Source organism: Gordonia sp. LUNF6, from assembly GCF_047041125.1.
GTDB lineage: Bacteria > Actinomycetota > Actinomycetes > Mycobacteriales > Mycobacteriaceae > Gordonia > Gordonia sihwensis.
Genome location: NZ_CP178181.1, coordinates 572,749 through 628,321, shown reverse-complemented (window position 1 = coordinate 628,321; position 55,573 = coordinate 572,749). Strand labels below are relative to the sequence as shown.

Annotated in this window: 60 protein-coding genes (1 of these 60 cut by a window edge); 18 read left to right on the top strand and 42 right to left on the bottom strand. The window is 69.1% G+C overall.

What is annotated here, in order from left to right; genetic code table 11:
* Positions 1-112: 112 nt before the first annotated feature.
* Positions 113-1,066 (top strand): 1,4-dihydroxy-2-naphthoyl-CoA synthase, encoded by a 954-nt coding sequence (locus ACK8HH_RS02965; RefSeq protein WP_006894349.1) that lies wholly within the window; start codon positions 113-115, stop codon positions 1,064-1,066.
* Between the two features lie 102 nt (positions 1,067-1,168).
* Positions 1,169-2,821 carry an MFS transporter gene (locus ACK8HH_RS02960; protein ID WP_006894348.1) on the top strand — a complete coding sequence of 551 codons (1,653 nt, stop codon included), beginning with the start codon at positions 1,169-1,171 and terminating at the stop codon, positions 2,819-2,821.
* A gap of 10 nt (positions 2,822-2,831) precedes the next feature.
* Here ACK8HH_RS02960 and ACK8HH_RS02955 read toward each other — a convergent pair whose 3' ends face one another.
* Positions 2,832-3,893 carry an LLM class F420-dependent oxidoreductase gene (locus tag ACK8HH_RS02955; protein WP_039866581.1) on the bottom strand — a complete coding sequence of 354 codons (1,062 nt, stop codon included), beginning with the start codon at positions 3,891-3,893 and terminating at the stop codon, positions 2,832-2,834.
* A gap of 270 nt (positions 3,894-4,163) precedes the next feature.
* On the opposite strand from ACK8HH_RS02955, the gene ACK8HH_RS02950 reads away from it, so the two are divergent.
* The 5 genes from ACK8HH_RS02950 to menE are packed head-to-tail and all read left to right on the top strand — an operon-like array spanning position 4,164 to position 7,529.
* On the top strand, positions 4,164-5,375 hold the full coding sequence (locus ACK8HH_RS02950) for an inorganic phosphate transporter (protein ID WP_006894345.1): 1,212 nt from the start codon (positions 4,164-4,166) through the stop codon (positions 5,373-5,375).
* A 26-nt stretch (positions 5,376-5,401) separates the two neighbouring features.
* Complete coding sequence (locus ACK8HH_RS02945) at positions 5,402-5,674, top strand: hypothetical protein (RefSeq protein WP_006894343.1); 273 nt, start codon at positions 5,402-5,404, stop codon at positions 5,672-5,674.
* Between the two features lie 34 nt (positions 5,675-5,708).
* On the top strand, positions 5,709-6,020 hold the full coding sequence (locus ACK8HH_RS02940; RefSeq protein ID WP_006894341.1) for a DUF3349 domain-containing protein: 312 nt from the start codon (positions 5,709-5,711) through the stop codon (positions 6,018-6,020).
* A gap of 10 nt (positions 6,021-6,030) precedes the next feature.
* Positions 6,031-6,372, top strand: coding sequence for a DUF3349 domain-containing protein (locus tag ACK8HH_RS02935; RefSeq protein ID WP_006894337.1), 342 nt, complete (start codon positions 6,031-6,033; stop codon positions 6,370-6,372).
* Positions 6,369-7,529, top strand: coding sequence for an o-succinylbenzoate--CoA ligase (gene menE / locus ACK8HH_RS02930; protein ID WP_412475710.1), 1,161 nt, complete (start codon positions 6,369-6,371; stop codon positions 7,527-7,529). Before ACK8HH_RS02935 ends, menE begins: the two co-directional genes overlap by 4 nt.
* Before the next feature lie 4 nt (positions 7,530-7,533).
* On the opposite strand, the gene ACK8HH_RS02925 is transcribed toward menE, so the two are convergent.
* On the bottom strand, positions 7,534-8,877 hold the full coding sequence (locus ACK8HH_RS02925; protein ID WP_412475527.1) for a PE-PPE domain-containing protein: 1,344 nt from the start codon (positions 8,875-8,877) through the stop codon (positions 7,534-7,536).
* 167 nt (positions 8,878-9,044) lie between these two features.
* Here ACK8HH_RS02925 and ACK8HH_RS02920 point away from each other — a divergent pair, with 167 nt between their 5' ends.
* Positions 9,045-9,914: a 1,4-dihydroxy-2-naphthoate polyprenyltransferase gene (locus ACK8HH_RS02920; RefSeq protein WP_006894328.1), complete on the top strand. Its 870-nt coding sequence runs from the start codon at positions 9,045-9,047 to the stop codon at positions 9,912-9,914.
* 21 nt (positions 9,915-9,935) lie between these two features.
* On the opposite strand, the gene ACK8HH_RS02915 is transcribed toward ACK8HH_RS02920, so the two are convergent.
* From ACK8HH_RS02915 to ACK8HH_RS02890, 6 genes are read right to left on the bottom strand one after another with little or no spacing between them, the layout of a single operon-like run.
* Positions 9,936-10,664, bottom strand: coding sequence for a Clp protease N-terminal domain-containing protein (locus ACK8HH_RS02915; protein WP_006894327.1), 729 nt, complete (start codon positions 10,662-10,664; stop codon positions 9,936-9,938).
* On the bottom strand, positions 10,657-10,923 hold the full coding sequence (locus ACK8HH_RS02910; protein ID WP_006894326.1) for a hypothetical protein: 267 nt from the start codon (positions 10,921-10,923) through the stop codon (positions 10,657-10,659). Before ACK8HH_RS02910 ends, ACK8HH_RS02915 begins: the two co-directional genes overlap by 8 nt.
* Before the next feature lie 52 nt (positions 10,924-10,975).
* Complete coding sequence (locus tag ACK8HH_RS02905; RefSeq protein ID WP_412475526.1) at positions 10,976-13,501, bottom strand: FtsX-like permease family protein; 2,526 nt, start codon at positions 13,499-13,501, stop codon at positions 10,976-10,978.
* 1 nt (position 13,502) lies between these two features.
* Positions 13,503-14,186 carry an ABC transporter ATP-binding protein gene (locus ACK8HH_RS02900; RefSeq protein ID WP_006894322.1) on the bottom strand — a complete coding sequence of 228 codons (684 nt, stop codon included), beginning with the start codon at positions 14,184-14,186 and terminating at the stop codon, positions 13,503-13,505.
* Positions 14,187-14,216: 30 nt separating this feature from the next.
* Complete coding sequence (locus ACK8HH_RS02895) at positions 14,217-15,323, bottom strand: PLP-dependent cysteine synthase family protein (protein WP_006894320.1); 1,107 nt, start codon at positions 15,321-15,323, stop codon at positions 14,217-14,219.
* 9 nt (positions 15,324-15,332) lie between these two features.
* Positions 15,333-15,662, bottom strand: coding sequence for a DUF4229 domain-containing protein (locus tag ACK8HH_RS02890; protein WP_039866578.1), 330 nt, complete (start codon positions 15,660-15,662; stop codon positions 15,333-15,335).
* A 234-nt stretch (positions 15,663-15,896) separates the two neighbouring features.
* Between ACK8HH_RS02890 and ACK8HH_RS02885 the strand changes: the two genes are divergently transcribed.
* Together ACK8HH_RS02885 and ACK8HH_RS02880 are read left to right on the top strand one after the other, a co-directional pair.
* The gene (locus ACK8HH_RS02885; RefSeq protein ID WP_006894318.1) at positions 15,897-16,118 is read left to right on the top strand and encodes a BldC family transcriptional regulator; all 222 of its coding nucleotides are present in this window, start codon (positions 15,897-15,899) and stop codon (positions 16,116-16,118) included.
* A gap of 141 nt (positions 16,119-16,259) precedes the next feature.
* Positions 16,260-16,424, top strand: coding sequence for a hypothetical protein (locus ACK8HH_RS02880; protein ID WP_006894317.1), 165 nt, complete (start codon positions 16,260-16,262; stop codon positions 16,422-16,424).
* A gap of 36 nt (positions 16,425-16,460) precedes the next feature.
* On the opposite strand, the gene ccsB is transcribed toward ACK8HH_RS02880, so the two are convergent.
* The 15 genes from ccsB to ACK8HH_RS02805 form a co-directional block, all read right to left on the bottom strand.
* On the bottom strand, positions 16,461-17,477 hold the full coding sequence (gene ccsB, locus ACK8HH_RS02875; protein ID WP_006894316.1) for a c-type cytochrome biogenesis protein CcsB: 1,017 nt from the start codon (positions 17,475-17,477) through the stop codon (positions 16,461-16,463).
* A gap of 34 nt (positions 17,478-17,511) precedes the next feature.
* A complete protein-coding gene (locus ACK8HH_RS02870; protein WP_412475525.1) occupies positions 17,512-19,140 on the bottom strand; it encodes a cytochrome c biogenesis protein ResB in 1,629 nt (542 codons plus the stop codon).
* Positions 19,137-19,946 carry a cytochrome c biogenesis CcdA family protein gene (locus ACK8HH_RS02865; RefSeq protein ID WP_006894314.1) on the bottom strand — a complete coding sequence of 270 codons (810 nt, stop codon included), beginning with the start codon at positions 19,944-19,946 and terminating at the stop codon, positions 19,137-19,139. Before ACK8HH_RS02865 ends, ACK8HH_RS02870 begins: the two co-directional genes overlap by 4 nt.
* A complete protein-coding gene (locus ACK8HH_RS02860) occupies positions 19,943-20,557 on the bottom strand; it encodes a TlpA family protein disulfide reductase (RefSeq protein WP_006894313.1) in 615 nt (204 codons plus the stop codon). Before ACK8HH_RS02860 ends, ACK8HH_RS02865 begins: the two co-directional genes overlap by 4 nt.
* Entirely contained in the window at positions 20,554-21,180 is a 627-nt protein-coding gene (locus tag ACK8HH_RS02855) for a histidine phosphatase family protein (protein WP_006894312.1), read from the bottom strand. Before ACK8HH_RS02855 ends, ACK8HH_RS02860 begins: the two co-directional genes overlap by 4 nt.
* Positions 21,177-22,535, bottom strand: a complete 1,359-nt coding sequence (gene hemL, locus ACK8HH_RS02850) for a glutamate-1-semialdehyde 2,1-aminomutase (protein ID WP_006894311.1) — start codon at positions 22,533-22,535, stop codon at positions 21,177-21,179. The genes ACK8HH_RS02855 and hemL overlap by 4 nt, the downstream gene beginning before the upstream one ends.
* 121 nt (positions 22,536-22,656) lie before the next feature.
* Complete coding sequence (locus ACK8HH_RS02845) at positions 22,657-23,553, bottom strand: SGNH/GDSL hydrolase family protein (protein ID WP_231875664.1); 897 nt, start codon at positions 23,551-23,553, stop codon at positions 22,657-22,659.
* Between the two features lie 9 nt (positions 23,554-23,562).
* Complete coding sequence (locus ACK8HH_RS02840; RefSeq protein ID WP_006894309.1) at positions 23,563-24,090, bottom strand: hypothetical protein; 528 nt, start codon at positions 24,088-24,090, stop codon at positions 23,563-23,565.
* Positions 24,083-24,589, bottom strand: a complete 507-nt coding sequence (locus ACK8HH_RS02835; protein ID WP_006894308.1) for a hypothetical protein — start codon at positions 24,587-24,589, stop codon at positions 24,083-24,085. The genes ACK8HH_RS02840 and ACK8HH_RS02835 overlap by 8 nt, the downstream gene beginning before the upstream one ends.
* Complete coding sequence (locus ACK8HH_RS02830; protein WP_006894307.1) at positions 24,586-25,143, bottom strand: hypothetical protein; 558 nt, start codon at positions 25,141-25,143, stop codon at positions 24,586-24,588. The genes ACK8HH_RS02835 and ACK8HH_RS02830 overlap by 4 nt, the downstream gene beginning before the upstream one ends.
* 13 nt (positions 25,144-25,156) lie before the next feature.
* Entirely contained in the window at positions 25,157-26,143 is a 987-nt protein-coding gene (gene hemB, locus ACK8HH_RS02825; protein WP_006894306.1) for a porphobilinogen synthase, read from the bottom strand.
* Positions 26,144-26,157: 14 nt separating this feature from the next.
* A complete protein-coding gene (locus ACK8HH_RS02820; RefSeq protein WP_006894305.1) occupies positions 26,158-27,765 on the bottom strand; it encodes a uroporphyrinogen-III synthase in 1,608 nt (535 codons plus the stop codon).
* A gap of 103 nt (positions 27,766-27,868) precedes the next feature.
* Positions 27,869-28,816, bottom strand: coding sequence for a hydroxymethylbilane synthase (hemC, locus tag ACK8HH_RS02815; protein WP_006894304.1), 948 nt, complete (start codon positions 28,814-28,816; stop codon positions 27,869-27,871).
* Positions 28,817-28,870: 54 nt separating this feature from the next.
* A complete protein-coding gene (locus ACK8HH_RS02810; protein WP_006894303.1) occupies positions 28,871-30,205 on the bottom strand; it encodes a glutamyl-tRNA reductase in 1,335 nt (444 codons plus the stop codon).
* A 169-nt stretch (positions 30,206-30,374) separates the two neighbouring features.
* Positions 30,375-30,614, bottom strand: a complete 240-nt coding sequence (locus tag ACK8HH_RS02805) for a glutaredoxin family protein (protein WP_006894302.1) — start codon at positions 30,612-30,614, stop codon at positions 30,375-30,377.
* Positions 30,615-30,751: 137 nt separating this feature from the next.
* Here ACK8HH_RS02805 and ACK8HH_RS02800 point away from each other — a divergent pair, with 137 nt between their 5' ends.
* Entirely contained in the window at positions 30,752-31,894 is a 1,143-nt protein-coding gene (locus ACK8HH_RS02800) for an HAD family hydrolase (protein WP_006894301.1), read from the top strand.
* A 7-nt stretch (positions 31,895-31,901) separates the two neighbouring features.
* Positions 31,902-32,732, top strand: coding sequence for an RCC1 domain-containing protein (locus tag ACK8HH_RS02795; protein WP_062366313.1), 831 nt, complete (start codon positions 31,902-31,904; stop codon positions 32,730-32,732).
* Here ACK8HH_RS02795 and ACK8HH_RS02790 read toward each other — a convergent pair.
* The 9 genes from ACK8HH_RS02790 to ACK8HH_RS02750 all read right to left on the bottom strand — a co-directional run bounded on the left by ACK8HH_RS02790 (position 32,729) and on the right by ACK8HH_RS02750 (position 40,214).
* Positions 32,729-33,805, bottom strand: a complete 1,077-nt coding sequence (locus tag ACK8HH_RS02790) for a lysophospholipid acyltransferase family protein (RefSeq protein ID WP_006894299.1) — start codon at positions 33,803-33,805, stop codon at positions 32,729-32,731. The two genes, ACK8HH_RS02795 and ACK8HH_RS02790, sit on opposite strands and share 4 nt — an antisense overlap.
* A 56-nt stretch (positions 33,806-33,861) precedes the next feature.
* On the bottom strand, positions 33,862-34,920 hold the full coding sequence (locus tag ACK8HH_RS02785) for an NAD-dependent epimerase/dehydratase family protein (protein WP_062366311.1): 1,059 nt from the start codon (positions 34,918-34,920) through the stop codon (positions 33,862-33,864).
* 64 nt (positions 34,921-34,984) lie between these two features.
* Positions 34,985-35,086 carry a 30S ribosomal protein bS22 gene (locus ACK8HH_RS02780; RefSeq protein ID WP_003402602.1) on the bottom strand — a complete coding sequence of 34 codons (102 nt, stop codon included), beginning with the start codon at positions 35,084-35,086 and terminating at the stop codon, positions 34,985-34,987.
* Between the two features lie 235 nt (positions 35,087-35,321).
* The gene (locus ACK8HH_RS02775; RefSeq protein ID WP_039866574.1) at positions 35,322-35,564 is read right to left on the bottom strand and encodes a helix-turn-helix domain-containing protein; all 243 of its coding nucleotides are present in this window, start codon (positions 35,562-35,564) and stop codon (positions 35,322-35,324) included.
* A gap of 183 nt (positions 35,565-35,747) precedes the next feature.
* On the bottom strand, positions 35,748-36,626 hold the full coding sequence (gene proC / locus ACK8HH_RS02770; protein WP_006894296.1) for a pyrroline-5-carboxylate reductase: 879 nt from the start codon (positions 36,624-36,626) through the stop codon (positions 35,748-35,750).
* Positions 36,627-36,683: 57 nt separating this feature from the next.
* On the bottom strand, positions 36,684-37,535 hold the full coding sequence (locus ACK8HH_RS02765; protein ID WP_006894295.1) for a thioesterase family protein: 852 nt from the start codon (positions 37,533-37,535) through the stop codon (positions 36,684-36,686).
* A complete protein-coding gene (locus ACK8HH_RS02760; RefSeq protein ID WP_006894294.1) occupies positions 37,525-38,406 on the bottom strand; it encodes a sugar phosphate isomerase/epimerase family protein in 882 nt (293 codons plus the stop codon). Before ACK8HH_RS02760 ends, ACK8HH_RS02765 begins: the two co-directional genes overlap by 11 nt.
* A gap of 10 nt (positions 38,407-38,416) precedes the next feature.
* The gene (locus ACK8HH_RS02755) at positions 38,417-39,232 is read right to left on the bottom strand and encodes a hypothetical protein (RefSeq protein ID WP_006894293.1); all 816 of its coding nucleotides are present in this window, start codon (positions 39,230-39,232) and stop codon (positions 38,417-38,419) included.
* Positions 39,233-39,263: 31 nt separating this feature from the next.
* Entirely contained in the window at positions 39,264-40,214 is a 951-nt protein-coding gene (locus ACK8HH_RS02750; protein WP_006894292.1) for a Ppx/GppA phosphatase family protein, read from the bottom strand.
* Positions 40,215-40,293: 79 nt separating this feature from the next.
* On the opposite strand from ACK8HH_RS02750, the gene ACK8HH_RS02745 reads away from it, so the two are divergent.
* Positions 40,294-41,157 (top strand): hypothetical protein, encoded by an 864-nt coding sequence (locus tag ACK8HH_RS02745; protein ID WP_006894291.1) that lies wholly within the window; start codon positions 40,294-40,296, stop codon positions 41,155-41,157.
* 57 nt (positions 41,158-41,214) lie between these two features.
* Here the strand turns inward: ACK8HH_RS02745 and ACK8HH_RS02740 are convergent, their stop codons facing one another.
* From ACK8HH_RS02740 to mshA, 7 genes are all read right to left on the bottom strand, one after another.
* Complete coding sequence (locus ACK8HH_RS02740; protein ID WP_006894290.1) at positions 41,215-41,904, bottom strand: response regulator transcription factor; 690 nt, start codon at positions 41,902-41,904, stop codon at positions 41,215-41,217.
* The gene (locus tag ACK8HH_RS02735; protein WP_006894289.1) at positions 41,901-43,061 is read right to left on the bottom strand and encodes a sensor histidine kinase; all 1,161 of its coding nucleotides are present in this window, start codon (positions 43,059-43,061) and stop codon (positions 41,901-41,903) included. Before ACK8HH_RS02735 ends, ACK8HH_RS02740 begins: the two co-directional genes overlap by 4 nt.
* Positions 43,062-43,242: 181 nt before the next feature.
* Complete coding sequence (locus tag ACK8HH_RS02730) at positions 43,243-43,548, bottom strand: GNAT family N-acetyltransferase (protein WP_006894288.1); 306 nt, start codon at positions 43,546-43,548, stop codon at positions 43,243-43,245.
* A 49-nt stretch (positions 43,549-43,597) separates the two neighbouring features.
* Positions 43,598-44,341, bottom strand: a complete 744-nt coding sequence (locus ACK8HH_RS02725; RefSeq protein WP_006894287.1) for a phosphoglyceromutase — start codon at positions 44,339-44,341, stop codon at positions 43,598-43,600.
* A 60-nt stretch (positions 44,342-44,401) separates the two neighbouring features.
* A complete protein-coding gene (locus ACK8HH_RS02720) occupies positions 44,402-46,006 on the bottom strand; it encodes an AMP-binding protein (protein ID WP_412475524.1) in 1,605 nt (534 codons plus the stop codon).
* Between the two features lie 85 nt (positions 46,007-46,091).
* Positions 46,092-46,679: a YbjN domain-containing protein gene (locus tag ACK8HH_RS02715; protein WP_006894284.1), complete on the bottom strand. Its 588-nt coding sequence runs from the start codon at positions 46,677-46,679 to the stop codon at positions 46,092-46,094.
* Positions 46,676-47,995 (bottom strand): D-inositol-3-phosphate glycosyltransferase, encoded by a 1,320-nt coding sequence (gene mshA / locus ACK8HH_RS02710; protein WP_412475523.1) that lies wholly within the window; start codon positions 47,993-47,995, stop codon positions 46,676-46,678. Before mshA ends, ACK8HH_RS02715 begins: the two co-directional genes overlap by 4 nt.
* A 145-nt stretch (positions 47,996-48,140) precedes the next feature.
* Here mshA and ACK8HH_RS02705 point away from each other — a divergent pair, with 145 nt between their 5' ends.
* The 3 genes from ACK8HH_RS02705 to ACK8HH_RS02695 are packed head-to-tail and all read left to right on the top strand — an operon-like array spanning position 48,141 to position 50,727.
* Positions 48,141-49,040: a metal ABC transporter solute-binding protein, Zn/Mn family gene (locus ACK8HH_RS02705; protein WP_412475522.1), complete on the top strand. Its 900-nt coding sequence runs from the start codon at positions 48,141-48,143 to the stop codon at positions 49,038-49,040.
* Complete coding sequence (locus tag ACK8HH_RS02700; RefSeq protein WP_006894280.1) at positions 49,037-49,867, top strand: metal ABC transporter ATP-binding protein; 831 nt, start codon at positions 49,037-49,039, stop codon at positions 49,865-49,867. Before ACK8HH_RS02705 ends, ACK8HH_RS02700 begins: the two co-directional genes overlap by 4 nt.
* Entirely contained in the window at positions 49,864-50,727 is an 864-nt protein-coding gene (locus tag ACK8HH_RS02695) for a metal ABC transporter permease (protein WP_278126064.1), read from the top strand. The genes ACK8HH_RS02700 and ACK8HH_RS02695 overlap by 4 nt, the downstream gene beginning before the upstream one ends.
* A 57-nt stretch (positions 50,728-50,784) precedes the next feature.
* Here the strand turns inward: ACK8HH_RS02695 and ACK8HH_RS02690 are convergent, their stop codons facing one another.
* Both ACK8HH_RS02690 and ACK8HH_RS02685 read right to left on the bottom strand, forming a co-directional pair.
* Complete coding sequence (locus ACK8HH_RS02690; RefSeq protein WP_375004170.1) at positions 50,785-51,240, bottom strand: DUF2599 domain-containing protein; 456 nt, start codon at positions 51,238-51,240, stop codon at positions 50,785-50,787.
* Between the two features lie 11 nt (positions 51,241-51,251).
* Complete coding sequence (locus ACK8HH_RS02685; RefSeq protein ID WP_006894277.1) at positions 51,252-52,805, bottom strand: carboxylesterase/lipase family protein; 1,554 nt, start codon at positions 52,803-52,805, stop codon at positions 51,252-51,254.
* A 42-nt stretch (positions 52,806-52,847) separates the two neighbouring features.
* Here ACK8HH_RS02685 and ACK8HH_RS02680 point away from each other — a divergent pair, with 42 nt between their 5' ends.
* Positions 52,848-53,594 carry a LamB/YcsF family protein gene (locus tag ACK8HH_RS02680; RefSeq protein ID WP_375002970.1) on the top strand — a complete coding sequence of 249 codons (747 nt, stop codon included), beginning with the start codon at positions 52,848-52,850 and terminating at the stop codon, positions 53,592-53,594.
* The gene (gene rarD, locus ACK8HH_RS02675; RefSeq protein ID WP_278126059.1) at positions 53,591-54,511 is read left to right on the top strand and encodes an EamA family transporter RarD; all 921 of its coding nucleotides are present in this window, start codon (positions 53,591-53,593) and stop codon (positions 54,509-54,511) included. The genes ACK8HH_RS02680 and rarD overlap by 4 nt, the downstream gene beginning before the upstream one ends.
* On the opposite strand, the gene ACK8HH_RS02670 is transcribed toward rarD, so the two are convergent.
* On the bottom strand, positions 54,471-55,573 hold the 3' portion of the coding sequence (locus ACK8HH_RS02670) for a DUF5933 domain-containing protein (protein ID WP_412475521.1). 337 nt of this gene lie beyond the right edge of the window; the window shows 1,103 of its 1,440 coding nt (coding positions 338-1,440); its start codon lies beyond the right edge, outside the window; its stop codon occupies positions 54,471-54,473. The genes rarD and ACK8HH_RS02670 overlap by 41 nt on opposite strands.

Sequence of the window (55,573 nt, the reverse complement as noted above, 5' to 3'; positions counted from 1 at the left end):
CACTCCCAACGACGGACTTGAGCGCCACTGCATCGGTGCCGGCAGACCACCCCGTCACCGTCGCCGCCCACGCCGACTCGCGCCGACCGGGCTCCAACTAGGCTCGGAAGACATGACGACCGACTCCAGCCCCTTCGACCCGTCCGCATGGCGCACCGTCCCCGGTTTCGAGGACCTCACCGACATCACCTACCACCGGCACACCGGTGAAGGCCGCGCCAACGGCATCGTCCGCATCGCGTTCGACCGGCCCGAGGTCCGCAACGCCTTCCGACCGCACACGGTCGACGAGCTCTATCGAGCCTTCGACCACGCGCGTCGGACCCCGGACGTGGGCACAGTGCTTCTGACCGGCAACGGCCCGTCGCCCAAGGACGGCGGCTGGGCCTTCTGCAGCGGCGGCGACCAGCGCATCCGCGGCCGCAGCGGTTACCAGTACGCCACCAGCCACGATTCCGATGTCACCGCGGCGACCGTCGACGGAGTGGACGAGGCGCGGGTCAAGGCCGAGGGCGGACGACTGCACATCCTCGAAGTCCAGCGGTTGATCCGCACCATGCCGAAGGTCGTCATCGCGGTCGTCAACGGCTGGGCCGCGGGCGGCGGCCATTCGCTGCACGCGGTCGCCGATCTGACCCTCGCGTCCCGGGAACACGCCCGGTTCAAGCAGACCGACGCCGACGTGGGCAGCTTCGACGCCGGTTACGGCAGCGCCTACCTCGCCAAGCAGGTCGGCCAGAAGTTCGCCCGCGAGATCTTCTTCCTGGGCGAGGCCTACGACGCCGAGACCATGCATCAGATGGGCGCCGTGAACCGCGTCGTCGATCATGCAGAACTCGAGAACACGGCCGTCGAATGGGCACGGAAGATCAACTCCAAGTCGCCCACCGCGCAGCGGATGCTGAAGTTCGCGTTCAACCTGACCGACGACGGGCTGATGGGTCAACAGGTCTTCGCCGGCGAGGCCACGCGTCTGGCCTACATGACCGACGAGGCGGTCGAGGGCCGGGACGCCTTCCTGGAGAAGCGTGATCCGAACTGGGACTCGTTCCCGTACTACTACTAGACCCGCCAGTATTGAGACCGCCCCCGCATCCACCTTCTGATTGATCTTGGCCTAACACCAAGACACGGTCCGCGCAGCCGGTCGATCTGGTGAGATCGACGCATGACAGGTGCTCCCCCCGGTTCCACCCTGCCCGCAAACACCTCAGCGCCCACCCGCCGGGACTGGATCGGCCTCGCCGTCCTGTCGGTCGGGCTGGGCCTGATCGTGCTCGACGGAACGATCGTCGGCGTCGCGCTGCCGGCGATCATCAGCGACCTGAGTCTCGACCTCACCGACGCCCAATGGGTCAACAGTCTGTACGCGGTGGTGTTGGCGGCACTGCTGCTCTCGACGGGCCGACTCGCCGACCGCTGGGGTCGCAAACGGATGTTCCTGTTCGGACTCACCGTCTTCGTCGCCGGCAGTCTGCTCGCCGCCGCCTCCGGGTCGGCGGGCACGCTGATTGCGGCCCGTGCGGTCCAGGCGGTCGGCGCGGCGTTCATCATGCCCTCGACCCTCTCCACGGTGAACGCCGTCTTCCGCGGTCGCTACCGGGCCGCAGCCTTCGGTGTCTGGGGCGCGGTGATCTCCGGCGCGGCGGCGGTGGGACCGCTCGCGGGCGGCGCCCTGACCCAATGGGCGTCGTGGCACTGGATCTTCCTCGTCAATCTGCCGCTCGGTCTCGTCGTGGCGATCGCCGCGATCTTCACGGTGTCCGAATCGAAGGGCGGCGACGATCGGCCCGGCGCCGATGTCGACGGCGCGATGCTCAGCATGATCGGTTTCGGCGCACTGGTGTTCGCCGTGATCGAAGGGCCCGACCTGGGATGGTGGACGCCGAAGGGCGAGCTGAAGGTGTTCGGATGGAGGTGGCCCGAGCAGGCGCCGATCTCGATCGTCCCGGTGGCCTTCGCGGTGGCGGCGTCGGCTCTGGTCCTGTTCGTCGTCTGGGAGCGTCATCGCCGGAACAACGGGCGGTCGGCGATCCTCGACCTCCGGCTGTTCGGCCTGCCCACGTTCTCGTGGGGCAACGTCACCGCCGCCGCGGTGGCGGTCGGAGAGTTCGGCATCATCTTCGCGCTGCCGCTGTACCTCGTGAACGCGCTCGGCCTCGACGTGATGCAGGCCGGCCTGGTCCTGGCCGCCATGGCGATCGGAGCCTTCGTCTCCGGCGCCATGGCACGACACCTCGCGGCCAGGCTCGGTGCCCCCGCCGTGGTGCTGCTCGGCCTCGGTCTCGAAGTCGCGGGGGTCCTGATCCTCGTCGTGGTGATCGGGAGCTCCACCTCCGGCTGGATCATCGCGCTGCCGTTGATCCTCTACGGCCTCGGTCTGGGGCTGGCTTCGGCTCAACTCACCGGGACCGTCCTCCGCGACGTTCCGGTGGACGACTCCGGTCAGGCGTCGGCCACCCAGAGCACGGTCCGGCAGGTCGGATCGGCACTGGGCACGGCCTTCGCCGGCGCGGCGCTGTCGGTGGCACTCGCGACGACCCTGCCGACCGCACTCGACCACGCCGGCTTCAGCGGCCCCGCCGCGGACCAGGTGGCCGCCGCCACCCGCGAGTCAGCGGGCACCACCATCACGATGCTGCGCGCCGAGGGGGTCCACAGCCCGCTCGGCGACCGGACCGACGCCGCGGTCGGCGCACTCTCGGAGGGATTCGCCGACGCCACCCGATGGTCGATGGTGGTCGCCGTCGCATTTCTCGCGCTGGGCTTCCTCGGCGCGGCACGACTGCGCCGCGCCGCCGCCGCACCCGCGCGGACCTGACGGGCCGGGCTCAGCCGATGAGTTCCTTCAACACCCGCATGTCCTCCACCCGGCGGTTGTGGGACGCGGCGGCCGGCGAGGCCAGCAGCACGCCGACACCGCTGGCGCGGAACCGCTCGACCTGCTCGGCGACCTTCGACCGCGGACCGATGAGGCTGATCGCGTCGATCAGACCCTGGGGAATCGCCGCGGCGGCCTCGTCCTTGCGGCCGTCCAGATACAGATCCTGGATCAGCGCGGCCTCGTCGACGTAGCCGTACCGCTGGACCAGCGAGTTGTAGAAGTTCTTGCCGCGGGCTCCCATGCCGCCGATGTACAGCGCCGAGTGGTGCCGCACCGCGTTCTCCGCCGCCGCGATCTCGTCGGCGTCCTCGGTGATCAGCGCACTGGCCTGAATGACGATGCGCAGTTCCGGCAGATCCGGGTCGCGCTTGGCCCTGCCTGCCGCCAGCGATTCACCGAAGGCGGCCTCGACGTAGTCGGGGTGGTACAGGAAGGGCTGCAGTTCTTCGAACATCTCGGCGGCCAGTTCGACGTTCTTGGGCCCGATCGCCGCGAGCAGCATCGGGATGCGGTCACGGACGGGGTGGTTGATGATCTTCAGCGCCTTGCCGAGCCCGCTGCCGCCGTCCTCCTTCGTCAGCGGCAGCTGGTAGTGCTTACCGCGGTACTCGACGCGCTCGCGGCGCCACACCTTCCGGCAGATCTCGGCGTTCTCGCGCGCCCGGCCGAGCGGGAAGTCGTACTTGACGCCGTGGAAGCCCTCGATCACCTGCGGACCGGAGGCACCGATGCCGAGAACCGCACGACCGCCGCTGATGTAGTCGAGGCCGGCCGCCGTCATGGCGAGATTGGTTGGCGTGCGCGAGTACATCGGCAGGATGCCGGTCTGCAGTTCCATCGTCTCGGTGCGCGCGGCGATGTACCCGAGCTGACTGACCGCGTCGAAACTGTAGGCCTCGGGTACGGTGACCCGGCTGACGCCGACCCCCTCGAAGTCCCGGAGATTATCGATGGTCTCGCGGAAGTCGCCCGCGTAATTGATGGGCATGCCCAGCGTCATCGGCGTCATGGGCTGATTCTGGCACACGTTTTTCACCGGCGATCGGCGAGACCGCCCGCGTCCGGCCGCCACCTGATCGGAGGCCGCGTTCACCTGCCGGTCACCTCTGTTCCACCGGGACGTCGGAAACAACCGGCAACTCCCGGTGGCGCGAAGCCCACCGACAGATGAACTTTCCGTTAACGCACCTCCGGAGAACAGAAATTAGCAGGTCAGAGCACAAAAGTCGGACCTTGGGCGAGTTGACTCGACCCACGGTTCCCCGGTCATAGTGGTCGCATGACCGCAGAGATGCTCATCCTCGTGCTGTTGATCGTCACAGCCCTCGGCTTCGACTTCACGAACGGGTTCCACGACACCGGCAACGCGATGGCGACGTCCATCGCGACCGGCGCTCTGAAGCCGAAGGTCGCGGTCGGTCTCTCCGCGATCCTCAACCTGGTCGGCGCGTTCCTCTCGGTCGAGGTCGCCGCCACCATCACCAAGGACGTGCTGAACATTCAGCAGACGTCCGGTGACGCCAAGGGTGAACTCGTCGCCGGTCTCGACGCGAACAAGGCGCTGATCATCATCTTCGCCGGTCTGATCGGCGCGATTCTCTGGAATCTGTTCACGTGGCTCTTCGGTCTGCCGTCCAGTTCGTCGCACGCGCTGTTCGGCGGCCTGATCGGCTCGGGTCTGGCGGCGATCGGAACCTCGGGCATCAACTGGCACGGGATCCTCGCGAAGGTGATCGTCCCCGCGCTCTTCGCTCCGGTGATCGCATGCATCGTGGCCTCGGTCGGCACACTCATCATCTACGCCATCTCCAACGGCATCTCGGAGAGCAAGCGCGAACGCGGTTTCCGCAACGGTCAGATCGCCTCGGCCTCGCTGGTCTCCCTCGCACACGGCACCGGCGACGCGCAGAAGACGATGGGTGTCATCGCCCTCGCCCTGATCGCCACCGGTCATCTGGATTCGGGCAGCGTGGCTCACGGTCTGCCGTTCTGGGTGGTCCTCTCGTGTGCCGGGGCGATCGCACTGGGCACCTGGATCGGCGGTTGGCGCATCATCCGCACGCTCGGCAAGGGACTGGTCGAGATCCAGGCTCCACAGGGCATGGCCGCGGAGGCCTCGTCGGCCGCGATCATCCTCACCTCCTCCGCTGCCGGCATGGCGCTCTCGACCACCCAGGTGGCGACCGGGTCGATCCTGGGCAGCGGACTGGGCAAGAAGGGCGCGGAGGTCCGCTGGGGCGTCGCCGGCCGCATGGCCGTCGCCTGGATCACCACACTTCCGGCCGCCGCCGCGGTCGGCGCCCTCTGCTACTGGCTCGCCAGCCTGATCGGCGGCGCACCGGGCGCGATCGTCATCTTCCTGATCCTCGCCGGGCTCTCCGGCTACATGTACTACCGGGCTCAGCAGCAGAAGGTGGACGCCGACAACGTCAACGCCGACTGGGACGAGACGACGAACTCGCCGGTTCCCGCAGCCACCGAACAGTCCTGAACCCAGCTTCCGCGAAAGGCACCTCCATGGACATCGTCTCCGCCATCACCAAGGTTCTCGCCGTCGGGCTGCTGTTCGGCGCCGGTCTGCCCGCACTGTTCGCCGTCGGTATGCGTCTGGAGGCAGCCGGGCACGGCGATCTCGGCAAGCCCGCGAACCCCGTCCTCCGCATCATCGGATACCTGATGTTCGCCCTCACCGCGGCCGTCATCGTCGTCGGCATCCTCTGGATCTGCCGGCAGACCCTGAACTACTACTTCGATCTCAGGATCTTCCCGGACTTCGCCTACAAGAGCTGACCGCTGCGCGACCGCTAAGACACGAGGAGACACCATGCCCCCATCGCTGTTTGAGAACGTCATCAAGTGGATCCGCGCCGGGTACCCCGAAGGCGTCCCCGCCACCGAGTTTCCGCCGCTGCTCGCACTGCTCCGACCGGTTCTGTCGGAGAGCGAGATCACCGATGTGATCCTGAGCCTCGCGCTGGAGCACGGCACCGAGACTCCCGCGACTCCCGAGCGGATCCGCGACGCGATCCACGCCGTCACCGAGCAGGCGCCGTCCGAGGAGGAGACGCGGCAGGTCGCCGCACGACTCGCGGCCGCCGGCTGGCCGCTCACCGATCGCGTCCCGGTATCGGACTGAACGGAGGAGTATGGATCGCCCCTCCTTCCTGAGCGGAGTGGTCCGCTGGCTGCGCGCCGGCTATCCCGAGGGGGTGCCGAGCCGCGACTATCAGCCGCTCTTGGCGCTGTTGCGCCGACAGCTCACCGAGGACGAGATCAGGCAGGTCGCCCTCGAGCTCGTCGACACGCGTGCTCCGGAGCCGATCAACCGGATCGATGTGGGCGTCGAGATCTCCAAGGTCACTCAGGAACTCCCCCGCCAGGAGGACGTCGACCGGGTACGGCAGACTCTGAAGGCAGCGGAGTGGCCCTTCGACGACGAGCCGCTCGCGCCGCCCGATCGGCCCGAGAACCCGGAGGAACCGTCCTGAGAGTCCTGCAACCGCTCGAACTGCCGGCGGGACCGGCCGTCCTCGAGGCCCGCCGCGACCTGCTGGCACTCCTGGACGGCGACGCCGCCTATCTCCCGCTTCCCGCCGGCGACGACGCCGAGACGCAGAGGCTCTCGCACGCCCTGGCGCTCGGCGAGCCCATCGACGACGACGCCGCGCTCGTCGTGTCCACCTCGGGGACCACCGGCACTCCGAAGGGCGCGGTGCACACGGCCGCTTCCCTGCGCGCCTCCGCGACGGCGACGGCCGACGTGCTCGGCGGCCCGGGCAGCTGGCTGCTCGCGCTTCCGCCGCACCACATCGCGGGACTGCAGGTGATGCTGCGGTCCCTCGCCGCCGGTCACGATCCCGTCGTACTCGATCTCGCGGCCGGATTCGACCCGTCCGCACTGCCCGGACTCGTCGCCGCCATGCCCGGTGACCGCCGATACACCTCGCTGGTCCCGACTCAACTGCGCAAGGCTCTCGACGTGCCTGCCGCGGTCGCGGCGCTGGGCCGGTTGGACGCCGTTCTCGTCGGCGGCGCGGCCACCCCGCCGGCACTCCTGGCCCGCGCACTCGACGCCGGCCTGCCGATCGTCCGCACCTACGGGATGAGCGAGACCGCCGGCGGTTGCGTGTACGACGGCGTGCCCCTGCCGGGCGCGACGGTCCGGATCGACGGATCCGGCGGCGCCGAACCCGGCCGGGTGGTCCTCGGCGGCGCGACGCTGGCCCGTGGCTACCGCAACATGCCCGAGCACCCGGCGTTCGCCGAACCCGGATGGTTCCGCACCGACGACCTCGGCGTCCTCGACGACGGTGTTCTGCGCATCGTCGGCCGGGCGGACGAGGCGATCACCACCGGCGGCCTCACCGTGGTCCCGCAGGTGGTCGAGACGGTCCTGGGCGAGATGCCCGGCGTCGCCGACTGCGCGGTCCTGGGCGTCCCCGACGAGCGGCTCGGCGAGAAGGTGATCGCGGTGATCGTCCCCGTCCCCGGAGCCCGGCGCCCCGGACTCGACGACGTCCGCGAGTTCGTCTCCGACCGCCTCGACCGCTACGCGGCCCCCCGCGCGGTGTTCACCGTCGGAGAACTGCCGCTGCGCGGGCCCGGCAAGGTGAATCGCCGGGCGTTGCGCGAACGGTTCGCCTGACGCATCACGCCGCCGCGGGAACGTCGGTCGGCTCCTCGGCGGGGTCCGCCGTGTTCGCGGAGTCCGCCTCCGCGGCACCGGTTTCGGCCGCGTCGTCGGACTGCGACGACGGGGCGACGACACCGGTCTCGGGCGCAGTCGTCGCGGGCGCACTGCTCTCAGGCGCAATCGCCTCGGGGGCGGTCTCCACCGTGCTCGTCTCGGGTGCGCTGGCCGTCTCGGGAGCCGCATGGCGCGGCCCGTCCGACGTCGCACCGTCCCGCTGCTGCGGCTCGGCCCATTCGCCGTTCGCGTCGAGCAGCCGGTGCGCTCCGCCGGAGGAGAGCGGGACGTCGACCACCGGAGCCTTCGGATCCGCATCGCCGGCGGTGATCTCATGAGTCGGATAGAAGGACTCCGCTGCCCGGTCCCACTTCTCCAGCCGCTCCTGGGACACCTGGATCCCGACCGCCCGATAGACCATCGCGGTCAGCAGCGCGAGCGGGTGGTACGTGTCGTAGATCTCGTAGGTGGTGTTCCCCTCGACACTCTGCAAGGTCTTGACGTGCTCGAGGTTCTCGATGTGCGCATAGGTGTACTCGCCCGGATCGGAGTGGATCGCGAGGAAGCCCGCCGCGTTGACCAGGACCGAAGCCACGGGGCGGTACCAGATCCACTGTGTGTGGGCGACGGGATCGCCCTGCACGATGACCTGAACGACCTTCACCTCGGCGGAGTCGGCGGGGTTGCGGGCACCGTCGTTGTCGACTCCGAACAAGCCCATCAGCGGCGTCGCGAACGGGGTTCGGCTCAGCCGCGATTTCAGTCCCCAGGGCCCGCGCGGATCGGAGACGAGCAGGATGGTGCTGTCGGATCCGAGCAGCCCCTCCTCTGCCGCCTGCTCCACGGCGTTGCCCAGTGCGTCGGAACCCTGCGAGTAACCGGTGTAGACCACCACCCGATCGGCGTCCTGGAACGCCCGCATCACGCTGAGGGTGTTCGCGGTGCCGACGTCGCGCGACTGGTCGTAGGTCGGCGCGAAGAAGGGCAGCAGCCGACCCGACTTCCCGGAGATGATCGGGCCGAACGATTCGGGGTAGGTCACGATCGTCGACTCACGGCCCCCGACGATTCCGTTGATCCGCGGATAGCGGACGTCATCCGTCCCGGGAACGACGACGACGTGCGCGTCGTCGTCCGCCCCCTGGACCCAGTCACCGAGCACATCGGTGTACTCGGTGACCGCCGGACCGGCAGTGGCGACCGACGGCAGGAAGACCGGAGTGGGTGTCGCGGCGACCGCGGCGGGCGCGGCCAGTCCGAGACAGATTCCGCAGATCGCCGTCGACGTGGCAAGTGTGCGCTTCATGATTCTCTCCCCCGACGCAGAACTGTGCGTCCGCGGCACCGAGCCTCGGACGCACCTGACAGCATTCTATGAGAACATGCCGTGACCTGCGCGGACAGTCCCTGGAAGAGTGACGGTCGAGTGACCGACACCAGACCTGGGGACACCGGGATGAGATGATGTGGCCTGTGGCAACAGTGACTCAGTGGATCGAAGGCGCACGACCGCGCACCCTGCCGAACGCGATCGCCCCGGTGGTCGCCGGGACCGGCGCGGCCGTCCACCTCGGTGACGTCACCTGGTGGAAGGCCGGTCTCGCACTGGTCGTCGCACTGGCGCTGATCGTAGGCGTCAACTTCGCCAATGACTACTCCGACGGAATTCGTGGCACAGATGACGACCGCGTCGGTCCGCTGCGCCTGGTGGGTTCCCGCCTGGCGAGCCCGCGAGCGGTCAAGACCGCGGCGCTCATCTCACTCGGCATCGGCGCGGTCTGCGGACTCGTCCTCGCCGTGGCGACGGCCTGGTGGCTGGTGCTCGTCGGAGCGGTCTGCATCGCCGGCGCGTGGTTCTACACCGGAGGCAAGCGACCCTACGGCTACCTCGGCTTCGGTGAGATAGCCGTGTTCGTGTTCTTCGGTCTCGTCGCGGTGCTCGGTACGCAGTTCGTCGCCGCGGGCTCCGTGGACTGGATCGGCGCCGGCTGCGCTGTGGCCGTCGGCAGCCTCTCGAGCGGAGTCCTCGTCGCGAACAACTTGCGCGACATCCCGAGCGACACCGAATCGGGCAAGATCACTCTCGCTGTCCGGCTCGGCGACCGCCGGACCCGGACGTTCTACCTGCTCCTCTGCGTGATCCCGGTGATCGTCAGCGTCGCCGTCGCAGTCGTCGCCCCCGCCGCCGCTGCCGGCCTGCTGGTGATCGTCCCCCTCGTCAAACCGGTGCGACTGGTCCTGGGCGGCGCCCAGGGACGCGACCTGATCCCGGTGCTCGCGCTGACCGGCATCGCGATGCTCGTGTGGTCCGTGGCGACGGCGATCGGGCTCGCCCTGACATAGGACGAGCCCGATGGGCTGGCGTCAGCCGGCGGTGGTGCCCTCGGGCAGCAGCGCCGTCACCGCGGCACGCAGGTCGTCGACGGTCGTGGCCGACTCCACCACGGCGGTCGCCGCCGGGTCGGCGCCGTCGAGGATCGCCAAGAGGACTCGTTCCACGGTGAGTTCCCGCTCGTTCTCGGCCCGGGCCGTCATCGCGGCCCTGCGGAGCGCCTCGCGGGCCGCCTCCGACATTCGGCCGCCGCGACCGCGGCCACGCGGACCCCGGCGTCCACGGCCGCCCTCCCAGGCGCCGAACCAGATTCCGTCCGGACCGAACTGGGCCTGGAAACCGGGGCCGTCGAACGATGCCGGTCCCCCATGCGGACGTCCGTGATGGGGCCGCCCGCCGCGGCCGCGGCCGCGCTCGGGGCGCTGCCCCCAGCCCTCCGACAGGTCCTCTCCGAAGCGGTCGCCGACCGCCTCGCGCACCTTGTCGAGGTCGATGCCGATGCTGCGCAGGGCCTCCCGGTCCTCTTCGTAGCGGTCGCGAACGTCCTCGACGGGACCGTCGTCGTCGTTTCGCACCACCTTCCGTGCCTCCGCCAGAGTCAGACCCTGGTCGGTGAGCACGGTGAACAGCGGACTGCGAGCATTGCACAGCATTCCGAGGATCAGGTGGTCGGTGCCGATCTGCCGGCTTCCGAGGTCTTTGGCCTCCTGCACCGCGAACATGAAGCTCGCGCGTGCGTCTGAGTTGAAACGGTCAAACATCGTTGCCGTCCTTTCCGGCCGCTTCCGCGGCCTCTCGATACGAGTGCTTCTGATGCACCGCTTGACGACTGATCTGCAGGACATCGGCGATCGCCTGCCAACTCCATCCCTGCGACCTCGCCGAAGCCACATGGACGTCTTCGAGCCGGTCGGCGAGAGTCCGCAACGCCCGAACCACACTCAATCCCGTCGCCGGGTCGGCGCTGGCCGCCGACCGAACCATCGGATCGGGGTTGTTCACGCTTTCGTCTGTGTGCATGATGTCAATTTATCTTGACGGAATTGCCCTGTCAAGAAAAATTGACAATTCTTCAGTCGTCCACAAGCGAAGTCGAGATGTTCATCCGCGAGGCCCGCATCGCGGGCACCCCGGCGCCGAGCAGACAGAGCAGCACCGGGATCGCCACGTAACCGAAGGCGCTCCACTGCGGCGCGTACCGGATGTCGATCGACGTGGTCTGTGTGAGGATCACGTCGGCCAGCACATGCAGTCCGCTGCCGAGTATCAGCCCGGTCACCGCGCCGACCAGCGCGATCGACGCGGCCTCGCTGAGCACCATCCGCGACACGAAGCGACGCGAGGCACCCATCGCCCGCAGCACAGCGAGTTCCCGGCGTCGTTCCAGAACCGAGAGCAGCAGCGTGTTCAGGAGCGCGACGGCCGCGGCCCCGGCGACGATCCACTGGATCGCGACGGTGAAGGCACCGGCCTGCTGGGCGCTCCGCTCGGTAGCGACGAGCGCCTCCTGCCCGGTGTACACATGGACCGGCCAGTCTCCGCGGCCCGGATGCCGCGCCGCGATCGCGGTCAGCCGCTCGCGCACCTGCTCGTGATCGGCGCCCGGCGCCACCGTGACCTGCAGGTAGGTATCGCCGTCGCGCCGGAACCACTCGTTCAGGAGCCGGTTCGCCACCGCGCCCACCCCCGAGTCGATGGCCACGTAGTCGACGATGTCGCGTACCACCAGTTCGCGGTAACCGGACGGGGTCGCGAGTCGAACGGTATCGCCCACCCGCACCCCGAGTGATCGTGCGAGGACCTCGGAGAGCAGGATGCCCCGCCCGGCGAGGGTCTCGCGGACCGCATCCTGCGAGGACTTGCGGACGAACGGCGCCGCGGCACCCGGTTCGAGGCCCTGGAGCAGGACGCGCGCGTCGGCGATGTTGACCGTCGCCCACTGTCCGCCCACCACATCGGTGACGCCGGGAACGGCACGGATCTCCTGTGCGATGGCCGGGTCGAGCGCGGGCCCGAGCGGCATCGAGTCCGCGTCGCGCGAGGAGACGTAGAAGTCGGGGTCCGACAGCCCGGTGAGCGAACTGGAGATCGACCCGATCAGGTTGTTCAGCGAACCGGAGATACCCACGCCGACGGCGATCGCCACCGCCACCGTCATCACGGTGGCCCACACGCGGCGCGGTGCGCGTTCGCTGTTGACCGCGGCGAGCCGGCCGGGTCCGCGCAGGCGGTTCGACGCACCGACCACCGCCCGGACCAGCAACGGCATCAGCGCGAAGCACAGAAGGAGCCCGCCGGCCGAGTAGACGGCGCCGGCGACGATCGCGGCACGTCCCGGCACCGTCTCGGCGACGACCCAGGCCACCGCGATCGTCGCCGCCCCCGCGACTCCGCTCGCGATCAGCAGTCCCGCGGCCGGCGGCCGGGCGTCTGCCGCCTCACCCGGAACCATCGCCTCCACCGGTGCCACCGCGAACACCGATCTGGCCGCCAGGACGGTCGCGCCGACGCATGCGACCACACAGGCGGCCACCGCGACCACCGGTGCGTACGCCGGCAGGTGATACCCGACGGCCACCCCGACGGTCTCGGACGTGTCCGGCAACCGCCCGACGATCCACCGTCCCGCGAGCACCCCGACCGGGACCCCCGCCGCACCGCCGACGAGGCCCAGGACCGCCGACTCGGCCAGGAGATCGCCGACGAGGTGCCTGCGCCGCGCCCCGAGCGCCCGCACCATCGCCAGCGACTGCCTGCGAGAGGCGACCGCCATGTTCATCATGTTGAACACCAGGAAGGCCGCGATGATCAGGGAGACCAGCGAGACGAGCAGGGTGGAATCGTGCGTCACCGAGTTGGCCGTCTCGACCTGCGCGACCCGGAAATCCGGATCCACCACGCTCGCGCGGCCGTCGACCACCCGCGCGACCTGCGCGCGCAACCGGGCCTCCGGGACGCCGGGGCCGGGGACGACGAGGATCGAGTCGACCGCACCGTTCAGTCCGGCGAGACGCTCCGCGAGACCGAGATAGGCGAATACGAACCGTCCGCCGTTCAACGCGGTCGCGGCCTGGTCGTCGACCACTCGGACCACGGTCACCGGGATCCCCGACACGGTCAGTCGCTGCCCCTGGCGCAGACCGGTCGCCGCGCCGACGACGATCCCGTCGTCGAGGCGGTCGGCGTCGATTCCGCCGCCGGAGGCGCCGACGGCCGCGCGCAGCCCGCTCGACAGCGATAGCGCGTTCAGATCCGACCCCAGCAGCACCGTCGGGCGCCCGTCGAGCAGCACGGTGTCGCGCACCAGGGGTACCACGGCTCGGGCGTCCGGCACGTCGCGGCGCAGTTCGCCCGCGATCGCGGCGTCCACCCCGCTGTCGGCGATCGCGGCCACCTCCACGGTCGCGTCGCCGGCCACCGCGGCGCTGAACTCCCGCACCGACTCCGACATCGATCCGTACGTGCCGAGGACGGCCACCAACAGCGCCGAGGAGATCAGCACCACGGCCAGGGACGTCGCCACCCGCAGCTTGTGCCCGGCCAGTTCCCGGAGATTGAGGATCCGGACACGCGTCAGTCCCGCGGCGAGCCCGCCCATGTCAGGCGGGCCGCCCGTCTATCCTGCCGTCGCGGACGGTGACGATCCGATCGGAGACCGCGGCGGCGTTCTCGTCGTGGGTCACCATCAACACCAGGCGGTCGGGTTCGTCGTGCGCCACGGACGCGAGCAGATCGAGCACCTCGGCGCCGGTGCGCGAATCGAGGTTGCCGGTCGGTTCGTCGGCCAGCAGGATCTTGGGACCCATCATGAGCGACCGTGCGATCGCCACCCGTTGCATCTGGCCGCCCGAGAGCTCCGACGGACGGTGGTTCACTCGCCCGCCCAGACCCACTCGGCCGAGCAGTTCCTCGGCACGCGGACGCGCCTTCCGCAACGACTTCGAGTCGAGGAGCATCGGGAGTGCCACGTTCTCCCACGCGGTCAGCGTGGGGACGAGGTTGAAGAACTGGAAGATGAACCCGACCCGCCGTCGCCGGAACTCGGAGGCCTCGTCGTCGCCGAGCGCCGCCAGATCGGTACCGTCCACGCGGATGGTGCCGGAGGTCGGGGTGTCGAGCGCGCCGATGATGTGCAGGAGCGTGGACTTGCCCGCTCCCGAGGGGCCGACCACCGAGACGAACTGCCCGCCGTCCAGGGTCAGCGACGCCCCGTCGAGGGCGCGGACCACCTCCGTGCCCATCCGGTACTCGCGAACCAGTCCCGACGCCTCGACGACGGCCACGATCGCCTCCCTCCGCAGGACTCCGCGACGTCAGCCGGCCGACCACACTCCGGTCTCGAAGAACCGCTCGAGAGCCGCCGTCGGCGGGCCGAGGTCGAGCCGCTGCTCGGCCACCCAGTCGTCGTTGAAGTAGGTGTGATCGTAGCGGTCGCCGCTGTCGCACAGCAGCGACACGACGCTGCCGGAGCGGCCCTTTCCGGTCATCTCACCGATGAGCGAGCAGACACCCCAGAAGTTGGTGCCGGTGGATCCGCCGACCCGGCGGCCGAGACGGTCGCTGAGGAAGCGCATCGCCGCGATCGAGGCCGCGTCGGGAACGGCGATCATCCGGTCGATCACCTGCGAGACGAACGACGGCTCGACTCGCGGGCGGCCGATGCCCTCGATCCGCGAGGCCCCCGGTGAGGTGAGGGTTCCGTCGCCGGTCTCGTATGCGGGCAGGAAGACGGAGTTCTCCACGTCCACCACGCACAGCCGCGTGGGGTGCTGCCGGTAGCGCAGGTACCGGCCGAAGGTCGCCGACGTGCCGCCCGTGCCCGCGCCGACGACGATCCACTCCGGAATCCGATGGCGTTCGGCCTCCATCTGTGCGAACACCGATTCGGCGATGTTGTTGTTGCCCCGCCAGTCGGTGGCCCGCTCGGCCATCGTGAACTGGTCGATGAAGTGGCCGCCGAGTTCGCGCTCGAGTCGCTGGGCGACGCTGTAGATCTCCGAGGGCGAGTCGACGAAGTGACAGATCCCGCCCTCGGCCTCGATGAGCCGCGTCTTCGCGGGCGAGGTGCCGCTCACCATCACCGCGATGAACGGGACGCCGATCAGCTTCGCGAAGTACGCCTCCGACACCGCGGTGGAACCCGAGGATGCCTCGATGACGGTGGTGCCCTCGTGAATCCAGCCGTTGCAGAGGGCGTAGAGGAACAGTGACCGCGCCAGCCGGTGCTTGAGCGATCCGGTCGGATGCGTGGACTCGTCCTTCAGATAGAGGTCGATGCCGTCGCCGCGCGCCGCCCAGTCCGGCAGGTCCACCTTCAGCAGATGTGTGTCCGCGCTGCGCCGCGCATCCGCTTCGATGGTCCGTACCGCCCGGCTGGTCCAACTGCGGTCGTACGTCCGCTCCACAACCCGAGTCGCCACGTCGTACCGTCAGTCCTCGCCGCGCAGCCGAGCCTGCAGGTCGGTGCGCTGCGCCGCCCGCTGCTCATCGACTCGAGCGATCTGATCGTTCACCCGGAGGCGAAGCGACTTGAAGACGACCATGCCCAGGGGCAGCGCGATCAGCACCGCGAAGACCGCCGCGACGAGTACCGGCACCTCGACTCCGACGATCTTGGCGCCGAAGATGATCACCAGCGCGATGACGACGACGAGTGCGAGCCGGGCGATCGTGTACAGCGCCACCGCTCCGGCCAACGTCGTCATGGTCGCAGGGGGCTTCGACCCGGCGGTGCCGGAGTCTTCTCGTTCATCTGTCATACAGCCAGGGTACTGGCGTCGCGCGCCTACCTGCGAATACACCGTTCGTACGACACGATCGGGCAGCGTGGGCAAGGCGAAGAATCGAGGCCCATCAGACATTACGGACTCTTTACCAACGCCTGACTGTTCGAGCAACCAGCACAAATGCGTGTACTTGTGGTGTCTAGCGGCGTACGCGCCCGTGTTACCGAAACGCAGTGACCGAAGCCCAGCTAGGACTAGGAGAACCTGATGACTGCACTCGCCGACAACTCCGCCGACACCGGGATGATCACCCCCGCTCTCGCGACGCAGCACAACCTGACGCCCGGTCAGGTCGCCGCGATGTTCAACGTGAACCCGAAGACGGTGGCCCGCTGGGCCTCGTCCGGCGTGCTCAAGTCGATTCGCACCCCGGGCGGTCACCGTCGTTTCCGCGAGGCCGACGTCGTGGAGCTCCTGAACCGCTCCTGACCTCGCGAGGCCGGAACGTCCTTCGGGATGCCCGGTTCGGGCCGATGCCCGGACCGGGCATCGCTCTTTCTCCGGTAGCCTGGCTGACAGCGATTCCACGCGCGTGCGCGCAGTGGTCGTGCGTCAGGAGGTAGTGCGGTCGTGCCGTATTTGTTCGTAGTCCTGGTCGTGATCGTCGCCGCCTACCTGTCGTGGCGGCTGGTCGAGTCCCGGATGCAGGACCAGACCGGTCGTTCCGACCGGTCCAGCGTCCCCCGCGGACCGGACGACGACCCGGACTTCCTGCGCAGGCTCGACGAACGCTGATCCTGACGGGCGCTGTTCCTACAGTCCGGAGTATTCCTACAGTCCGGCGTAGGAGTGCAGTCCGGACACGACCAGGTTGATCGCGAACAAGTTGAACAGCAGGGCCACGAAGCCGGCGACGTTGATCCACGCGGAGGCGTTGCGCCATCCGGCCGTCGCGCGAGCGTGCAGGTAGGCCGCGTAGATCACCCACGCGATGAACGACACCGTCTCCTTCGGGTCCCAGCCCCAGAAGCGGCCCCACGAGGCCTCGGCCCAGATGGCACCGAAGATGATGCCGAGACCGAAGAGCGGGAATCCGATCACGGTGCACTTGTACGCGGTGCGGTCGAGCGCGTCGGCGCTCGGCAGATGATCGAGCAGCCGGCGCAGCGACGCGCCGACACCGGTGGCGAGCTCGTCCGCCTCGCTCCCGACAGCGGGCCATCGGTTCTTCACCAGGTACAGGATGCTGGCCACACCGGCCACCAGCAGCACGCCCGAGGAGATCGAGATGATCGAGACGTGGATCGCGAGCCAGTACGACTTGAGCGCGGGCACCACGGGCGCGGCCTGCGTGTACAGATAGCGGCCCGCGATGAACATCAGCAGGACCACCGGGATGAGGACGAAGCTCAGCAGCGGCCGCGACTCCTTCCGGCGGAGCACCACCAGACCGGCACCGACACAGGCGACGCAGGTCAACGAGATGAACTCGTACATGTTGCCCCAGGGCGCACGATCGGTCGCCATGCCGCGCAGCACGATCGATCCGAGGTGCGCCAGGAACCCGACCCACACCACGGGGTAGGCCATGGCGGCGAGCCGATCGCCGAGCGAGCGCCGCGGCGCGGGTCCGGCGACACGTCCGGGCATCCGGTCGTCGGACGAGGATCCCCCGACGCTCGCACCGACGAGTTCCTCACGGCGTTCGTCCAGTTTCGCGTACCGTGCCGCCGCCAGCGCTCCGAGGAACATCAGCATGGCGATCACGTACACGGTGATGCTGGTGGCGTAGAGCCAGTCCGAGTAACGGGCCAGTGTCTCGTTGACGTAGCCGGCGTCGTCGTTCATGAACGCTTCCTCATCTCATCCCACACCGGAGCCATCAGAGCTTGGCCCGGTTCTTCGGCGCATCCGTCTTGAGCAGTCCGCGAGCCTGCTCTTCGAATCCGTCGCCCCAACCCGCCTGGTCGGTCCTGGCCAGGCCGGCCACTTCTACTACAGTACGTCGTTCATCGCCGTCGGCACCAGGCACGATCCGAGCCCAGATACGCCTGCGCCGGATCATGAGCGAGACCACCAGGCCCGCGACCATCACGATCGCGGAGATCAGCACGCCGGTCTGCGCCGGATTGTGCGAGACCTGAACCGACACCCAGCGCTGGTAGCCGTCGAACCGCACCCGAGTGCCGTCGGGGAGAACGGTGTCCGCCCCCTGCGACAGGTTCACCGACGCCTGCTGCTTGAGCCGGCCCTGATCGATCAGGGTCTGGTCCAGCGAGTACACGTTCTGCGGACGGCCGGTGTCCAGTCCGGTGTCACCCTGGTACACGCGAATGGCGACCGCGGGCTTGTTCGGAACCGGCGAGACCGAGTCGAGCAGGTTCGCGTGCGGGAACACCGCGTCGGGGGCGAACAGCCCCTCGATCGCGACCTGGTGCTTGCGGCGCTCGTCCTCGTCGGGGTACAGGCCCGCCGGGGTGTCGAACCGCACCGCGCCCTCCGACAGCATGGTCTGCGTCGACTGCGGGATGAACGGCGTGGTCTCGGTCCTGGTCTGGCCGTTCGGGAAGGTGACGGTGAACGTCGGAGCGAATCCGTTGCCGAGCACGTACACGCGGTCGCCTGCGATCCTCAGCGGCTTGTTGACCTGGACGGACGTCGTCGGCCAAGTGTTCGGCGGAGCCGTCACATCGGTCGTGTACGCCATCGTGGCGTCGTACATGTCGGGCTGCCCGCTGGGCAGGAACTTGGCCTCGAAGTGGTCGATGCGGATGCAGAAGGGCTTGAGCCCGGTCCCGTCGACCATCGATCCGGACCGGAACGAGTCGTATACGGCGGTCGAGGTGTTGCAGAGCACCTGGTCGCCGTCGGCGACCAGCGTTCGGCTGCCCTCGTACCCGAAGAGCTTGCCGACGGCGATCGTGACCAGCAGCGCCAACAGCGCGAAATGGAACACCAGGTTGCCGAACTCGCGCAGGTAGCCCTTCTCCGCGGAGACCTCCACCGCACCCTTCGGGTACCGCGCCGACGGCTCGACGGTGCGGACCTCGGTCCGCCAGCCGCGCAGATTCGAGGTGATCCGATCGGCCACCTCGGCGGGCTCGCCGTCGACGGTCTCGGTGATGTGCCGGGGCATCCGGGCGAGGTTCCGCGGGGCCTTGACCGGCCGGGTCCGCAGCGCCTTGTAGTGCTCCCAGGTGCGCGGCGTGAGGCAGCCGACCAGCGAGATGAACAGCAACAGGTAGATCGCCGTGAACCAGGCCGAGGAGAACACCTCGAACAGCTGCAGGCGGTCCATCCAGGTGCCGAGCGTGCCGTGATCGGCGATGTACTTGAGCGTCTTCTGCTCGTTGAGGTCGCGCTGCGGGAGCAGCGCCCCCGGGATCGCGGCCAGCGCCAGCAGGAACAGCAGCGCGAGCGCGGTACGCATCGAGGTCAGTCCGCGCCAGGTCTTGCGCAGCGGGGCGACGACGAACCGCGAGAGGACGGACGGTCGGACGGGCTGGGTCATACGGGCAGCTCCACGTCAGTGATCAGGGACATCCGGATCCAGTCCACGAACTCGTTCCACCAGCCGCCCACCAGCATCACGCCGACGACGATCAGCAGTACTCCGCCGATGATCTGGATGGTCCGCGCGTGCCTGCGGACGAAGCCGAGGCTGCGGACCGCCCAGGCCGAGGAGAAGGCCAGAACGATGAACGGGATGCCGAGTCCGAAGCAGTACGCGGCCACCATCAGCGCACCGCGGACCGGGGTGTTGCCGTCGGTGCTCATCGCGACGCCGATCACGGCGCCGAGCGTCGCACTGCTGCACGGGATCCAGCCGACCGCGAACACCGCGCCGAGGATCGGGGCGCCGATGACGCCGGAGTAGCGGCGCGGCGTCATCCGCTTGTCACGCTGCAGGAACGGGATCATGCCGATGAACACCAGGCCCATGACGATGGTGAACACGCCGCCGATGCGCTGCATCAGCTGCAGCCGGTCGGTGTCCAGGAACACCGAGGTGACGCCGAAGAGCGCGGCGGTGGCCAGCACGTACACGATGGTGAAGCCGAGGACGAAGAGCCCGGCCGCCCCCACCACGCGCCAGCGTCCGGCCTTGCGGTCCTCGTCGGCCCTCACCGCCGGTGCCTCGGCGCCGACCAGCCCGGCGAGGTACGAGAGGTATCCGGGGACCAGCGGCACCACGCACGGAGAGGCGAACGAGATCAGGCCGACCAGAATGCACACCCCGAGCGCGAGCAGCAGCGGGCCGCTGGTGACCGTTCCGGCGAAGGAGGCGCCCAGATCGGCCAGGTGAGTCTCGGTCATTGCGGCGCCGGACCTTCCTCGGCCACCTTGACGACCGCATCACGCAGTTCGTCCTCGGTGATCGCACGCAAGTAGACCTTGGCCGGGCGGTGCTGCCGGTCCAGGATCACCGTCGTCGGCACCACTCCCACCGGGACGCCGAGCGCGGCCAGGCTGGCGCCGCCGTAGTCGTAGATCGAGGGGTACGGGACCTTGCGATCGGTCACGAAGTCCTGCGCGCTCGACCGTGAGTCCCGGAAGTTGATGCCGACGAACTGAACACCGCGGTCCTTGGTCTCGTCGTACACCTTCTCCAAGTCGCGGAACTCGGTACGGCACGGCGGGCACCAGGACGCCCAGACGTTGACGACCATCACCTTGTCCTTGAAGTCCGAGAACTTCACGGTGCCGTCGCCCGTCAGATCCTCGCCGCTGACATCGCCGATGTCACGGCGCGAACCCTGGTCGTACTCGATGACGGTCTTACCGCCCGGAGAGACGAACTGATTGCCGTTCTCCGTCGCGACCGCGTCGTCGCCGGTGCTGCATCCCGCGAGAAGGCCCGCCGCGGCGATGACCGCGCACAGTGCGGCGGCGGTCCGCCGGCCCGGCCTCGCCCGACCGCCGGTCATGCTCCCGTGACCCGGGGGTCCGATTCGCCGGCCGGCTCCGAGTAGACGATGTCGACCAGGGCGTCGTCGTCGTAGATGAGCGTGGTCAGCGAGGCCAGGGAGCACTGCCGCACCCGCGGGTCGTGCCAGAGGCGCTGGCCTTCGAGGAAGCGGCGCAGCGTGTACACGGGCAGCTGGTGGCTCACACAGATCGCCTCGTGTCCGCGCGCCGCGTCACGCGCCGTGCTGGCCGCGGCCAGCATGCGGTGTGCGATCTGGATGTACGGCTCACCCCACGACGGGGTGAACGGGTCCCGCAGCTTGAGCCAGTGCCGTGGCTTGCTGAGCGCGCCGTCGCCGACCGAGACCTTCAGACCCTCGAACTGATTGTCTGCCTCGATCAGATCGGTGACCGTCGTGATCTCGAGGCCGTGAGCCTTCGCGATCGGCGTCGCCGTCTCCTGCGCCCGCTGCAGAGGCGACGCGAAGACATGGGTGATGTCATGGTCGGCCAGCGTATCGGCCACCAGCTGAGCCTGGGCCCGGCCCGTGTCCGACAGCCGGTAGCCGGGGAGACGGCCGTAGAGGATGCCCTCGGGATTGTGCACCTCGCCGTGGCGCATCAGGTGGACGATCGTCTTCATCGGACTCCTTCCCCGGGATTGCTCGCGGCGGCCGCGGCAGCCGCGGCGGCCGGCAGTGCATCGGCGATGATCGAGAAGGCCTCGTCGTCGAGCGCTGCGGATACGAACCACGCTTCGAAGGCACTCGGCGGCGGGTAGACGCCGCGCGCGAGCAATGCGTGGAAGAACGGTGCGAAGCGCCAGGTCTGGGTGGCCTTGACGCCGTCGTAATCGACGATCGGCGTATCGGCCGGGTCGTCGGGATCGGTGAAGAAGACGCTGAACAGGTTCCCGGCCTTCTGGACCCGGTGCGCCACGCCCGCCTCGGTGAGGGCGTCGCCGATCATCGTCGCGAGACGGTCGGCGTTGGCGTCGAGTGCGGCGTACACATCGGCGGTCGCATTGCGCAGGGTGGCGAGACCGGCGGCGACCGCCACCGGGTTGCCGGACAACGTCCCAGCCTGGTACACGGGGCCGATGGGAGCCAGGTGGTCCATCACCTCCGACCGACCGCCGAACGCGGCAGCGGGCAGCCCTCCGCTCATCACCTTGCCGAAGGTGTAGAGGTCGGCGGCCACACCGTCGAGACCGTAGTGACCGGCCGGGCTCACGCGGAAGCCGGTCATCACCTCGTCCATGATGAGCAGCGCGCCGTTGTCGGCGGTCACGCGCCGCAGCCCTTCGTTGAACCCGGCGACCGGCGCGACGGCGCCCATGTTGCCAGCGGCGGCCTCGGTGATGACGGCGGCGATGTCGGGACCGTGCTCGGCGAACGCCCGTTCCACGGCGGCGAGATCGTTGTACGGCAGGACGAGCGTGTCGTGCGCGGCGGCTCCGGTGACGCCCGGCGAGGTCGGCAGGCCGAGCGTGGCGACACCCGAGCCGGCGTCGGCCAGCAGGGCGTCGACATGCCCGTGGTAGCAGCCGGCGAATTTGACGATCTTGGCGCGGCCGGTGAACCCGCGCGCCAGCCGGACCGCGGACATCGTCGCCTCGGTGCCGGAGTTGACCAGCCGGACGCGCGCGACCGGATCGACTCGGTCGATGATCTCCTCCGCCAACTCGATCTCACCGACGGTCGGCGCGCCGAACGACAGACCCGTCCGGGCGGCCTCTCGCACCGCCTCGACGACCGCCGGATGCGCGTGACCCAGGATCATCGGTCCCCACGAGCAGATGAGGTCGACGTAGTCGTTCCCGTCGGCGTCGGTGAGCTTCCAGCCCTGCGCTCGCGTGATGAAACGCGGATCGCCGCCGACCGACGAAAAGGCGCGGACCGGCGAGTTCACTCCTCCGGGAACCGCCTGCGACGCCCGTTTGAACAGTTGTGCGCTGACGGCGGTGTTCTGCACGGGATCGTCGAGAGGTGCGGCCATGGCCTCCAGTGTTCCAAATCAGAGCCGCTCGGCCCAATCGCTGCCTACTCCGTCACACCGCAGTGCCGGTTCTGAGCATATTCCCAGGTTGGTGCGCTAAAGGGGCCTCAGGCACGCCGCGCTAGCGGATGTGCTGCGCGACGGCATCCGCGATCGCGCGCTGACCGGCTTCATTGGGATGCATGACGATCGGCGAATCGGCGCCGATCTGCGGCTCGATCCATCGCATGCCCCGCGGGCTGCACGCCTCGTGACCGATCGAACGGGCGGCCATGTCGATGTACGTCGCACCGGTCTCCCGCGCGGCCGTGGCGATCGCGCCGTTCAGCGCGGCCTCGACCCGGTGGACGTACTCGGCGTCGCCGTCGGCGATACCGACGGCCGGCCGGCAGGTGGTCTTCTCCGGCATCAACCACGGATAGCCGACGATGAAGACCTCCGCCCGGGGCGCCCTGCTGCGGATCTCCCGCAGACCTGCCGCGACGGCCGGTCCGGTCCCGGCCGAGATCTCTCGGAACGGTCGCCTGCCGAGCGCGCTCCGGCACGGTGCTCCGGTGGGATCGTCCTGGGCCAGCCGGGTGCATTCGCCCACCAGCGTGGTGAACAGGGCGGAGTCGTTGCCTCCGATCATCACCGTCACGTATGCGGTGTCCGGTCCCAGTGCGTCGAGTTGCGGAGCCACCCCGTCGTACTGCGAGGCGCTCAGATCGTCGGTGGTCGCGCCCGCGCACGAGACGTCGGTGACCTTCAGGCCGCGCATCCGCCCGACCGTCTCGCCGAAGTTGACCGCCGACCGCTGGCACATCAGCGGGGAATCCTCCACCAGCGGCGACGTGCCCGCACCGGAGGCGTAGCTGTCGCCCAGATGCACGAGTGCGGGGCGCATCGCAGGCGCTGCCGGCTCGGGATGGTCATGGGGCGTCGCATCGATCATCCACACGGCACCGGCGACGACGGCGACGAGCGCCACCACGGCCACCGATGCCGATACCAGCGCTCCCCGCAGCGTCGGTGTCACAGCCAAGAGTTACCGGTTCCCCTTCGGTGGCAGACCCATCTTGACGGCCAGATGAGCCTCGGTCAGTTCGGTTCGCAGACGGTCGACGTCGCGGGCCCAGGCCTGGACCAGCCGGCCGTCTGCCAGCCGCAGGCCGATCCCCTTCCGGCGGCGCGGCACGGCGTGCAGTTCGCCGAGCGCCGGCGCGCTCTCCCAGTCCTGCGGCTCTACGCCGTTGTTCTCCGGGAAGATCTTGACGATGTCGGCGATGTCGATGGTCTCCGTGCCCTCGCGAAGGGTGGTCTCGGTCAGGTGCATCGACACGTGCTGTCGCGCCGCGACCACCTGGAGCAGGGAGAAACCGACGAGGACCACACCGAAGATGGTGAGCACCTCCCAGTGGATGCGTCCCTTGCCCAGGATCTCCATGACGAGGGTCGCGACGATCAGCACCGGCCCGATCGCGACCACCCACCAACTGCCGCCGGGCTCGCGGAGCAGCGTGGCGCCCGGCTCCCGGTGGTCCTCGCTCCGGTCCGGTGCGGCGTCCTCACTCACCGGGACGACCGTCTCCGGGCGAATCGGGCGCGGAGGGAGCGGACTCGGGTGAATCGGGCTCGGGGCAGTCACCGAGTCGACATTTGAACCAACGGTCGGCCTGCGGACGGTACGCGAGCACCGAGCCGAACAGACCCACCACCGCCGATGCCAGCACCAGGGCCAGACCACCGCTCTGGAAGCCGATGGTCAACGGCAGGAGCATCGCGACCACCACGCACGTCAGAGCCGACAGCGACGACCGCCACTGCACCGCTCCCCGATAGGTCTTGGCGCCCAGCAGGAAGTAGGCGAGGCCGAGCAGCATCACCAGCACGTCGATCGCCAGGACCCCGAAATCGAAACCGAGCTTGATCGCGTCGGCGATCACTCCCAGCACGCCCAGCGCGATCAGCAGGGCACCCGAGATCATCCACAGGCGCAGGGCCCACACCACCAGCGCCGGCCGATCCTTGGGATCGGGCCGCTCCGGCCTCCGTCGAGAAGGAATGTCAATCATCGGGCGCCATTCTGCCGGTTGCGGGAACGGTATGCAGCGACCTCACGGCAGAACGCCGCACTGTCGCGGTGCATCAGCGCAGCGAGGGCGCCCACGGCGCAGACACCGCCGAGAATGGTCGGAACCATTCCCCACGCGGGTGCCTCCGGCAGATCCGAACCGCCCTGGGTGTCGACGAACAGACCGATCACCGCGAAGACCAGTTCGACGGTCAGGAACGCGCTCACCCAGCCGAGGAGCAGTCGGGCCCAGGTCCGGCCGGAGTAGGTGAACCACATCAACAGCGCGGCGACGGCGGTCAGCAGTACCACGATGACCACGATCCCGACGAGCACGGTCACGCCCATGTTCTCGGTCAGCGACGGCTCGTTCATCCGGTCGCTGAGTTCTCGGGCCTGCTTCTCGTAGCTTGCCTTGAGGACGTTGAATCGCGACGCGACGGCGACGATCTGGAAGACGATCACAGCCACCCACAGCTGCACCGCCAGCCGGATCGTCTCCGGTCGTCGCGGTGGCGCGGTCGGGTCCGCAGTCGGCAGTCCAGGAGCGGTCATGACTCCAGCCTAATCACCGGCGGGCGAGTCGACGCGCCACCTCGGGCGCGGCGTACGTCAGCACGATCGACGCACCGGCGCGGGCGATCGACAGCACCGATTCGTCGATGGCCGCGTCGAAGTCGATCCAGCCGCGCTCGGCGGCCGCGGCGATCATCGCGTACTCACCGCTGACCTGGTACGCGGCGACGGGCGCGTCGGTCCGGTCGGCGACGTCCCGGACGATGTCGAGGTAGCTCATGGCGGGTTTGACCATCACCATGTCGGCGCCCTCTTCGAGGTCGGCGAGCAGTTCGCGCGCGGACTCCAGCCGGTTCGCCGGATCCTGCTGATATGTGCGGCGGTCGCCGACGAGTGATGAATCGACGGCCTCCCGGAACGGCCCGTAGAACGCCGAAGCGTACTTGGCTGTGTACGCGAGAATGGTCGTGTCGATGAAGCCCTCGGCGTCGAGAGCGTCGCGGATCGCGGCCACCTGGCCGTCCATCATCCCGCTCGGCCCCACCACGTGCGCACCGGCCCGCGCCTGCGCGACGGCGAGCGACTCGTATCGGCGCAGGGTGGCGTCGTTGTCGACGTCACCGCTCTCGGTCAGCACCCCGCAGTGTCCGTGATCGGTGAACTCGTCCAGACAGGTGTCGGCCATCAGGACGGTCTCGTCGCCGAAGTCCGCCCGCAGGGCCTCGAGCCCGCGGTTCAGCACTCCGTCGGGGCGGTCGCCGGCCGAACCGGTCGCATCCTTGTCCTCGGCTCGCGGTACCCCGAACAGCATGAGTCCACCGACTCCCGCGTCGACCGCGTCGTGCGCCGCGGCGCGCAGCGAGTCGACGGTGTGTTGCACCACGCCGGGCATCGAGGAGATGGGCCGGGGCTCGTCGATGCCGTCGGCGACGAACATCGGGAGCACCAGCTGGGACGGATGCAGCCGGGTCTCGGCGACCAGCCGCCGCATGGCGGGGGTCTGCCGCAGCCGGCGCGGGCGGATGAACGGACCGGTCATCTCGCTAGCTCACCTCACGACCGCGAACGTCGGGACTTCTTGCGCGGCGGAGGCAACGCCCCCTCGGCACGCAGCTGTGCGGCGTGTGCGGCCAGCGCGTCGACCAGATCGACGATCGACGCCGTCTCGGGCTGCACGTCCACGCGCAGACCGAACTCGACCGCCGTCTCGGCCGTCTTGGGACCGATGCACGCGACGATGGTCCGTGCGTGCGGCTTGCCCGCGATGCCGACCAGGTTCCGGACGGTGGAGCTCGAGGTGAAGCAGACCGCGTCGAAGCCGCCGGTCTTGATCATCTCGCGCGTCTCGGCGGGCGGCGGTGCGGCGCGCACGGTGCGGTACGCGGTCACGTCGTCGATCTCCCAACCGCGATCGCGCAGGCCCTCCGAGAGCGTCTCGGTGGCGATGTCGGCACGCGGAAGCAGGATGCGGTCCACCGGGTCGAAGACCTCGTCGTAAGGCGGGAACACCTCGAGCAGGCCGAGCGAACTCTGCTCGCCGGTCGGCAGCAGTTCCGGCTCCACACCGAACGAGCGGACCTTCGCCGCGGTCCCCTCTCCGACGCAGGCGATCTTCACACCGGAGAAGGCGCGCGCGTCCAGACCGAACTCGGCGAACTTCTCCCAGACGGCGCGAACAGCGTTGGTGGAGGTGAACACGACCCACTGGTACCGGCCGTCCACCAGGCCCTTCACCGCGCGCTCCATCTGCGCCGGGCTGCGCGGCGGCTCCACCGCGATGGTCGGCACCTCCTTGGGGATGGCTCCGTGCGAGACGAGTCGATCGCTCATGTCGACCGCCTGGTCCTTGGTGCGCGGCACCAGGACCGTCCAGCCGTACAGCGCCCGCGACTCCCACCACGAGAACTTGCCCCGCTGGGTCACGATCTTTCCGACGGTGACCACCAGGGGGCCGTTGAGAGCGTTGCCGTTCTCGTTGAGGGTCGCCAGCGTCGCCTCGATGGTCCGCTGCGCGCAGGTGGTGCCGTTCACGGTGATCGCGACCGGTGTCTGCGGCGCGAGACCGTGCTCGGTCAGCGCGCTGGCGAGTTCGGCGAGGTGGCCAGAGGTGGCGTGCAGGATCAGCGGGCCGGGTGCCGCGGCCAGAGCCGCCCAGTCGACGTCGCCGCGCACGTCGGCGACGGTGTGACCCGATCCCAGCGGCATGCCGGCGAAGCTCGGGACGGCGGAGGCCGCCGGAATGCCCGGCAGCACCTCGAAGGGCACGCTGGTCCGGGCCACGGCGGTGACCTCGGCGAGAACGGCGTCGGAGCTCATCGGGTCGCCCGCGACCACGCGAACGACGTTGACTCCGGTCTTGGCCTCGGCGACGAGCGTCTTGGCGACCTGCGCGGGATCACCGAGCGCGGGCTTGGTCACCTCGGGCGCCTCGGACGCCTGCTCGGCGGCGGCCTTGCGGCCGGCCCTGGTCGGCGCGGGCTCGGCCACGGCGTGCGCCGAACCGATCACCGCGAGCACACCGGCGGGCACGTCGGGATCGACGTACGCGGAGGTCGCGTTCACCAGGACGTTTTGCGCTCGCACGGTAAGCAGATCCGGATTTCCGGGACCCGACCCCACGAACAGGATCCGGCCGGGATTAGCATTCTTCGTACGGCTCATGCGTTCGCACTCTCCTGCCCCGCCCCCGGGGCTGCAGTTCGTTCCTACCCCGCCACGGCGGGATAAAGGTTCTCCTACTGCGCGGGTTCGGCGTGGCCGCGGGCTAGTCCCCCTTGGGGACCAGTGCGGCGGCACCGAGCTCGAGCAGTTCGGCGGCGAGGTCCTTGCCGAGTTGTGCGGCCCGATCGACCGGGCCCACCACCGAAGCCCGGATCACTTCGGATCCGTCTTCGGCCGCCACCACCGCACGGAGCGACAGTTCGGCGAAGATGCGCCCATCGTCGTCGATCGATTCGACCACCTCGGCAAGCGCACCGACCGGCGCGGTGCACCCGGCCTCCAGGGCCGCGAGTACCGCACGCTCGGCGTCGACCGCTGCGCGGGTGGACGGATCGTCCAACTCGGCGAGAATTCTCACCAGTTCGGCATCGTCGGAACGACATTCCACAGCCAGGGCGCCCTGTGCCGGTGCCGGCAGCATGACCAAGGGGTCAAGTGCCTCGGTGACGACATCGGCCTTGCCGATCCGCACCAGCCCGGCTCGGGCTACCACAATCGCGTCCAGCTCACCGCTCGCGACTCTGCCCAACCGAGAATCAAGGTTGCCTCTTAGGGGGCGAATTTCCAAACCGAGACCCAGTGCTCTAAGCTGCGCGGCACGTCGGGGCGACGAGGTGCCGATCACCGAGCCGCTCGGCAGCTCACCGAGCACCATGCCACCACGGCTGACCAGCGCGTCTCGGGGATCCACCCGAGTCGGCACCGCACCCATGGCGAGATCGTCCTCGGGCGCGGTGGGCAGATCCTTGTACGAGTGGATCGCGACGTCGCATTCGCCGGCGCGCAACGCCAGCCGGATCGCGGTGGTGAAGACGCCGACGCCGATCTGCGCCACCGGCGCGGTCGACGTATCGCCCGCGGTGCTGATGATCTTCAGCTCCGCGGGGTGCCCGGCCGCCGTGAGCCGGTCGGCGATGTCCTGCGCCTGCGTGGTCGCCAACAGCGACCCGCGGGTCCCGATGCGAATGGTCCGGCTGGCGGAATCCTGCACGATTGACTCGTCCTGTTCTGCTGGATGTGGTGATGCCTGCGCCGACCGGAGCGGTCAGCGCAGTTCGTCGATGCCCGACTCGGAAGCCGCGACGGACTCGGCCGCCCCGGGCTTGAGTTCGAACAGTTCGCGGAGTGCCTCCGCGTAGTGGTCACCGCGACCGGACGACGCGAGTTGCTTGACCCGAACGGTCGGGGCGTGCAGCAGTTTGTCCGCCACGCGGCGCACCGCTTTGGCCACCTCGTCGCGCTGGCCACTGTCGAGGTCCGGCAACCGGCTCTGGAGTCGCAGGATCTCCGCCTCCACCACGTCCGCGGCCCGCTGACGGAGTGCGGCGACGGTGGGGGTGACCTCCGCCTGACGCTGCACCGCGAGGTACTCGGCCAGCTCGCCCGCGACGATGGAGCGGGCCGCGAGCGCATCGGCTTCGGCCGCGCGGGTCTGGTCGTCGCCGCGCAGACCCTCGATGTCGACGATGTGCACGCCGGGCAGCCGGCCCGCGGCTGGATCCACGTCGCGCGGGAGACCGAGGTCGCAGATCATCAGCGGTGCCACGTTGGTCCGTCGAGTCAGCGCGGAGTGCACGTCGCCCACCTGGACCACCGCGGCCACCGAACCGGTACAGGTGACGACGATGTCGGCGTCGGCCATCACCGTCGCGATGTCGTCGAAAGTGGCTCCGCGCGCGGTGATCCCGTACTTCTCCGCCACCGTCGCGGCGACCTCGTCCGCGCGCGCCGCGGTGCGGTTGACGACGGTGATGTCGGTGACGCCGTCGCCGGCCAGCCGGCTCGTCGCCAGCGACCCCATGGCGCCGGCACCGAGAACGACGGCTCGGCGGATCGGCGCCTGATCGCCCCGGATGGCTTTGGCGCGATGGATGGCCACCGAGACCACCGAGGCGCCTGCGCGGTCGATGCCGGTCTCCGTGTGGACGCGTTTGCCGACCCGGAGCGCCTTCTGCGCCAGCTCGTGCAGCGTGCTGCCCGCCGACTGGTTGTCATCGGCGTCGGAGTACGCGGACCGGATCTGCCCGAGGATCTGCTGTTCGCCGACCACCATCGAGTCAAGACCCGCGGCCACGGTGAACAGATGCTCCACCGCCGCCTCCGAGTACCGCACATAGGCGTGGTCGGTGAGTTCGGCGACCGAGAGCCCGCTGTGGTCTCCGATCACCCTGCCGACGGCTTCGAGGGCGGGGTGAAAAGCGTCCACGACGGCGTAGATCTCGACTCGGTTGCAGGTGGAGACCAGCATGGCCTCCGAGACGGTGCGTGAGGACAACAGCGCGTCGACCAGCTTCGGGCGGTCGAAGTCGGAGACGGCGAGTCGTTCGAGGACCGATACCGGAGCACTCCGATGGGACACGCCGAACAACAAGACACTCACAGTGACACGCCTCCCACCCGCCGTCGCCGGAGACACCTCGATGCCCGCCGACCACCCGCCGGTGCTCGCTCCTCTTTCCAGCCCCGGCCCGGTCGGCCGAGTGGACATACAGTTTTCAGGCTAGATCAAGCGCACAGGCAAATGCACGCTCGCACGCACACCGCGGCCGCTACCGCAGGGCCTCCAGGTCGGCACGCAGACGGCCCTCGTCGACTTCCCAGTAACTGTGCTCGACGCCGTTCAGGACGACCACCGGGAGCCGGTCGCCGTACTCGGCGCGCGGCAGCGGGTCGCCCTCCCGTGCACGTCGATCGACGTCGATCACCTGCATCGCCAGCCCGTAGTCGGCCAGGATCCCCCGCAGTTCCTCTTCGGCGCGGGCACACGCCGAACATCCGGTGCGCGACATCAATTCGACGACTGCTTCCACACCGCGAGTGTACGAAAGATCACCGCCGTCCACCCCGCACGGGCCCGGCGCGACCGGCCCCGTCCCGCGATAGGCTGGACTCCGACCGATTCCGCCCAGGAGAAGGAGGGTGGCCCGTGAGCCGCGACTCGATGGACCGTCCCGATTCGGAGGACCTCACCGCCGAGGAGGCGGCCGAGCTCGAGGCGGACCGGCACGAGGCCGCCGAGTTGGAGGCGGAGCAGTACGACGTGGCGCACGACGACGAACCGCGCGAGGACCGGGACGGCGGCCTGCTCGACGGTCCGGACGGGAGCGAAGCCGGCCGTGCGGAGGAGCGCTCGGAGGATGAGGACGCTCGACGGGTCGGCGAATGGATCTCCCAGCGCGCCGGCCGGTTCCGTCAGACGGCCGGCGAACTCCGCCAGGTGCTCGCCGGCGAGGCCGCCGCGAAGGCCGCGATCGAATCACTGCGCGCGCGGACCCCCGACACGGACGGCGGCCAGGTCACCGACCTGACCGGAGCCGCCTTCTTCGACGTCGACAACACGCTGGTGCACGGTGCGTCGATCGTGCTGTTCGCCCGCGGCCTCGCCGCACGGAACTACTTCTCCTACACCGACATCATGGAATTCGCGTGGCAGCAGGCCAAGTTCCGGATCACCGGCAAGGAGAACGCCGGCGACGTCGCCGAGGGCCGAGACAAGGCGCTGTCGTTCATCGCCGGGCGTGAGACCGCCGAACTCGTCCGACTCGGCGAGGAGATCTACGACGAGTACATCGCCGACAAGATCTGGCCGGGCACCGCGGCGCTCGCCCAACGGCATCTGGATGCGGGACAGCAGGTCTGGCTCGTCACCGCCACTCCGGTCGAACTCGCACAGACCATCGCCAAGCGGCTCGGGCTCACCGGCGCGCTCGGAACCGTGGCCGAGAGCGTCGACGGCGTCTTCACCGGCAGGCTCGTCGGCGACATCCTGCACGGTCCGGGCAAGGCTCACGCGGTCCGCACGATCGCCGTCCGCGAGGGCCTCAACCTCAAACGCTGCACCGCGTACTCCGACTCGCACAACGACGTTCCGATGCTCTCGTTGGTCGGCACCGCCGTCGCGATCAACCCGGACCCCGACCTGCGTGAGATCGCCCGCGTGCGGGGCTGGGAGCAGTACGACTTCCGCACCGCACGCAAAGCGGCGAAGTACGGCGTGCAGACCGCCATGGTGGTCGGTGCCGCGGGCGGCGCGGCCGCGGTCGCATCGAAGGTGCTGCGCCGCAGGTGACCCGGCGGTGAATCCGCGTCCCGTCATCGCGGCCGGGCGCCGCCACTCCGTCGGAGTCCGGCGGGACGGCCGCGTGGTCGCCGCAGGCAGGCCGAATGCTCCCGAGTGCGCCGTGAGCCACTGGCGTGAGGTGGTCGCCGTGGCGGCGGGCAACGTCCACGCCGCTGCCAACACCGGCCGCTCGCACACCGTCGGCTTGCGCGCCGACGGGACGGTGACGGCGACCGGGTGGAACGGCGACCGCCAGTGCGAGGTCTCCGACTGGACCGGGGTCGTCGCCATCGCCGCCGGCTGGCGCCGGACCCTCGGGGTCCTGGCCGACGGGACGGTGGCGGCCGCCGGACGCACCGCGGAAGGTGCGTGCGAGGTGGGCTGCTGGAGAGACGTGGTGGCTGTTGCGGCCGGAGACTGGCACTCAGTGGGCCTCCGCCATGACGGCACCGTGGTCGCGACGGGCAACGATCGTCGCGGCCAGTGCGAGGTCGCGGACTGGCGACGGGTCCGCGCTGTCGCCGCAGGCTCTCTGCACACGGTGGCGGTCACCCGCGACGGCCGGGTGCTGACCACCGGCGAAGGCCTGGCCGAGACGGGCCGATGGCGAGGGATCGTCGACATCGCCGCGGGCAGCCACCACGTGCTGGGAGTCGACGAGCGCGGACGTGTGCTGGCCGCGGGGGACGACAGTCGCGGACAGTGCGCCGTGTCGTCGTGGCGGGATGTGGTCGCCGTCGCGGCGGGCGCGGAGCACAGCCTGGGCCTGCGAGCCGACGGAACGGTCCTGGCGGCGGGCAGCGACGCCGATCACCAGTGCGCGGTGGCCGGCTGGCGGTGCCGCTAGCCGAGGTAGACCGAGCCCCTGCGGCTCAGCATCCGGAAGAGGGTCTGCTGAATCTCCTCGCGGACGTGATCGGTGAGGTCGAAGACGGTCATCGGGTCGTCGGCGGCCGATTCGTCGTAACCGTCGGTCCGGATGGGCTTGCCGAAGTGGATGTGCCACTTGGACGGGAGGGGGATCACCCCGAGCGGCCCCAGCCACGGGAACAGCGGCGTGATCGGGAAGTACGGCAGACCGAGTGCCCGCGCCAGCGGTTTCAGGTCGGCGATCATCGGGTAGATCTCCTCCGATCCGACGATCGAGACCGGGATGATCGGCGCACCGGTGCGCAATGCGGTGGTCACGAATCCGCCGCGGCCGAAGCGCTGCAGCTTGTAGCGGTCCTTGTAGAGCTTGCCGATGCCCTTGTACCCCTCGGGCCACACCGCCGTGAGCTCCCCGCGACGCAGCAGCGCGTCGGCGTCGTCGTTGCACGCCAGGGTCGCGCCCACCCGCCGGGCCAGGTCTCCGACCACCGGCGTCTCGAACGCCATGTCGGCGGCCAGCAGTCGGAGGTACCTGCCCTCGGGATGGTTGTCGCGCACGGCGAGCGAGGTGATCACCGCGTCGATCGGGATCGATCCCGCATGGTTCGCCACCAGCAGGCCGGCTCCGGCGGTCGGCAGGTTCTCGACTCCGGTCACCTCTACACGGAACCACTTCTCGTACACCTGGCGCACTGCCGGGAAGAAGACCGATTCGGTGAAGTGTGGATCGAAACCGAACTCGTCCACCTCGTAGTCGCCGGTGAGCCGTTCCCTGATGAACCCGCTGGTGGCGATCAGCGAGTCCGCAATCGCCCCGCGCAGCCCACCGAGACTGAACAGCGGCGAATGCCGCACCGGTTCGACCGGGGCGGATGGTTCGTCGTGGAGTTCGATGCCCTCGTGGATCGGCGTCACGCCGGCGGCGGGGCGGCCGAAACCGTCGGTGTTCGGATGCCCGGTTCCCGCTGAACGTCGTTGCGCGTTCGGATCCGTGTAGAGCGCGATGACCTTCGCCGTACGCGAATCACCGGGCCGTTCGGCCGCTGCCATCTTCGATACCCCCGCTCTGGAAAACCCTGCTCATATCGTATGCGCGCGACACCGGTCTACTGAAGCCGCGTCGCCGCCGCGACGGCCTGATGCTCCAACGCCCGCCACGTGTCCGACGAGATCACCGGCTCGCTTCCGCCCCGCTCGATGAAATCGTCGAGCGTCTCCAGCGACGAATACCGCGGAACGAAGCCGAGCTCGGTCCGCATCCGGGTGGTGTCGAGAACCCGCCCGTAGGACAGGTACGAGGTGTTCTCCGACCGTATGCCCGGCAGGCCGCCGCCCTGCAGCACGCCCGTCAGCGGCGAGATCAACCCTGCCGGCACCGGAAGTTTCAGATGTCCTGCGCGGTACACCGACTGCGACAGCGTCACCACACCGTCGCCTGCGATGTTGAAGGTGCCCGGACGCCGGTTCAGGGTGGCGTGCTCGAGGGCGGCGAGCGCGTCCTCCTCGTGAAGGAACTGGAACCGGGGCTGACGCCCGAAGGCCGTCGGCACCACCGGCAGCGACAGATACGCGCTCATGCGGGTCCGGATCCGCGGGCCGAGGATCGACTGGAACCGCAGGATCGAGACGTCGATGTCCTGTCGGCGCCGCGCGAGTCCGCGCGCATAGCCCTCCATGTCGATCAGGTCGCGACCGTAGCCCCGCCGCGGCTCCTTGCGCGCCGGCGTGCCCTCCGAGAAGAAGCCCGGGTCGCTGGGCCCCGCACCGTAGACCATCGCACTCGAACGCAGCACCAGCCGCCGCACCGACGGGCTCCGCTGACACGCCGCGCAGACCTGCATGGTGCCGACCACGTTGAGTTCCTTGATCGCGGCGGTGTGCTCCACGCTGTCGAGGATCGACGGCGCCGCGTGCACCACGGTGTCCACGTCGTAGCTCGCGATGGCCTTCGCGATCGCCGGACGCCGGATGTCCAGACGCAGGAAGTCGGCGCGTCCCATCCGGCGCATCAGCACCTTGGTCGGCACTCGGGAGTCGACGGCGACGACCCGTTCGATGTCGGGGTTCGCCGCCAATCGGGTGACCAGGTACCCGCCCAGGAAGGTGGACGCCCCGGTCACCAGCACTGAGCGCGGCGGCTGCTCGCCACTCCGGTCCTCGGTCATGGGCCCACTTTATCGCCGACCCCGCAAAGCACAGAACCCGCCACGAGGGCGGGTTCTGAGTGGCTCACTTGCCGAGCTTGCGGCGCTGGACTCGCGTGCGGCGCAGAAGCTTGCGGTGCTTCTTCTTCGACATGCGCTTGCGGCGCTTCTTGATTACGGAACCCATGGGGTCTCCCTCACGATCGGTACTGATGAACTCATGTGGCCTGGCCCGAGGACTCATGCCGGGCCGTCGCCGACAGGGGTTGCAACCAGGCGACAGCGACCTGACGGATAATCTTACCGATCGGACGAACGTGAGGCTAATCAGCCCCACGCCACCGTTCGGGCGGATCCGCCGGAGAGACGCCGAAACCCCCTCGGCGCGGGGCGCGAGGGGGATCGCAGGCGATCTCGACCGGTCAGCCGGCGTCGAAGTACGAGGTCTCCAAGTATTCGTGCACGGCCTTGGCGTGAACGCGGAACGACCGGCCGACGCGCACAGCCGGCAGTTCACCGTTGTGGACGAGTCGGTACACGGTCATCTTCGACACTCGCATCAGCGATGCGACTTCGGCGACGGTGAGGAACTGCGTGGCGGAGGAGTTGCCGACTCCGCGATCAGTGAATTCATTCCGTTCGCCGGGCTTTTCTGCAGCAGCCATGAAAATACCAACCTTCAGTGCACGCATCGCGGCCACCGGCTTCCCCTCCGGCGGACATCAGACACGTACGTGCTGCTAGCAGCCTAGCGTGACCAATGTGAAAAGTGCGACGTGAGTGGCGGAATCCCAGGGGTGCAACTCGCCGCGCCGACGGCAGATCCCGGATAAGCGCAGGCTGAGGCGCTACTGTTGCTCGCTTGCGGTCTCGGCGCCCAGCTGGACGCCTCCGCCCGAACCCTCAACTTCCACTCGACGTGCAGTTTTGGCGCTCGTCTCCGCGCAAGCCAGCGTGGCCTCGTTCACCGCATGCCGCAGGCCCTCGCGCTCGAACGCGCGCAACGCCGCCGCGGTGGTACCGGCGGGCGAGGTGACGGCCGCGCGCAGTTCCACCGGCGACAGTCCCGACTCGCTCAGGAGCAACCCGGCTCCCTTGATCGTCTGCACGGCCAGTTCGCTCGCCTGCGGACGGGTCAGTCCGAGCGCCACACCGGCGTCGATCATCGCCTCCACCATCAGGAAGAAGTACGCCGGACCGGAGCCGGAGATGGCGGTGACGGCGTCCATCAGCTTCTCGGGCACCACCATCACCTTGCCGACCGATTCGAGGAGGCGCACGGTGAGCGCCACCTGGTCGTCTTCGGCGTACCGGCCGGGGCTGACCGCCGACATGGCCTCGTTCACCAGCATCGGCGTATTCGGCATCACGCGGATGACCGGCGAACCGGCAGGCAGCGCCGCCTCGTACCGCGGCGTCGGAATACCTGCGACGAGGGTGACCGTGATCCGCTCCAGTTCGCCGTTGTCCTCGGCGACGGACAGCTTCTGCAGCACCATGTCGACGGCGTCCGGCTTCACCGCGATGAAGACCACGCGCGCCCCCTCGACGGCGTCGGGGATGTCGTCGGAGACCCGGACGCCGTAGTCGGCGACCAACTCGGCCGACCGCTCCGGCGAGCGCTCGGCGACCACCAGGTCCTTGACGGGTTTCCCCGCGCTGATCAGTCCGGCGAGGAGTGCCTCGCCGATCTTGCCGCCACCGATAATCGCGACCCGCTCGGTCATGGGCGATCACTACCTTTCACAGTTTGTCGAAGTCTTGCGTATCAGCGCCGGGGAGAGTCATCGCCCGGCGGGAGTCAGTGCCAGCTGCCGCGAGCGAGCCACCGTCGCACCGGTCGAGTCCACCACGATGTGGTCCTCGGCGAACATCCGCTGCCCCACCTCCTGGCTCTCGGCCGCGAATCGCAGCCATCCGGGAGCGGGGACTCTGGTCAGGTAGGTGGTCAGCTGCACCGTGGGAGCCCAGCCGAACATACCGAGGTTCATCACCACCGGAGGAGACAGGTCGCACACCAGGATCGGGAACCCCGCGCTCACGGCGACGGGCAGGCGGTCGGCGCATTTGGGTCGAGTCCAGCCGCGGACCACCGGGTCGCCGGTCTCGCCGCGAAGCGCCGGGAAACGGTCCATGTCCAGAACCACGTCGAGTGCCGCCCCGAGATGCACCACCTCGCCGACCGGCGTGGAGTAGAGGTCGGCCGAGCCCGCCGGCGGGGCGGCCGGCAGGTCAGCGACGCTCGAGTGGCCCCGGTAGCGCGCGTCTCCGTGATCCGGGCGCCCGAGCGTCACCGTGGACGTCACGCAGACGCGCTCGTCCTGGCGCACATCGACTCGCACCAGCGACACGGTCGCGCCGGTCTTCACCGACGACACCGTCACGTCGACCTCCGCCGGATCCGGAGCCCGGAGGAAATCACTCGAGACCGCCAGGACCGCCGCCTGCGGGTCCGGCCCGCCCAGATCGCGGTAGGCACGCTCGGCGGCGGCCGCGACCACCATCTGAACGCTCCCGCCGTGCACCTTGGGCCCGATCGTGAAGACCGGATCGATCCGGGCTCGATAGGTCGCGCGGCCGTCCGAGCTCACCCCGATCGGTTCCAGGTCGGTCAGGGAGGCCAGATCAGTCGTCATGCCGAGTGTCCTTCGGGTCGCGGTGAAGATGGGTGCGGGCGAAGTCCAGAGACCGCGCGAGCATCGCGGCGCGCTCGTTCCGGGTCCGCGCCGATCCGGTGTGCACTTCGAGGATCACGGCGCCGGAGAAATCGCTGTCGGCGAGCCTTTTGCACACTTCGATGCACGGCTGCGAGCCGTCCCCGGGGATCAGATGCTCGTCGTGGGCGGCGCCGGTGCCGTCGGTGAGGTGCAGATGCTCGAGTCCGTCCCCCATCCGCGTCTGCAGAGCGAGGGCGTCGGCGCCTGCCGTCGCGGCGTGGGAGAGGTCGAGGGTGTAGTGCTCGTATCCGTCCACCGTGGGATCGATGGACTTACCGAAGGCCGACGCGCTCGGTCCCGGAGACCCGCCCCGCTCGGCCATCCGCCTGGCCGCCTTGTGACCGGCGCCGAACAACCTGTCGGCCCGCATCGGGAACATGTTCTCCACGGCCACCGCCACATCGGAGGAGGCCTCCAGTTCTTTGACGAGATCGTCGAAGCCGCGCACGTAGTCGCGCTGCCAGCGGAAGGGCGGGTGGACGACGACCGTCGTCGCCCCCAGGTCTTCGGCCGCCTGCACCGATCGCCGCAGCTTGGCCTTCGGGTCACGTCCCCACACGCGCTGCGAGATCAGCAGGCACGGCGCGTGGACCGAGAGCACCGGCACCTGGTACCGAGCGGACAGATGGGCGACGTGGGCGATGTCTTGGCTCACACCCTCTCCCCACACCATCAACTCGACCCCGTCGTAGCCCAGATCGGCGGCGTAGCCGAACGCTGCTTCGGTGCTCTGCGGGTAGACCGACGCGGTGGACAGCCCGATCGGGATCGGGAAACGCAGTTGCGACACCGGGACCGACTCAGGCCGCCAGAAGGACCAGTGGCCCGATGGTCACCAGCATTCCGACGCCGAGAGCCAACAATGTGGTCGGCAGATCTCGTTTCCGCAGGACGTGGGCGAAGGTGACGATCGCGAAGATCACCACGACGGCCAGGATCAGCGCCAGGTAGATGTAGCGCTTCCACAGTTCGGTGAAGCCCCAGAACAGACCGGCACCGGCAGCCAGACCGATCACCACCTCGGCGATCAGACTCAGCCAGCCCATCAGTGCGGAGGGACTGTGCGACTTCCTGCGCTTCTCCGACTCCTCTTCGGCGAGGTGTTCGGCACGCTGCTGGGCTTCCATCTCGGCCTGGGCCTCTTCGGCCTCCGCGGCCTCCAGATCGGCGGCCGACGCGACACGGCGATGATCGTCGGCGACGTCGTCGCCTGCCACCGGCTCGGCCGCCGAGTCGGTGATCGGGCTCAACTGCGCGGTACCGACCAGATCGGGGTCCGGCTCCGGGCCCGGATCGGTGACGGCCGACCGGTACTCCAGCGGCGGCAGGTCGACGCCGACCAGATCGTCGCCGGGCACCGGCGCCAGCGGCGACTCGTCATCGTCGTCGACGATGGGGATGATTCCGGTCACCACATTCGGATCGGCGTCGTCTACGGGGTCGGGGAGCTTCGGTGCGGCGGGAACGTGCGACGGCATTCCGGATGCCCCGATGACCGGTCGCGTCGGGCGGTCGTCCTCATCGGACTTGGGAAACGCGGAACCGCTCGACTCGGATCGAGCGATCAGTTCCGAGACCGTGATCGGCTTCGCGCGTGGTTCGGAATCCTTCGCCATACCTGGGGTACCCCCGTAAAAAGTCGATCGACTAGCCGGTGCTCACCATCGCCCCGGCCGGCTCCGCATCCAGACGACGGAGAATGACGCCCTCCCGCAGAGCCCACGGACAGATCTCAAGTGTATCCACACCGGTGGCCCTCATCGCCGCCTCCGCCACCAGTGCGCCGCCCACGATCTGCGCCGCGCGATCGGCGCTGACCCCCTCCAGATCGGCGCGATCGGCGGCCGTCATGCGCGAGATGAACGCGATCAGTTGACGCAGGCCGCTCACGGTGAGCGTCCGTCGCACCCGCGGCCCGGCACCGGAGGGCGCGGCACCGGTCAGACGCGCCAGCGACCGGAAGGTCTTCGACGAACCCACCGACAGATCCGGCTTCCCCGCGGCACGGAGTTCCTTGGCGGGCTGCTTCAGCTCGGCGTCGAGCCAGTCCCGCAGCACCGAGACGTGACGTTTGCTCGGCGGGTCGCCGGGCAGCCATTCGCGCGTCAGCCGCCCGGCGCCGAGCGGCAGCGACAGCGCGACATCCGGCTCCTCGTCGACCCCGTTGGTCATCTCCAGGCTGCCGCCGCCGATGTCGAAGGTGAGGATCCGGCCCGCGCTCCAGCCGTACCAGCGGCGTACCGCGAGGGAGGTCAGCCGCGCCTCGTCGACGCCTTCCAGTACGTCGACGGTGAGCCCGGAGGCCTTCTTGACCTGGTCGAGGACCTCTCCGGTGTTGGTGGCGTCGCGTACCGCGGAGGTCGCGAAGGCCATCACCTGCTCGCAGCCCGAGGCCTTGGCGATCCGGGTGAAGTCCTTGACTGTCGCGGTCAGCGAATCCGCACCGGCCTTGGTCATCTTTCCGGTGCCGTCGATCTCCTCCGCCAGCCGCAGCACCGCCTTCGTCGAACTCATCGGCGTCGGATGACCGCCCCGATGCGCGTCGACCACCAGCAGATGAACGGTGTTGCTGCCCACGTCGAGCACTCCTAATCGCACCTGACCAAAATTACTGCGCGGCGGACGGCGATGCGAGCCGAAGGTCTACCGTGGAGCGTTGTACCGATGGAGGAACCCCGTGTCTGGCTCTAGTAAGAAGCCCGGGAAGAAGCGGCGGAATGACCGCGTCCCCGAAGTGCCCCTCGACTTCCCGCGCGAGTGGTACGAGTTCGTCGACCCCGACGACGACGAGCACCTGATCAGCGCCGACCTGACGTGGCTGCTGTCGCGGTGGAACTGCGTCTTCGGCACCCCGGCGTGTCACGGAATCGTCGCCGGCCGGCAGTCGGACGGCTGCTGCACACACGGCGCCTACCTGACCGACGACGACGATCGCGAGAAGCTCGCCGCAGGAGTGGCGCTCCTGACGCGCGACGACTGGGAGCTCTTCGACCGCGGTTCTGGGCCCGACCCGCTCGGCGACGACGGCTACCTCGAGGAGGCCGAGGATCTGGAGGGCGAACCGTCGCTCAAGACCCGTCTGCACGACGGAGCGTGCATCTTCCTCAACCGCCCGGGATTCCCCGCCGGTCAGGGCTGTGCGCTGCATTCGATGGCGCTGCGCCGCGGCATCGAGCCGCTGACGGTGAAACCCGAGGTCTGCTGGCAGTTGCCGATGCGCCGCGAGCAGGACTGGGTGACCAGGCCGGACGGCAGTGAGATCCTCAAGACCACGCTCACGGAGTTCGACCGCCGGGGCTGGGGCGAGGGCGGCCACGACCTCGACTGGTACTGCTCCGGCTCACCCGAGGCGCACACGGGCGCCAAGCAGGTCTTCGAGTCGTACCGGCCCGAATTGATCGAGCTCATCGGCGAGGCGGCCTACGAGGTTCTCGCGGCGGCCTGCCGCCGGCGCAACGACCTCGGACTCGTCGCGGTGCATCCGGCGACCGCCGCGGCCACCTCCCGCCGAAGCACCGACATCAAGTACGAACAGCTGTGACCGCACCGGCCCGCTGCGCTGTCAGGGCTCGCTGCTCTGTCAGGGCCCGCTGCTCTGTCAGGGCTCGAACTTGTATCCGAGGCCGCGGACGGTGATGAGATGGCGCGGCTGCGACGGATCGGGCTCGACCTTCGAACGCAGACGCTTCACGTGCACGTCGAGCGTCTTGGTGTCGCCGACGTAATCGGCGCCCCACACCCGGTCGATCAGCTGGCTGCGGGTGAGCACCCGGCCGGAGTTCCGGAGCAGATACTCCAGGAGGTCGAACTCCTTGAGCGGCAGCGTGACCTCCTCGCCCGAGACCGTCACGGTGTGCCGCTGGACGTCCATCCGCACCGGTCCCACCTCGACGACGCCGATGGCGGCGTCCTCGTCGTCGGCCACCACTCCCCCGCGCCGCAGGACCGCGCGGATGCGGGCGATGAGCTCGCGTGCCGAGTACGGCTTGGTGACGTAGTCGTCGGCCCCCAGCTCCAGTCCGACGACCTTGTCGATCTCACTGTCACGCGCGGTCACCATGATGACCGGCACCGCCGACTTGGCCCGGATCGACTTGCAGATCTCGGTGCCGGAGACACCCGGCAGCATCAGGTCGAGCAGGACGATGTCGGGATTGACTCGCTCGAAGGTCGAGACCGCCTCCGAACCGTCGTTGACGATGCTGGCCTCGAACCCCTCTTTACGGAGCAGGAAGGCCAGCGGATCGGCCAGCGATTCCTCGTCTTCGACAATCAGTACGTGCGTCAACTCGTGAGTTCCTCTGCGTTCGTCGACCCGTCGTCGCTCGGTGAAGCCGGGTCGATGGGGATGTACAGGCTGAAGGTCGATCCGGTTCCGGGCCGACTCCACAGTCCGATGTGACCGCCATGACTGGCCGCCACGTGCTTGACGATCGCCAGCCCGAGCCCGGTGCCGCCGGTCGCGCGCGACCGCGCCTTGTCGACGCGGAAGAACCTCTCGAAGACCCGCTGCTGGTCGGCGGGTGCGATCCCGATACCGCGGTCGGTGACCGCGATCACGACCATCTCCTCGTCGTCGAGGTTCACCACCTTGCGGCTCACCGAGACCACCTCGCCCGCGGGCGAGTGATTGATGGCGTTCACCAGGAGATTCGACAGTGCGGTCAGCAGCAGGGTGCGGTCGCCCTGGATCTGCAGTCCGCTGGCCGCATCAGCGACGAGTTCGATCTCGGCGACCTCCGCGGAGACGCCGGCGGCGGCCACCGCATCCTCCACCAGCGAGTCGACGTCGACCGCCTGGAACTCGGGAATCCGGCCCTCCTGCAGGCGCGACAGCCCGATCAGCTCGTTGACCAGCGTGCCCATCCGGGTCGCTTCCTTCAGCACCCGACGGCCGAAGTGCTCCACCGCCTGGGGGTCGTCGCGCGACTCGAGCATCGCCTCGGCCATCAGGCTGATGGCGCCGAGCGGCGTCTTCAACTCGTGTGAGACGTTGGCGGCGAAGTCGCGTCGCGTGGCCTCCACCCGTTGATTGGTGGAGTCGTCGTCGCCGAACACCAGGGCGTACCGCTCGCCGTCTCGGGACGCGAGCCGTGCGATGCAGCGGACGTTCTCCACCTGCCGCGGCATGGTGCGGCCCGTCGACAGGAAGCCCAGCGACGAATGCGGCGGAACGAAATCGAAATGCCGATCGATGCCGGTGACGAAGACCTCGGTGACGGCCTCGGCCACTCCGTCGGCGATCGTGTCGCGAACCATGCCGAGTTCGACGGCGCGCTTGTTGTAGAGGACCACGTTGTGGAACTCGTCGACGGCGACCATCCCGGTGGTGGTGTGCGCGACGATCAGTCCGAGGAGGTCGGGCCTTGACCGGCCGTCGTCGACGATCACCAGATCTTCCAGTGGTGTGTCCTCCGAACCGGATTCGTCAGATCGGGTACTCACCGTGATCGCGTCTTCCGCCGCACGACTCCCTGCTTCGCCTCAACGACATTCGAACAGAATGTGTCCGATCGCCGGACACATCCCGAAGCTTACGTCGGATCGACGGGTGTTCGCAGCCTGGGCGAACAGTTTTCGGCGCTCGTTCACGCCGGGTTCTCCTGGGTTGCGGGGAGATTAACGATCAGGAGACGACGATGTCCGAGTACTCGGGGTGCTTCTCGACGTACTTCTGAACATACGAACAGACGGGCACGACCCGCTGCCCGTTGGCGCGAACGTCCTCGAGAACGTGTTTGACCAACTGGGCCGCGAAGCCGCGCCCGCCGAAGCGCTCGTAGACGACGGTGTGGGTCAGCGCGAGCCGATCACCGTCCTGCGTGTAGTCGATGTACCCGACCTCGACCGGTTCACCGTCTCCGTCGGTCAGATGGGCGCGGTAGCGCTCCTGCACCGAGAGATGGGTGACCTCTAGAGTACCGTCAGTCATACGTACCAATGTAGCGCAGGCCACACCGGCGGCGCCATGCGGATTCGGGCTACTTATTGCCCTGCGCCGCAACGGCTGCCGCACCCGCGGCCGCGGCCTCGGGATCCAGGTACACCCCGCCCGCGGTGGTCGGGCGGAGGTCGTCGCCGAGGTCGTAGCGCAGCGGGTTGCCGGTCGGGATGTTCAGCCCGGCGATGTCGGCGTCCGAGATGCCGTCCAGGTGCTTCACCAGAGCCCGCAGAGAGTTGCCGTGGGCGGCGACCAGAACGTTCTTACCGGCGCGCAGGTCCGCCTCGATGGCCTCGGTGTAGTACGGGATCAGCCGCTCGACCACGTCCTGAAGGCACTCGGTGAGGGGCACCTCGATGCCGGCGTAGCGCGGATCGCCGACCTGGCTGTACTCGCTGTCGGGCGCGATCGCGGGCGGCGGGGTGTCGTAGCTGCGGCGCCACAGCATGAACTGCTCGTCGCCGTACTTCGCCTTCGTCTCCGCTTTGTTGAGCCCCTGCAGCGCGCCGTAGTGACGCTCGTTGAGCCGCCAGTCGCGGACCACCGGGATCCAGTGACGGTCGGCGGTGTCGAGCGCGATCTGCGCGGTGGTGATGGCACGGCGCAGCAGCGACGTGTACAGGACGTCGGGCAGCAGATCGTGTTCCACCAGCAGTTCTCCCGCACGGACGGCTTCCGCCCGTCCCTTGTCGGTCAGGGCGACGTCGACCCAGCCGGTGAACTGGTTGGACGCGTTCCATTCGCTCTCGCCGTGTCGCATCAGGATCAGGGTGCCGTTGCTCATGCCGCATAGTTTCCCATACGGCCGCGGCGGTCGAGCGACCGAGTGACGCGCCCCGACCGCCTACTTCCGCAGATCCTTGCGGAGGATCTTGCCGGAGGCCGACTTGGGGACGGCCGAGATGAACTCGACGGCCCGGACCTTCTTGTACGGCGCGACGCGTTCGGCGGTGAACGCCATGACCTCGTCCGCGGTCAGCTCCGCGCCCTCGGCGACCACGACGAAGGCCTTCGGGATCTCCTCGCCGTCGGCGTCGAGCGCGCCGACCACCGCGACGTCGGCGATCTTCGGATGCGTCAGCAGCAGCGCCTCCAGCTCGGCCGGCGGAACCTGATAACCCTTGTACTTGATGAGCTCCTTGAGCCGGTCGACGATCGTGACGCAGCCGGTCGAGTCGACCGTCGCCATGTCGCCGGTGCGCAGCCAGCCGCCCTCGACGATGGTCTCGGCGGTCGCCGCCTCGTTGTTGAGGTAGCCGACCATCACGTTGGGTCCGCGGACCCACAGCTCACCGGGCTCGGACACGCCGTCGGCGGGGATGTCGATGTCCTCCCCGGTGGCCGGATCGACGATCCGGTTCTCCGAGTTCGGTACGGCCCAGCCGACCGACGACAGCGGTGCCTCGACACCGCGCGTGCCCGTACCGCCGTCGAACGGGATCAGGTGGCTCACCGGCGAGAGCTCGCTCATGCCGAAGCCCTGCAGCATGTGCAGGCCGAGACGCTTGGCCACAGCTCGACCCAGTTCCTCGTCCAGCGGCGCCGCGCCGGAGAGCATGGTGTGCAGCGACGACAGATCGTACTGATCGACGATCGGATGCTTGGCGAGCGCGACGGCCACGGGCGGCGCGATGAAGGCATAGGTGACCTTGTGCTTCTGGATGCCCTCGAGGAACTCGACGAGGTCGAAGCGCGGCATCACGAACAGGCTCGCCCGGGCCTTGAGTGCGGCGTTCAGGAGCACCGTCATGCCGTAGATGTGGAAGAACGGGAGGACGGCGAGGATCACGTCGTCGGACTTCATCCCCTGCAGCGGCTCGATCTGCGCGACGTTGGCGACCAGGTTGCGGTGACTGAGCATCACGCCCTTGGGGTTGCCGGTGGTGCCCGAGCTGTACGGCAGCACCGCGATGTGGGTGGCCGGGTCGAAGCTCACCTCCGGTGCGCGATGCCCTCCCCCCAGGAGTTCGGCGGCGTTCGGATGCCCGGTGGCCGCCTGGCCCTCGCCGTCGAGCACGATCACGGCGTCGTCCGCCAGTCCCACCTCGCGGGCCGCCTCGATCGCGGGCGGTGCGAGCAGCGAGATGGTGATGAGCAGTTTCGCCTCGGAGTCGAGGAGCTGCTTCTTGATCTCGGGTGCGGTGAACAGTGCGTTGAGCGTGGTGGCGGTCGCGCCGGAGCGGAGCACGCCGTGGAACACCGTGGCGAACGCCGGGATGTTGGGCGACAGGATCGCGACCACGTCGCCGACGCCGAGCCCGCGCGCCGCGATCGCACCCGCCGCGGCGTCGATCTGTCCGACCAACTGCCGGTACGTGGTCTGCGCACCCGACTTCGAGTCGATGAGCGCGACCCGGTCGAGGTCGTTCTCCTCGAGTCCACCGAACAGGTAGTCGTAGACGCTGACGTTCGGGATCTCGACGTCGGGATACGGCGATGCGAAGCTCATGGTGACCCTTCTGGAGATGACGGGATATTCGACAATGGGCATTGTCGTGTTGGTCAGGTCCCCACGCTACCCGACATTCGAGACACTACGACGGGGCTGTTCCGGCGTCGCCGACCGACCACACCGGTTCCGCGTCGGGATCGTCGAGGGGCGCGATCTGCGGCAGATCGTCCTCGTCGATCAGATGCTCGAAGGCCGCGAGGTTCCGCATCGACTCGCCCCGGGCCTTGCGCCAGGCCCATTCGCGACGGATCGAGGTGAGGAAACCGATCTCGAGGATCTGATTGAAGTCGCCGTCGGCGGCCTCGAGGACCTGGCCGAGCACCCGGTCCACCTCGGTGCGCGAGAGCGCCTCCGCGGAGATCCGCCCCACCAGGTAGATGTCGCCGACGTTGTCGAGGGTGTACGCCACCCCGTAGAGCCGGCGATTGCGTTTGAGGAGATACCGGTAGACGGCCTCGAGGTTCTCGTCCGCGCGGCGGCAGACGAAGGCCTCCACTCGGACCCCGTGCGCGCCGGCGGTGAGCAGCACCGTGGTCTTGAGCTTCCGTTCTCCGGGAAGCTCGAGAACGAAGTGCTCGGACTTCGCACCGCCCGACGACTTCCGGACGTACTCGATGCCGGTCTCGTCCAGAGCTGCGCTCAGGGCCGCGGCCGTCTCGTCTGCGTTCACACCATCACCCTCGATCGGTTCCTCCAGCGTCGCAAGCCGAATCGCCCGGCATCGCGTCGAACGTCGCCGCCGAACGCCGCGATCGCTCGGTCGTAACTCTCCAGCAGCGCGTCGGTGGTGTGCTCCCACGAGAACTGCCGCGCATGCAGAGCTGCCGCCCGCCCCATTCCCGCGCGGCGATCCGGGTCGGCGACGAGTTCGGCGAGGCGGTCGGTCCAGACGCCGATGTCGTGACCGTCCACCAGCACACCGGTGCGGCCGTCGTCCACCGCCACGCCGAGTCCGCCCACGCGCGCGGCGATCACCGGCACTCCGCACGCCTGCGCCTCGATCGCGACCAGCCCGAAGCTCTCCGAGTAGCTCGGCACCGCCACCAGATCGGACGCCCGGTAGACGTGCACAAGCCGCTCCGGCGGCTGCGGCGGCAGGAAGTCGACGCGGTCGGCGATTCCCAGTTGCCGAGTGAGGTCCATGAGTGCCGACGGCTGGGCCAGTCCGCTGCCCGACGGTCCGCCCACCACCAGCACGCGCAGACGCCCGGAGGAGTCGCCCGCGATCAGCGGCGCCATCGCCGAGACCAGGACGTCCGGCGCCTTCAAGGGCTGGATCCGGCCGACGAAGGTGACGAGCACATCGTTCTGATCCAGCCCGAGCGCGGCGCGGGAGGCCGCTCGGTCGCCCGGGGAGTAGCGGTCCAGATCGGCGCCGGGCACCACCACGTCGATGCGGGAGGGATCGGCGCCGTACATCTGGACCAGTTCGCCGACCTCGGTGGCGGTGTTCGCGACGAGACGGTCCGCTTCGTCGACCACCTGCTGCTCACCGACCACACGCAGCATCGGCTCGGCGGCGTCCCCCACCGCCAGCGAGGCGTTCTTGACCGCGGCGAGCGTGTGCGCGGTGTGCACGAGCGGCACTCCCCAGCGGTCGCGCGCGAGCCAGCCGACCTGGCCCGAGAGCCAGTAGTGGGAGTGGATCAGGTCGTAGTAGCCGGGCTCCTGGGCGGCCTCCGCCCGCAGTACGTTCGCCGAGAACGCGCACAACTGGCTCGGCAGGTCACGCTTGTCGAGGCCGTCGAAGGGACCCGCGACCACATTGCGCACGGTGACCCCGGGGGCGGCCGCGACCACCGGCGCGTCCGCCGACGACGTGGCACGCGTGAAGATCTCGACCTCCACACCGCGGCGCGCCAGCCTGGTGGCCGTCTGCCAGACGTAGACGTTCATTCCTCCGGCGTCACCGGTGCCCGGCTGCGCCAACGGGGAGGTGTGCACCGAGATCAGAGCGATACGTCTCGGGGCGGAGCCAGCGGTCATGACCCCAGCCTAATGCGGCCGGCCGCGCTCGACACATGCGCAGGCGGCGACTCATGCGCACTTGAGCATCGCTTCGACATCAACGGCACCCCGGTAATACACTTTCCCGGTAACGATTTTCATTATCTTCCAAAGGAACCTCCCGATGACGAAGACCGGGTCCGCGCGCCGCGCCCTCCTGGCGCCCCTCGCCCTCCTCATCGCCGTCGCCACCGCCGCGTGCGGCGGCAACGACGGTCCCGCGCCCACCGACAAACCCGTCGTCGTCGCGTCCACCGACGTGTGGGCCTCCGTCGCGAGCGCGGTGGGCGGCGAACACGCCGACGTCAGCGCCCTGTACACCTCGCCCGACGGCGATCCCCACGAGTTCGAGCCGTCGAGTGCGGATACCGCTCGCGTCCAGGACGCCAACCTCATCGTCATGAACGGCGACCACTACGACCACTTCATGGAGGAGGCGGCCGCCGACGCGAAGGGTGCCGAGGTGGTGGCCGCGGACGTGCGGTCGGACAAGACCCGCGGCAACGAGCACGTCTTCTACGACCTCGCCGCCGTCGCCGACACCGCGAACGCGATCGCGAACGAGCTCGCCGAGATCGCCCCGGCCAACGCCGCCTACTACCGCGACCGCGCCGGCGTCTTCAACAGCCAGATCAATGGACTGCGGGCCGCTCTGGCCGACATCAAGGCGCACCACGACGGCACCGAGGTGGCGTCCACCGAACCGCTCGCCGCGGCCGTCCTCACCGACGCCGGACTGGTCGACATCGCTCCCCCGGGCTTCGTCGACGCCGTCGAGCAGGGACAGTCGCCGTCGGCCGCCGACCGCGCGAAGTTCGACGACCTGCTGACCCAGCACCGCGCCAAGGTCCTGATCTACAACCGCCAGGCCGTCGACCCGAGCACTCAGGCCGTGCTCGACACCGCCCGCAAGGCGGGAATCCCAGTGGTCGAGTTCACCGAGAGCCTGCCCGAGGGCGTGACCGACTACATCGCGTGGCAGCGCGGTCAGATCGATGCGCTGGCGAAGGCGTTGAACGGATGACCGACGCGGTACTCAGCTTTCGCGACGTCGGACTGCAGTTCGGCGACCGCGTCCTCTGGCGCGGCCTCGACCTCGACATCGCGCCCGGCGAGTTCATCGCCGTCCTCGGCCCCAACGGTTCGGGCAAGACCTCACTGCTGCGCGCGATCCTCGGCCAGACCGTACCCACCACCGGGACCATCTCGGCACACGGCAGTCTCGGATACGTGCCGCAGCAGCACGCCGAGGACTCCGACACCATGATGCTGCGCGGCCGCGACCTGGTCGGTTTCGGCGTCGACGGCTCCGCTTGGGGCATCGGGCTGCGCGGTATGTCCCGCCGGCGCACCGCCGTCGACTCGGCGCTCCGACAGGTCGGCGCCACCGGCTTCGCGAACCGGCCGCTGGGGCTGCTGTCGGGCGGCGAGCAGCAACGGCTCCGGATAGCGCAGGCGCTCACCCGCGACCCGGCCATCCTCCTGTGCGACGAGCCGCTCGCCAGTCTCGATCTCGCGAGCCAGCGGGTGGTGGTCGATCTGCTCGACGCCCGGAGGCGGCGTGATGACACCGCGGTCCTGTTCGTCACTCACGAACTCAATCCGGTGCTGCCGTTCGTCGACCGCGTGCTCTACCTGGCCGGCGGATCGTTCCGCATCGGCGCCGTCGAAGAGGTGATGAACACGCGCACCCTGACCGAGCTGTACGGCAGCCCGGTGGAGGTGCTCCGGATCGGCGGGCGGCTCGTGGTGATCGGAGGCGAGGACGATCACCACTGCGTCGCTCATCAGTATCCGGGCGACGTACTCGGGACCGACGCCGGATTCGCGGTCGCCGGGGAGGATCTGTGATCGCGCCGACGACGACCGTGCTCGCCGCCGACATCGGCAACTTCTGGAACTTCTCGCAGACGGCAGACCTGCTCTCCCGCGGCTTCGTTCAGCAGTCGGTGCTCGCCATCGCGTTGCTCGCGCTGCTCGGTGGCCTGCTGGGTCCGATGATCGTCGCACGGCAGATGAGTTTCGCCGTCCACGGTGCCGCAGAGCTCTCGTTCACCGGTGCGGCCGCCGCGCTGCTCGCCGGTGTGGGGGTGAACATCGGCGGCGTGATCGGCGCGGTGTTCGCGGCCGCGGTGTTCGGGCTCCTGGGTCGTCGCGCGAGGGAACGGGACTCGGTGATCGGTGCCGTCATGGCCTTCGGCCTCGGTCTCGGCGTGCTGTTCCTGAGCCTCTACGGCCGGGTCGGCACCGGCTTCGCACTGCTGGCCGGGCAGGTGGCGAGTGTCGGACGCACCGGACTGATCGCCGTCGCGGTGACCGCGGCGGTCGTGGTGGTGGTGTACGCGATCATCTACCGTCCGCTGATGTTCGCCAGCCTGGATCCGCGGGTCGCCGCGGCGTCCGGCGTCCCGGTGCGGCTGCTGTCGGTGGTGTTCGCGATCCTGGTCGGTCTCGCGGCCGCGCAGGGCGTGCAGATCATCGGCGCCCTGCTAGTGATGAGCCTGCTGATCACTCCGGCCGCAGCGGCGGTCCGGCTGTCGGCCAATCCGACGGTCGTGGTGGTGCTGTCGGTCGTCTTCGCCGGAGTCTCCGCCATCGGCGGGCTCATCCTGTCGCTCGCGCCCGAACTCCCGGTGTCGGTGATGGTCACCACCATCTCGTTCGCCATCTACCTCGTCTGCCGCGTGGTGGGGATGCGGTCGCGCGACTGAGGCGGCGGCCGAGCGACGCTCCTCGACTCGCTCGACCGGCCTGGGACCCTCGGTCCCCTACTCCTCCGGACCGCCCGGATTGCAGCGGCTCGAGATCATCTCCTCGGGCGACACCACGGGACGGTTCGGTTCGATGTTCCAGGTCGGCTTGTCCGGCTGGACTATGCGGGCGAACGTCCAGTGACAGTCGAACTGCGCCTTCATCCCCGGGGTGTCCGCGCCCGGATCGAGTCGAAGGACCTCGCGCCACGCCTCGTCGCCCGCCGTCGGCGACTGCACCCTCCGGCCGTTGGGAGTGGGGGCGATCTGCAGGCTCGGTCCCACTTCGGTCTGCACCCAATCGGCCGACGCGATGTACGGCGGCGGAAGCACCGGCGTCGGGGCGCTGCTCGTGACCGAGGACGAGGCCGTGACCCGGGTCGGGGTCGAGTCCGAAGGCGACACCGCCGACTCGTTCCCGCCGGAACATCCCGCGAGCGCGATCGCGGCGGTGCACGTCACCGCCGCGATCATCGCGGGACGTCTCACGAAGGCTCCCCCAGATGAATTCGGTCCCATGCCTCGCGGCGGTCCCGGTCGGGATCGATCTCCACGCGCGTCGGATCGTCCAGCACCATCACCCTGCGATCCTCGCGCGTATAGCGCGGCCAGTCCGGTGCGGGCACGCCGGTGCGCGCGAACCAACTCCACATCGACTGCATCGTCGCGGTGATCCGCTTCGTCGACCCCCAACTGCCCGCGGCGGCGAGACCGACGCCGATCGGATCCCGGTACGTGCCGAACACCGCCAGCAGTTCAGTCGCGTGGGTCGCACCGATTCCGGTGGCCTTCAGCAGCAGCGGCGCGTAGTCGAAGCGGTACACGTACGTGGGCGCGTGGTCACTGTGATACCCGGCGAACCGGATCGTCGGGGTCCAGAACGTCGCATCGGCAGCGATCATCACATCGCGGCGCTTGACCGGATAGAGGTTCTGCAGCAGATCGGCGTCGCCGGTGTCGCCGAGCCCCACGAGTGCCTGGTCGCTGTCGGGAAGGATGTTCCAGAACCGGGCGAACAGTTCGCCCTCGTCTTTGTTGTTGCCGATGATGGTCGGGACCGAGATGGTGTTGCCGTCGCGCGCCGCGTCGAGCGGATGCTGCGGGAGATAGTCGCCGTCGACCACCGGGGCGAAGGGAATCGGGTCGGTGAGCCGGGCACCGCGGGTGAAGCCGATCAGCTTGTTGCCCGCGCGCAGCAATTCGGTCGCTGTGGCGCCCCCGAGGACGCGTGCCACCAGCGCCGGATCGTGAGGCGGCTCGTCGCGCTCGGGCCCCTTGCGCCGGGTGGGATCGATCAGTATCCGGACGAACTCGTCGGCGAACAGTCGCGCATTGTCCTTGCTGACGATCAGGTCCGGGGCAGGGCTCTGCGAGATTGCTCCCGAGAACAATCCCTTCGCGGACGGCGTGGACAGCAGCGTGAGCACCGCCGACCCGCCCGCGCTCTCACCGAACACCGTCACCCGCGACGGATCCCCGCCGAACGCGGAGATGTTGCGCTGCACCCACTCCAGACCGGCGACCATGTCGCGCAGCCCCACGTTGGCGTCGAACGGCCGCTCGTCGGTCGAGTACTCGCTGAAGTCGAGGAATCCGAGCGGACCGTAGCGGTAGTTCACCGTCACCACGATCACGTCGCGCGCCCGAGCGAGGTACGCGCCGTCGTAGATCGGCGTCGACGTGCCGCCGAGGATGTAGGCACCGCCGTAGTTGAACACCATCACAGGGCGCGGCGTAGCCGAGACGGTCGACGGCGCGAAGACGTTCAGGGTCAGACAATCCTCGCTGCGCGGCTGGAACTTACCGGCCCCGCGCGCCGTGAAGAGCTTGTCCTGGATCGGTGCGGCCCCGTAGTCGTAGCACTCGAGTACCCCCGGCCAGGGTGTCACCGGGCGCGGTGCCCGCCACCGGTGCTGCCGCACGGGCGGCTCCGCGAAGGGGATGCCCCGCCATGAGATGGTGCCGCGACGCGCTCCGCGACCGCGCTTGCCGTCGACCGCACCGTCGAGGGTCTGAACCACAGTGTCCATTACTGCCATGGCGTCGACCCTAACCCGAGCGTCGTCATTACCATTGACACCGTGGGCCTCTCTTCTCGCGTCATCGATCTGAACGCCGACCTCGGCGAGGGGGTCGGCGACGACTCGGCGATGATCACCCTGGTGACGAGCGCGAACGTCGCGTGCGGCTTCCATGCAGGCACTCCGCGCGAACTGTTGGCCACCTGCCGCGAGGCGGCCGCCGCCGGCGTGCGGATCGGCGCGCAGGTCTCCTACCCGGACCTGTCCGGGTTCGGCCGCCGTTTCATGGACCTCGCCCCCGACGACCTGTTCGCCGACATCGTCTATCAGATCGGCGCTCTGCGGGCGCTCACCGAATCCGTCGGCGCCACCGTGGAATACGTGAAGCCGCACGGCGCGCTCTACAACGCGGTGGTGCATCACACGACGCAGGCCGGCGTCGTCGTCGAGGCGGCGGCCGCGTCCGGCCTCCCCCTCATGTGCCTGCCCGGATCGGAGGTGGAACGGATCGCCGGCTCAGCGGACGTGCCGGTCATCCGCGAGGCCTTCGCCGATCGCGGCTACACCCCCGAGGGCACGCTGGTGCCCCGGTCCGAGCCCGGTGCCCTGCTCACCGATCCGGCCGAGGTGGCCGCGCGAGTGCTCGAGCTGGCGGAGACCGGACGGATCACGGCGATCGACGGCACGGTGGTGGAAGTGGTCGCCGACTCGGTGTGCCTGCACGGCGACACCCCCGGCGCGGTGGAGCACGCCCGTCGTGTCCGCGCCGCGCTCACACGCGCCGGCGTCGACGTGCGCGCTCGGTGAGAACCCCCGTACCCGCCGACAGCGCCCGCGGGGTGGCCGCGGGATTCGGCGCCTACGCGCTGTGGGGCCTGTTCCCGATCCTGTTCGACGCGATGCTCCCGGCCGGTCCGTGGGAGATCCTCGCCAACCGCATCCTGTGGACGCTCGTGCTGTGCGCCGCTATTCTCGCCGTGCTGCGCGACTGGTCGTGGATCGCGCCGCTGCGCCGACGACCCCGGCTGATCGCCGGCGTCACCGCCGCCGCCCTGCTCATCGCCACCAACTGGGTCGTGTACGTCGCAGCTGTCACCTCCGGCCACACCAGCGACGCCGCCCTCGGCTACTTCCTGAATCCGATCGCCACCGTGGCCCTGGGCGTGGTGCTGCTGCGGGAACGCCTGCGGCCACTGCAATGGGCGGCGGTGGCGGTCGGCGTGGTCGCGGGCGGCTATCTCACCTTCGCCGCGGGCGTGTTTCCGACCACGGCGCTGGCCCTGGCCGCGTCGTTCGCCCTGTACGGGCTGGTCAAGAAGAAGGTCGGCGACACTCTGCCCGCGCTTCACGGACTCACCTTGGAGACGGCGATACTGGCGCCGGCCGCGGCCGTCATCCTGGTGGTCGTCGCATTCACTCCGGCCGGTCTCACGTTCGGTGACGGCGTCGGGCACACCGGCCTGCTGGCGTTCTCCGGCGTCGCGACCGCGGTGCCGCTGCTGCTGTTCGCCGCTGCCGCCCGTCGCATCCCGCTGGTGACCGTCGGGCTGATCCAGTTCGTCACACCGATCATGCAGTTGCTGTGCGCGGTGCTGATCCTCGACGAACACCTGCCGCCCGAACGCTGGATCGGATTCGCGATCGTGTGGGTGGCGCTGGCGCTGCTGGCGACCGACAGCGTCCTCAGAGCTTGGTGGAACCGGCCTTCTTCGCCTCGCGCGTGATCGAGGACCAGGCCTCGCTTCCCCAGGTCCGCGCCGCGGCGGCCCATTCGCGTCCCCTCCGCACCATCGGGCCGGCCTCGGCGGGGATCTCGCCGGCCGGGATCCGATCGCGACCGGGGTGCATCTCCACGGTGAGGAAGGCCGCCGCCACCGCGAGCACGGTGGCGATCAGCGCGAGCCCGCCGAGCACGCCGCTGTCGGACATCTCGACGGCCAGGTACCGCGTGGCCAGAAGCAGCCCGGAGAAGGCCGCGGTGCCGAAGACGACCACCGCGAGCCGGTGACGCGACCAGCCCAGTTCGGGGCGGGTGAGCGCCGCCTCGAGCGTGAGGGTGAAGATCGCTCCGGCGAGGACGTCGATCGCGTAGTGGAAGCCGAAGCCGAGGGTCGCGCCGGTGGTGCAGATCAACCAGAACGTGCCGAACACCTTCGACAGCACCGGACCCCGCCATCCGTGCAGAAAGATGCACATCGCCCATGCGGTGTGCAGGCTCGGCATGCAGTTCCGTGCCACGCTCTGGTTGTAGTAGTGCGCCGCGGGATCGCCGATCACCGGCAACTGCTGCGGCCACACGTCCTGCCAGTCCGCGCCCAGCAGCTCATGACCGAAGGCGTAGGTGGGGCCGACGACGGGGAACAGGAAGTAGATCACCGGACCGATCAGCCCGATCAGCAGGAAGGTCCGCACGATGTGATGCCGCGGGAAGCCGTCGCGGGCGCTGTTGCGGAGTTGGAAGAAGGCGATCACCGCCGCGGCCACCGGTAGGTACACGTAGACCTTGCTGAGGACCTCGGTGAGCCACGGGGTGCCGGAGACCACCGAGCCGATCGCCCACGACGGGCTGCCGAGGGCCCGGTCGGCGAGTTCGACGTATTCGTCGAGCACGTTCGGGTTGGCCCGGCTCGACAGCACCAGCCACACGTCGCCGACGCGACCCATCACGATCAACAGCAGCCCGAGGCCCACCGCCTTGAGAGTTCCGGCCCGCTCGCGCCCGTGCAGTCGCCATCCCGCGAAGGCGGCCGTGCCGATCAACGCGAACAGGATGCCGTTCCCGACGG

Excerpts from the sequence above, each read along its gene's own strand:
- ACK8HH_RS02965 (WP_006894349.1), top strand. The coding sequence starts at position 113 with ATGACGACCGACTCCAGCCCCTTCGACCCGTCCGCATGGCGCACCGTC.
- ACK8HH_RS02960 (WP_006894348.1), top strand. The coding sequence starts at position 1,169 with ATGACAGGTGCTCCCCCCGGTTCCACCCTGCCCGCAAACACCTCAGCG.
- ACK8HH_RS02955 (WP_039866581.1), bottom strand. The coding sequence starts at position 3,893 with ATGACGCCGATGACGCTGGGCATGCCCATCAATTACGCGGGCGACTTC.
- ACK8HH_RS02950 (WP_006894345.1), top strand. The coding sequence starts at position 4,164 with ATGACCGCAGAGATGCTCATCCTCGTGCTGTTGATCGTCACAGCCCTC.
- ACK8HH_RS02945 (WP_006894343.1), top strand. The coding sequence starts at position 5,402 with ATGGACATCGTCTCCGCCATCACCAAGGTTCTCGCCGTCGGGCTGCTG.
- ACK8HH_RS02940 (WP_006894341.1), top strand. The coding sequence starts at position 5,709 with ATGCCCCCATCGCTGTTTGAGAACGTCATCAAGTGGATCCGCGCCGGG.
- ACK8HH_RS02935 (WP_006894337.1), top strand. The coding sequence starts at position 6,031 with ATGGATCGCCCCTCCTTCCTGAGCGGAGTGGTCCGCTGGCTGCGCGCC.
- ACK8HH_RS02925 (WP_412475527.1), bottom strand. The coding sequence starts at position 8,877 with ATGAAGCGCACACTTGCCACGTCGACGGCGATCTGCGGAATCTGTCTC.
- ACK8HH_RS02915 (WP_006894327.1), bottom strand. The coding sequence starts at position 10,664 with ATGTTTGACCGTTTCAACTCAGACGCACGCGCGAGCTTCATGTTCGCG.
- ACK8HH_RS02910 (WP_006894326.1), bottom strand. The coding sequence starts at position 10,923 with ATGCACACAGACGAAAGCGTGAACAACCCCGATCCGATGGTTCGGTCG.
- ACK8HH_RS02905 (WP_412475526.1), bottom strand. The coding sequence starts at position 13,501 with ATGGGCGGGCTCGCCGCGGGACTGACGCGTGTCCGGATCCTCAATCTC.
- ACK8HH_RS02890 (WP_039866578.1), bottom strand. The coding sequence starts at position 15,662 with ATGACAGATGAACGAGAAGACTCCGGCACCGCCGGGTCGAAGCCCCCT.
- ACK8HH_RS02885 (WP_006894318.1), top strand. The coding sequence starts at position 15,897 with ATGACTGCACTCGCCGACAACTCCGCCGACACCGGGATGATCACCCCC.
- ccsB (WP_006894316.1), bottom strand. The coding sequence starts at position 17,477 with ATGAACGACGACGCCGGCTACGTCAACGAGACACTGGCCCGTTACTCG.
- ACK8HH_RS02870 (WP_412475525.1), bottom strand. The coding sequence starts at position 19,140 with ATGACCCAGCCCGTCCGACCGTCCGTCCTCTCGCGGTTCGTCGTCGCC.
- ACK8HH_RS02865 (WP_006894314.1), bottom strand. The coding sequence starts at position 19,946 with ATGACCGAGACTCACCTGGCCGATCTGGGCGCCTCCTTCGCCGGAACG.
- ACK8HH_RS02860 (WP_006894313.1), bottom strand. The coding sequence starts at position 20,557 with ATGACCGGCGGTCGGGCGAGGCCGGGCCGGCGGACCGCCGCCGCACTG.
- ACK8HH_RS02855 (WP_006894312.1), bottom strand. The coding sequence starts at position 21,180 with ATGAAGACGATCGTCCACCTGATGCGCCACGGCGAGGTGCACAATCCC.
- hemL (WP_006894311.1), bottom strand. The coding sequence starts at position 22,535 with ATGGCCGCACCTCTCGACGATCCCGTGCAGAACACCGCCGTCAGCGCA.
- ACK8HH_RS02835 (WP_006894308.1), bottom strand. The coding sequence starts at position 24,589 with ATGATTGACATTCCTTCTCGACGGAGGCCGGAGCGGCCCGATCCCAAG.
- ACK8HH_RS02830 (WP_006894307.1), bottom strand. The coding sequence starts at position 25,143 with ATGACCGCTCCTGGACTGCCGACTGCGGACCCGACCGCGCCACCGCGA.
- hemB (WP_006894306.1), bottom strand. The coding sequence starts at position 26,143 with ATGACCGGTCCGTTCATCCGCCCGCGCCGGCTGCGGCAGACCCCCGCC.
- ACK8HH_RS02820 (WP_006894305.1), bottom strand. The coding sequence starts at position 27,765 with ATGAGCCGTACGAAGAATGCTAATCCCGGCCGGATCCTGTTCGTGGGG.
- ACK8HH_RS02805 (WP_006894302.1), bottom strand. The coding sequence starts at position 30,614 with ATGTCGCGCACCGGATGTTCGGCGTGTGCCCGCGCCGAAGAGGAACTG.
- ACK8HH_RS02790 (WP_006894299.1), bottom strand. The coding sequence starts at position 33,805 with ATGGCAGCGGCCGAACGGCCCGGTGATTCGCGTACGGCGAAGGTCATC.
- ACK8HH_RS02785 (WP_062366311.1), bottom strand. The coding sequence starts at position 34,920 with ATGACCGAGGACCGGAGTGGCGAGCAGCCGCCGCGCTCAGTGCTGGTG.
- ACK8HH_RS02780 (WP_003402602.1), bottom strand. The coding sequence starts at position 35,086 with ATGGGTTCCGTAATCAAGAAGCGCCGCAAGCGCATGTCGAAGAAGAAG.
- ACK8HH_RS02775 (WP_039866574.1), bottom strand. The coding sequence starts at position 35,564 with ATGGCTGCTGCAGAAAAGCCCGGCGAACGGAATGAATTCACTGATCGC.
- proC (WP_006894296.1), bottom strand. The coding sequence starts at position 36,626 with ATGACCGAGCGGGTCGCGATTATCGGTGGCGGCAAGATCGGCGAGGCA.
- ACK8HH_RS02765 (WP_006894295.1), bottom strand. The coding sequence starts at position 37,535 with ATGACGACTGATCTGGCCTCCCTGACCGACCTGGAACCGATCGGGGTG.
- ACK8HH_RS02755 (WP_006894293.1), bottom strand. The coding sequence starts at position 39,232 with ATGGCGAAGGATTCCGAACCACGCGCGAAGCCGATCACGGTCTCGGAA.
- ACK8HH_RS02730 (WP_006894288.1), bottom strand. The coding sequence starts at position 43,548 with ATGACTGACGGTACTCTAGAGGTCACCCATCTCTCGGTGCAGGAGCGC.
- ACK8HH_RS02725 (WP_006894287.1), bottom strand. The coding sequence starts at position 44,341 with ATGAGCAACGGCACCCTGATCCTGATGCGACACGGCGAGAGCGAATGG.
- ACK8HH_RS02720 (WP_412475524.1), bottom strand. The coding sequence starts at position 46,006 with ATGAGCTTCGCATCGCCGTATCCCGACGTCGAGATCCCGAACGTCAGC.
- mshA (WP_412475523.1), bottom strand. The coding sequence starts at position 47,995 with ATGACCGCTGGCTCCGCCCCGAGACGTATCGCTCTGATCTCGGTGCAC.
- ACK8HH_RS02705 (WP_412475522.1), top strand. The coding sequence starts at position 48,141 with ATGACGAAGACCGGGTCCGCGCGCCGCGCCCTCCTGGCGCCCCTCGCC.
- ACK8HH_RS02700 (WP_006894280.1), top strand. The coding sequence starts at position 49,037 with ATGACCGACGCGGTACTCAGCTTTCGCGACGTCGGACTGCAGTTCGGC.
- ACK8HH_RS02690 (WP_375004170.1), bottom strand. The coding sequence starts at position 51,240 with ATGATCGCGGCGGTGACGTGCACCGCCGCGATCGCGCTCGCGGGATGT.
- ACK8HH_RS02685 (WP_006894277.1), bottom strand. The coding sequence starts at position 52,805 with ATGGCAGTAATGGACACTGTGGTTCAGACCCTCGACGGTGCGGTCGAC.